This is a genomic window from Streptomyces calvus (assembly GCF_006782915.1).
In the GTDB taxonomy this organism is placed as follows: Bacteria; Actinomycetota; Actinomycetes; order Streptomycetales; family Streptomycetaceae; genus Streptomyces; species Streptomyces calvus.
Genome location: NZ_VCNP01000058.1, coordinates 1 through 57,671 on the forward strand (window position 1 = coordinate 1; position 57,671 = coordinate 57,671).

Annotated in this window: 22 protein-coding genes and 2 pseudogenes (1 of these 24 running past the window's edge); 15 read left to right on the forward strand and 9 right to left on the reverse strand. The window is 74.3% G+C overall.

What is annotated here, in order from left to right; genetic code table 11:
- Positions 1 to 51: 51 nt before the first annotated feature.
- The 4 genes and pseudogenes from FGW31_RS33425 to FGW31_RS33440 form a co-directional block, all read right to left on the reverse strand.
- A pseudogene (locus FGW31_RS33425) lies at positions 52 to 2,099 on the reverse strand (beta-galactosidase).
- A 67-nt stretch (positions 2,100 to 2,166) separates the two neighbouring features.
- Positions 2,167 to 3,510 carry an ABC transporter substrate-binding protein gene (locus FGW31_RS33430; RefSeq protein ID WP_142197363.1) on the reverse strand — a complete coding sequence of 448 codons (1,344 nt, stop codon included), beginning with the start codon at positions 3,508 to 3,510 and terminating at the stop codon, positions 2,167 to 2,169.
- A gap of 143 nt (positions 3,511 to 3,653) precedes the next feature.
- Positions 3,654 to 4,598 carry a carbohydrate ABC transporter permease gene (locus FGW31_RS33435; protein ID WP_142197364.1) on the reverse strand — a complete coding sequence of 315 codons (945 nt, stop codon included), beginning with the start codon at positions 4,596 to 4,598 and terminating at the stop codon, positions 3,654 to 3,656.
- Positions 4,599 to 4,605: 7 nt separating this feature from the next.
- Positions 4,606 to 5,532, reverse strand: coding sequence for a carbohydrate ABC transporter permease (locus tag FGW31_RS33440; RefSeq protein WP_142197365.1), 927 nt, complete (start codon positions 5,530 to 5,532; stop codon positions 4,606 to 4,608).
- Positions 5,533 to 5,894: 362 nt separating this feature from the next.
- Between FGW31_RS33440 and FGW31_RS33445 the strand changes: the two genes are divergently transcribed.
- From FGW31_RS33445 to FGW31_RS33470, 6 genes are all read left to right on the forward strand, one after another.
- Entirely contained in the window at positions 5,895 to 6,890 is a 996-nt protein-coding gene (locus tag FGW31_RS33445) for a LacI family DNA-binding transcriptional regulator (RefSeq protein WP_161174378.1), read from the forward strand.
- Between the two features lie 88 nt (positions 6,891 to 6,978).
- Positions 6,979 to 7,770 carry an SAM-dependent methyltransferase gene (locus FGW31_RS33450; RefSeq protein WP_142197366.1) on the forward strand — a complete coding sequence of 264 codons (792 nt, stop codon included), beginning with the start codon at positions 6,979 to 6,981 and terminating at the stop codon, positions 7,768 to 7,770.
- Between the two features lie 232 nt (positions 7,771 to 8,002).
- Positions 8,003 to 9,673 carry a DEAD/DEAH box helicase gene (locus FGW31_RS33455; protein WP_142197367.1) on the forward strand — a complete coding sequence of 557 codons (1,671 nt, stop codon included), beginning with the start codon at positions 8,003 to 8,005 and terminating at the stop codon, positions 9,671 to 9,673.
- A gap of 283 nt (positions 9,674 to 9,956) precedes the next feature.
- The gene (locus tag FGW31_RS33460; protein WP_142197368.1) at positions 9,957 to 10,274 is read left to right on the forward strand and encodes an SCO5918 family protein; all 318 of its coding nucleotides are present in this window, start codon (positions 9,957 to 9,959) and stop codon (positions 10,272 to 10,274) included.
- Positions 10,275 to 10,449: 175 nt separating this feature from the next.
- Positions 10,450 to 11,217, forward strand: coding sequence for a sulfite exporter TauE/SafE family protein (locus FGW31_RS33465; protein ID WP_142197369.1), 768 nt, complete (start codon positions 10,450 to 10,452; stop codon positions 11,215 to 11,217).
- A 118-nt stretch (positions 11,218 to 11,335) separates the two neighbouring features.
- Positions 11,336 to 12,400, forward strand: coding sequence for a glycoside hydrolase family 5 protein (locus FGW31_RS33470; RefSeq protein ID WP_142197370.1), 1,065 nt, complete (start codon positions 11,336 to 11,338; stop codon positions 12,398 to 12,400).
- Between the two features lie 71 nt (positions 12,401 to 12,471).
- On the opposite strand, the gene FGW31_RS33475 is transcribed toward FGW31_RS33470, so the two are convergent.
- A complete protein-coding gene (locus FGW31_RS33475; RefSeq protein WP_142197371.1) occupies positions 12,472 to 13,266 on the reverse strand; it encodes an SDR family NAD(P)-dependent oxidoreductase in 795 nt (264 codons plus the stop codon).
- Positions 13,267 to 13,432: 166 nt separating this feature from the next.
- Between FGW31_RS33475 and ppk2 the strand changes: the two genes are divergently transcribed.
- A complete protein-coding gene (gene ppk2, locus FGW31_RS33480; protein WP_373303418.1) occupies positions 13,433 to 14,440 on the forward strand; it encodes a polyphosphate kinase 2 in 1,008 nt (335 codons plus the stop codon).
- Positions 14,441 to 14,453: 13 nt separating this feature from the next.
- On the opposite strand, the gene yicI is transcribed toward ppk2, so the two are convergent.
- Positions 14,454 to 16,724 (reverse strand): alpha-xylosidase, encoded by a 2,271-nt coding sequence (gene yicI / locus FGW31_RS33485; RefSeq protein WP_142197372.1) that lies wholly within the window; start codon positions 16,722 to 16,724, stop codon positions 14,454 to 14,456.
- 293 nt (positions 16,725 to 17,017) lie between these two features.
- Here yicI and FGW31_RS33490 point away from each other — a divergent pair, with 293 nt between their 5' ends.
- From FGW31_RS33490 to FGW31_RS33505, 4 genes are read left to right on the forward strand one after another with little or no spacing between them, the layout of a single operon-like run.
- Positions 17,018 to 18,277, forward strand: coding sequence for an ABC transporter substrate-binding protein (locus FGW31_RS33490; protein WP_142197373.1), 1,260 nt, complete (start codon positions 17,018 to 17,020; stop codon positions 18,275 to 18,277).
- An 11-nt stretch (positions 18,278 to 18,288) separates the two neighbouring features.
- On the forward strand, positions 18,289 to 19,242 hold the full coding sequence (locus FGW31_RS33495) for a carbohydrate ABC transporter permease (RefSeq protein WP_142197374.1): 954 nt from the start codon (positions 18,289 to 18,291) through the stop codon (positions 19,240 to 19,242).
- A 5-nt stretch (positions 19,243 to 19,247) separates the two neighbouring features.
- Positions 19,248 to 20,075: a carbohydrate ABC transporter permease gene (locus FGW31_RS33500; RefSeq protein ID WP_142197487.1), complete on the forward strand. Its 828-nt coding sequence runs from the start codon at positions 19,248 to 19,250 to the stop codon at positions 20,073 to 20,075.
- 31 nt (positions 20,076 to 20,106) lie between these two features.
- Positions 20,107 to 21,486: a GH1 family beta-glucosidase gene (locus FGW31_RS33505; RefSeq protein WP_142197375.1), complete on the forward strand. Its 1,380-nt coding sequence runs from the start codon at positions 20,107 to 20,109 to the stop codon at positions 21,484 to 21,486.
- Between the two features lie 18 nt (positions 21,487 to 21,504).
- On the opposite strand, the gene FGW31_RS33510 is transcribed toward FGW31_RS33505, so the two are convergent.
- The 3 genes and pseudogenes from FGW31_RS33510 to FGW31_RS33520 all read right to left on the reverse strand — a co-directional run.
- The gene (locus tag FGW31_RS33510; protein WP_182674978.1) at positions 21,505 to 22,773 is read right to left on the reverse strand and encodes a PP2C family protein-serine/threonine phosphatase; all 1,269 of its coding nucleotides are present in this window, start codon (positions 22,771 to 22,773) and stop codon (positions 21,505 to 21,507) included.
- Positions 22,774 to 22,942: 169 nt separating this feature from the next.
- The gene (locus FGW31_RS33515) at positions 22,943 to 23,695 is read right to left on the reverse strand and encodes an IclR family transcriptional regulator (protein WP_142197376.1); all 753 of its coding nucleotides are present in this window, start codon (positions 23,693 to 23,695) and stop codon (positions 22,943 to 22,945) included.
- Positions 23,696 to 23,838: 143 nt separating this feature from the next.
- Positions 23,839 to 24,645: pseudogene (locus tag FGW31_RS33520) on the reverse strand (glycoside hydrolase family 16 protein); the annotation flags it as partial.
- Positions 24,646 to 25,143: 498 nt separating this feature from the next.
- On the opposite strand from FGW31_RS33520, the gene FGW31_RS33525 reads away from it, so the two are divergent.
- The 4 genes from FGW31_RS33525 to FGW31_RS33540 form a co-directional block, all read left to right on the forward strand.
- Entirely contained in the window at positions 25,144 to 25,986 is an 843-nt protein-coding gene (locus FGW31_RS33525) for a GntR family transcriptional regulator (RefSeq protein ID WP_142197377.1), read from the forward strand.
- Between the two features lie 376 nt (positions 25,987 to 26,362).
- Positions 26,363 to 27,400 (forward strand): GDP-mannose 4,6-dehydratase, encoded by a 1,038-nt coding sequence (locus FGW31_RS33530; RefSeq protein WP_142197378.1) that lies wholly within the window; start codon positions 26,363 to 26,365, stop codon positions 27,398 to 27,400.
- Between the two features lie 377 nt (positions 27,401 to 27,777).
- A complete protein-coding gene (locus tag FGW31_RS33535; RefSeq protein WP_142197379.1) occupies positions 27,778 to 56,442 on the forward strand; it encodes a type I polyketide synthase in 28,665 nt (9,554 codons plus the stop codon).
- A 10-nt stretch (positions 56,443 to 56,452) separates the two neighbouring features.
- Positions 56,453 to 57,671: the 5' end (the start) of a type I polyketide synthase gene (locus FGW31_RS33540; RefSeq protein ID WP_142197380.1), read on the forward strand. Its footprint extends 22,103 nt past the window's final position; 1,219 of the gene's 23,322 nt are visible here — the first part of the coding sequence; the start codon lies at positions 56,453 to 56,455; its stop codon lies beyond the right edge, outside the window.

Sequence of the window (57,671 nt, forward strand, 5' to 3'; positions counted from 1 at the left end):
GGGCCCCGGGACGGGTGCGTGCCGTTCCGGGGAGTGGTGGGCGGCCGGTTGTCAGGTGGCCGGGCCGCGCAGGACGGCGACGGCGCGGGGCCCGAGGGTGAGCAGGCCGTCGGCGTCGGTGGTGCCGACGAGCACGTCACCGGACAGGCCCGGCACGGGCACGGCCGTGTCGGTGCGGTTCACCAGGAACAGGAACCGTCCGCCGGGGCCCCGCCGCACCACGGGCTCGACCAGCCCGCGGGCCTCCGCGGGCAGTTCGCTGTCCACACCGGCCGGCTCCAGCAGCCGGGGCAGCAGGGCCGTGAGTCCCTCGACGCCGAGCCGGGTGGAGACGTACGCGGCCGAACCGGAACCCGCCGGGCGGCGGGTGACGGCGGGGCGGGCCGGCCGGTCTGGAGGCCGGTGCGGTAGCGGGACAGCACCTCGGTGCCCTCGGCCGTCACGGTGATCCGGTCGGTCCACAGGCTGCCGGTCAGGCCGTCGTCCAGCTCCACGCCCACTCCGGGGAGCAGTGGGCCGAACTCCTCGATGCGGATGCCGAGCAGGTCGCGCAGGGCGCCCGGGTAGCCGCCGAGCCAGACGTGGTCGTGCTCGTCCACGACACCGGAGAAGTACGTGGTGATCAGGTGGCCGCCCTGTTCGGCGTACCGGGTGAGCGTCTTGGCCAGGTCGGCGGTGACCATGTGCAGCACGGGGGCGATGAGCACCTGGTGGCGGTGCAGGTCGGCCCGGGTGGTGACGAGGTCGGCGCGGATGCCGAGGGCCAGGAGCGCCGAGTACCAGTCGAGCGCCTCCTGCCGGTAGTCGAGCAGCGAGGTGGGGTGCGAGTCCTGCTCGCTCGCCCACCACGACTCCCAGTCGTAGAGGATCCCGACCCGGGCGGGCTCCCGCTCGGTCCCGGCGACCGGGGCGAGGTCCTTCAGGGTGGCGCCGAGCGCGGTCACGGCCCGGAACAGTTCGCTGTCCGCCCCGGCGTGCGGCACCATCGCCGAGTGGTACTTCTCGGCGCCCGCCGCCGACTGCCGCCACTGGAAGTAGCAGACCGCGTCCGCCCCGTGCGCGACGTGCAGCAGGGCGTCACGGGCCAGGTCGCCGGGGGCCTTGGGCACGTTCACCGGCTGCCAGTTGACGGCGCTGGTGGAGTGCTCCATCAGGAACCAGGGCCGGCCGCCGGAGATGCCGCTGGTGAGGTTGGCGGAGAAGGACAGCTCGTCGCGGTCCTGCGGACCGGGGTGGACGTAGTGGTCGTTGGAGACGAAGTCGACCTCGCCCGCCCAGTCCGGGTAGTTCATGCCCTTGGTGCCGCCCGTCACCATGAAGTTGGTGGTGACGGGGACGTCCGGCGTGAGTTCCCGCAGGATCTCCCGCTCGGCCCGCAGGTGGTCCTTCAGCGCGTCCGACGAGAACCGCTTGAAGTCCAGCTGCTGCGTGGGGTTCGGGTGGGAGGCGGCCAGCCGGGGCGGCAGGATCTGCTCCCAGTCGGTGTACCGCTGCGACCAGAAGGCCGTGCCCCAGGCGCTGTTGAGCGCGTCGAGGGTGGTGTAGCGGGCGCGCAGCCAGTCCCGGAAGGCGCGGGCCGCGTCGTCGGAGTAGTCGTAGACGTTGTGGCAGCCCAGCTCGTTGTTGACGTGCCAGGCCACCAGCGCCGGGTGGCCGGCGTAGCGGCTCGCCAGCTCCCGCACCAGGCGCAGCGCGTACCGGCGGAACACCGGCGAGGTGGGACGCCAGTGCTGGCGCGCCCCCGGCCACAGCGTCTCGCCGGTGGCCGTGACCGGCAGGATCTCCGGGTGGGCCGTGGTGAGCCACGGCGGCGGGGAGGCGGTGGCGGTGGCCAGGTCGACGCCGATGCCGTGCGCGTGCAGCAGGTCCATGACCTCGTCCAGCCAGGCGAAGTCGTAGGTGTCCTCGGCCGGCTGGAGGAGGGCCCAGGAGAAGATCCCGACGGAGACGAGGTTCACGCCGGCCTCGCGCATCAGCCGGACGTCCTCCTCCCACACGGTACGGGGCCACTGCTCGGGGTTGTAGTCGGCGCCGTAGACGAGACGCGGGGCGGGGTCACCGTCCGGCCCGGCGGTGCGGGACAGGAGGGTGGAGATCATGGCGGTCCTTCCGGGGTGGGGGGCGGCGCGGGTGCGCGCGCCGTCCGGCACGTGTGCTGCTCGGCGGCTACTTCTCGACGGTGAAGCCCTGCTCGTTGCCGTAGTCGACGGAGGCCTTCCGCCAGCTCTCGAGCCCCTCGGCCAGCGTGGTGTCCGAGACGTAGGCCTTGCCGACGGTGTCGTTGAAGATCGAGTTGGCGTACACCTGGTACGGCAGGTACGACCAGTCGTCGGCGACGTTCGCGGCCGACTCGGCGAACACCTTGTTGGCCTGCTGCCCGCCGAAGTACGGGAACTCGGTGTTCCGGAACTCCTCGGAGTTCAGCTGCGCGGTGGTGGCCGGGAAGGCACCGCCCTTCACGCGCGTGTCCACGCCCTTGCCGGCGTTGGCGTACTCCACGAAGGCGTAGGAGAGGGCCTCGTTGCCGCCCAGCTCGGGCAGGGTGAGGGCGCTGCCGCCGTTCTCCGCGCTCGCCGTGCCGCCCGCCTGCCACTGCGGCAGCGGTGCGACGCGCCAGTCACCGGCGGCGTCCTTCACGCCGGAGGCGAGGTTGGCGGGCATCCAGGCGCCGATGGCCAGGGTGGCGATGGTGCCGTCGCCGAGGCCCTTGTACCACTCGTCGGACCAGCTGGTGACGGGCGCGACCAGCTTCTCGTCGAGGAGCTTCTGCCAGGTGTCGGTGTAGGCCTTGGCGCCCCGGTCGGAGAAGTCGATGCCCACCTTGGTGCCGTCCACCCGGTACGGGCGTGAACCGGCCTGCCACAGCAGGCTGGTGGTGAAGCCCGCGTCACCGGCGTCGTTGGTGATGTACGCCTTCGGGTCCGCCTTCTTCAGGGCGCGGGCCGCCTCCACGTACTCGCCCCACGTGGCCGGCACCTCGATGCCGTGCTTGTCGAAGACCTTCTTGTTGTAGAACAGCGCCATCGGGCCGGAGTCCATGGGCAGGCCGTAGATGCCCTCGCCGCCGGCCTTCACACCGTTCCACGGGCCGGGGGAGAACCGGTCGGCGAGCTTGTCGGCGCCGAAGCCCGTGAGGTCGGTGAGCTGCTCGGTCAGCGCGTACTGGCCCATGGCGTAGTACTCGACCTGGGCGACGTCCGGGACGCCCTTCTTGGCGGAGATGGCGTTCTGCAGCGCCTTGTACTGGTCGTTGTTGGTGCCCGCGTTGACCAGGTTCACCTCGACCTTCGGGTGTTCCTTCTCGAAGTCGGCGGCCACCTGCTCCAGCGTGGGTTCCCACGCCCAGACGGTGATCGTGCCGCCCTTGTCCAGCGCGGCCCGGACGTCCGACTCGGAGACCGTCTTCGGGCCCGAGCCCTCGTCGCCGGAGCCGCCGCAGGCGGTGGCGCCCAGGGCGAGGGCGCAGACGAGGCCGATGCCGCGCAGCAGGCGGCGGGAGTGCTTCTGCATGGTCGTGCTTCCACTTCTTCGTGGCCGAAACCGTGACCGATGGGAGGGGAGGTGGGCAGGGACGGCCACCGTGCGGACACCGGCCGTCCGGGCAGGGCGGCGGGGCGGGCGGGCCGCGCGGCGGCACACGGCGGACGGGTGCGCTATTCCTTGACGCTTCCGGCGGCGAGCCCGGACTGCCAGTACTTCTGGAGCAGCAGGAACGCGGCGATCAGCGGGACGATGGTGACCAGTGAGCCGGTGACGACCAGATGGAAGACGGGCTCGCCGCCGGCGGTCGCGGCCTGGGCGTTCCAGCTGTTCAGGCCCAGGGTGAGCGGATACCAGTCCGGATCCTTGATCATGATCAGCGGCAGGAAGTAGTTGTTCCAGGTCGCGACCATGGTGAACAGCGAGACGGTGACGATGCCCGGCGCCAGCAGCGGCAGGGCGACCTGGAAGAAGGTGCGCACCTCGCCGGCGCCGTCGATCCTGGCCGCTTCCATCAGCTCGGTCGGAATGGCCTCACTGGCGAACACCCACATCAGGTACAGCCCGAACGGGGAGATCAGCGAGGGGATGATCACCGCCCAGGGGGTGTTGGTGAGGCCCATGGTGCTGAACATCAGGAAGGTCGGCACCGCCAGCGCGGTCCCCGGCACGGCCACCGCGCCGATGACGACGGCGAACACGGCCCGGCGCCCGGGGAAGTCGAACTTGGCGAGGGCGTAACCGCCCAGCACCGCGAGGAAGGTGGCACCGCCCGCGCCGACCACCACGTACAGCAGGGTGTTGAGCAGCCAGCGGGTGAAGACGCCGTCGCCGTAGGTGAACGTCTCGGCGATGTTGTCCCAGAGGGCGAAGTCGTCGTCGAACCACAGGCCGAACGAACGCGACAGCCCCTCCTGGGTCTTGGTGGCGCTGATCACCAGCCACACCAGCGGCACCAGGCTGTACAGCAGCACCAGCCCGGTGAGCACGGTCAGCAGGACGCTGCGCCGGGGCCGGCCGGGGGAGTGCGGGCGTCGCGGGGTGCGCAGCCGGACGGCGGCGCGCGACGGCGGGGAGGCCGCGGAACCGGCGGAGGCGGGGGTGACGGTAGTGGTCATCGCTGCTTCACACTCCCTTGCGCATGCCGCGCAGCTGGACGACATAGGCGATGACCATGGTGATCAGCCCCATGACGATGGCGACCGTCGCGGAGTAGTTGTGCTGCTGGCCGGAGAAGGACAGCGAGTACGTGTAGAAGTTGGGGGTGTAGTCGGTGGTGATGGCGTTGGGCGCCAGCTTCTGCATCACGCTGGGCTCGTTGAACAGCTGGAAGCTGCCGATGATGGAGAAGATCGTCGCGATGACCAGCGCGCCGCGGATCGCGGGCAGTTTGATGGCGGTGATCACGCGGATCTGGCCGGCGCCGTCGATCTCGGCCGCCTCGTACAGGGAGTTCGGTACGACGCGCAGCGCCGAGTAGAAGATCAGCATGTTGTAGCCGACGAACTCCCAGGTGACGATGTTGCCGATGGCGGCCAGCACCAGGTCGGGGGAGAGCGGGTCGGGCAGCGAGATGTTGAAGGCGTCGTTCAGGTCGCCGACGAGGCCGAACCGGGTGCCGTACATGAAGCTCCACATGAGCGTCGCGACGACCGCCGGGACCGCGTACGGCAGGAAGACCGAGATGCGGAAGAAGTTCTTCCCGTAGAGCCGGCCGCTGTCCAGGGCGAGGGCGACGAGCAGGGCGATGCCGAGCATGACCGGCACCTGCACGCACAGGAAGAGCGAGACCCGGCCGAGGGCGTCCCAGAACCGTTCGTCGCGCAGGGCCTGTTGGTAGTTGTCGAGGCCGACGAAGGTGGTCCCGCCGATGAGCTGGTCGCGGAAGAGGCTGAGATGGAGCGAGTACGCGATCGGCGCCAGGAAGACCAGGGCGAACACGGCCACGAACGGACCGATGAAGCCCCATCCGGTCCAGGAGCGTCGGTCCCGCCGCGCCGGGGGCGGGGCGGGCCGCGGCCCTGCGGCCGCCGGCGGTTGCAGCGTCGTCATGTCGTTCCTCGCTCGTCGCCATTGCGGGACCGGCGGCTGTCCCGGCCCGCAGCCCGGGCGGCATGCCCCCGGGCTCACTGATGTTTGCGTAAACATCGAGCACCGCGAAGTGCGCGATGAGCTGTTATGTTTACGTAAACATCCGATGGCGGCATGTTTACACTGCCCCGAGGACGGCGGTCAAGGGTCCTTCAGGCCCCGGGACCGCGGGCAACGACAGGAAGGCGGCTGACGTCGAAGTGGACACGGTTGAGGAAGCGCCGGCGGAGCTGCCCGGCCCCGCCGCCGAAACGGCCGGGACCGCACGGGAGACGACCGGCCGCGCTCCCGCGGCCCCGCGGCGCGCCCGCGCCTCCGCGTCCATGGCGGACGTGGCCCGGCTCGCGGGCGTCTCGTCGCAGACCGTCTCCCGCGTCTCCAACGGCTACGCGGGCGTGACCGAGGAGACCCGCCGCCAGGTGCTGGCCGCGATGAAGGAACTCGGCTACCGGCCCAACAGCGCGGCCCGCGCCCTCAAACGCGGCGAGTTCCGCACCATCGGCGTCATCACCTTCTCCCTGTCCACCACCGGCAACGTGCGCACACTGGAGGCGATCGCCACCTCCGCCGCCGCCGAGGGCTACGCGGTGACGCTGCTGCCGGTCGCCGTGCCCACCCAGGACGAGGTGCGCGGCGCGTTCTCCCGGCTGGAGGAACTCGCCGTCGACGCGGTGATCGTCATCATGGAGGTGCACCTGCTGGACGCGGCGACGATCCAACTGCCGCCGCACGTCCAGGTGGTGGTCGTCGACTCCGACGCGGGGGACCACTACACGGTCGTCGACACCGACCAGCACGGCGGCACCCGCGCCGCCGTCCGGCATCTGCTGGACCTCGGCCACCGCACCGTGTGGCACCTGGGCGGCCCCGAGGACTCCTTCGCCGCGCAGCGCCGCACGGACGCCTGGCGCGCCGCCCTCGTCGAGGCCGGCCGGGTGCCGCCGCCCCTCATCCGGGGCGACTGGTCGGCGGACTCGGGCTACCGGGCCGGACTCGAACTCGCCGCCCGGGACGACTGCACCGCGGTGTTCGCCGCCAACGACCAGATGGCCCTGGGCCTGCTGCGGGCCCTGCACGAACGCGGCCGTCGCGTTCCCGACGACGTCAGCGTCATCGGCTTCGACGACATCCCCGAGGCGTCGTCCTTCCTGCCGCCGCTGACCACCGTCCACCAGGACTTCGCCGAGGTGGGGCGGCTGTGCGTCCAGGCGGTGCTGCGCAAGATGCGCCAGGTCGGCCCGGAGCGGGGCACCACCCTCGTACCGACGCGGCTGGTGCGGCGCGACAGCACCGCGCCGCCGCCGCGCCCCGCCCGGTGAGCGAACATCATTGCGGCAGGCGTGAGTTGCTGTGCGAGACTGGTTGATCGTCAGGAACTTGCCAGCCACTTTCGGGACGGACACCCCCATGCCGACCGGTACCCCCGCCACCCCCGCGCGGATCGACACCAGCAAGGCGCATCCGGCGCGGGTCTACGACTGGCTCCTCGGCGGCAAGGACAACTACCCGGTCGACGAGGCCGTGGGGGAGAAGCTGCCGCCCGAGGCGCGGGACGCCGCCCGGCAGAACCGGCAGTTCATGCACCGGGCCGCCGCCTGGCTCGCCGGGCAGGGCATCGACCAGTTCCTCGACATCGGCACGGGCATCCCCACGGAGCCGAACCTGCATCAGATCGTGCAGCGCGTCGTCCCGTCCGCGAAGGTCGTCTACACCGACAACGACCCGATCGTGCTGCGGCACGCGGAGGCCCTGCTGATCAGCAGCCCCGAGGGCGCCACCGACTACGTCCAGGCCGATGTGCGCGATCCCGGCGACATCGTCCGGCACGCGCGCGGAGTGCTCGACTTCGACCGCCCGGTCGCCCTGTCCCTGATCGCGCTGCTGCACTTCCTGCCGGACGACCAGGATCCGCTCGGCATCGTCGCCGAACTGCGGGCGGCCCTGCCGTCGGGCAGCCACCTCGTGCTCTCGCACGCCGCGTCCGACCTGCACTCCGAGCTGGCGGAACAGGTCACCGCCGAGTACGCCCGTGCGGGCATCCGCCTGGGCTTCCGCACCCGCGCGGAGGTCGCCCGCTTCTTCGACGGACTGGACCTGGTCGAACCCGGTCTGGTGACCGCGCCCGAGTGGTACCGGACCGGCCCGGCGCCCGCCGCCGAGGACAGCGGCATCTACGCCGGAGTGGCCCGGGTGCCCTGAGGCCGCGCACCACGGCAGGCGGGCCGACCCGGGGTTGCGCGGGCGTGTAGTGTAAGGCCGGTTGCAGTTGTGGTAGCCGAAAGGCTCGAGGGGCGACAGGAACGCCTCTCTTCCTCATGACGTTCACTCGGCAGTCGGGGCCCGGATCACGAGCGGTACACGATCCCGCTCCGCTGCCGGTCATCCGGCTGTGGGCGTTCCTTGGGAGGTGCCACCTCAAGGAAGGTTCCGCTTGAATCGCGTCCGCACCAACAGTCGTTCCCGCACGCGCACCCGCACCGGGGGGACGGCATCGGGCCGCTCCGGTGGCTCCCGCCGCTCGGCGGGCCAGGGCTCACGAGGGCCCTCGGGACAGGTCGAATTCGCTCTGCCGGTGACGGTCACCCCGGCCCTGCCCGCCGTGCGGGACTTCGCCGAGCTGCCCCTGCCGGCCCAGATGCTGGCCGCGCTCGGCCACGAGGGCGTGACGGTGCCGTTCCCGATCCAGGCGGCGACCCTGCCCAACTCCCTGGCCGGCCGCGACGTGCTCGGCCGCGGCCGCACCGGATCCGGCAAGACCCTCGCCTTCGGGCTCGCGCTGCTGGCCCGTACGGCCGGCCGGCGCGCCGAGCCCCGGCAGCCGCTCGCGCTGGTCCTCGTGCCGACCCGCGAGCTGGCCCAGCAGGTCACCGACGCGCTCACGCCGTACGCCCGTGCCCTGGGACTGCGGCTGGCGACCGTCGTGGGCGGGATGTCGATCGGCAGGCAGGCGGGAACCCTGCGGGGCGGCGCCGAGGTCGTCGTCGCGACGCCCGGCCGGCTCAAGGACCTCATCGACCGCGGGGACTGCCGGCTGGACGAGGTCGCGATCACCGTCCTCGACGAGGCCGACCAGATGACCGACATGGGCTTCATGCCCCAGGTCACCAGGCTGCTGGACCAGGTACGGGCCGACGGCCAGCGGATGCTCTTCTCCGCCACGCTCGACCGCAACGTCGACCAGCTGGTCCGCCGCTACCTGACCGACCCGGTGGTCCACTCCGTCGACCCGTCCGCGGGCGCCGTCACCACGATGGAGCACCACGTGCTCCACGTCGACGACACGGACAAGCGCCGCACGACGACCGAGATCGCGGCACGGGACGGCCGCGTGATCATGTTCCTGGACACCAAGCACGCGGTGGACAAGCTGACCAAGCACCTGCTGAACAGCGGCGTCCGCGCCGCGGGCCTGCACGGCGGCAAGTCCCAGCCCCAGCGCACCCGGACCCTCGCCCAGTTCAAGGACGGGCAGGTGACGGTACTGGTGGCGACGAACGTCGCGGCGCGCGGCATCCACGTCGACAACCTCGACCTGGTCGTCAACGTCGATCCGCCCGGCGACCACAAGGACTACCTGCACCGCGGCGGACGCACGGCCCGCGCCGGCGAGTCCGGCAGCGTCATCACCCTGGTGACGCGCGACCAGCGCCGCGACATGGCCCGGCTGATGGCGCAGGCGGGGATCACCCCGCGGATCACCCAGGTGCGGCCGGGCGACCCGGAACTGAGCCGCATCACGGGTGCCCGGACCCCGTCCGGCGTTCCGGTCGTCATCGCCGCGCCCGTCGTGGAACCGCCCCGCCGCGCGGCGTCCGCGCCGTCCCGCGGCCGCCGCGGACGCACCGGCCAGGGCCGCGCCCGGCAGGCACGCGGCACCCAGGCCCCCACCACCGAGAGCGGTACGGCCCAAGGAGGCCGCAGCCGCACCGCCGAGGGCCGTACGGTCCAGGGCGGCCGCACGGCCGAGGCCCGCACGGATCGAGGCGGCCGCACCGCCGAGCAGCGCACCGCGCAGCAGCGGACCGGACAGGGACGGCGGGGCACCGGCGAGACGCCGCGCCGCCGTACCCGCAGGGAGCCGGACGCCGGACGCGCTGCCTGAGCGCCGCCCCTGCTGCCGGACGTCGAACGCGCTGCCTGAGCGCCGCCCGCCGGTTCCCGGCCGCCCCGCCCCGCGGACGGCCGGGAACCGGCGCAGCCGAACCGGGACACCGCGCCACTCCGTGACGGCATGACGAGAAAGCGACAGGGCGACATGGCGGTACGGTCGTGACGGCGGCCCCCACCGGACATGGCGCCCCGCGCTCCCGAACCGAGTCCCGGTCCGCCGCGAACCGCTCACCCACCCGCGTCGGCCCGTCTTCCTTCTCCCCCTGTGAGGCACCATGCGCTGCGTCATCGCCCGCTACCCGTTCGACCTGACCAAGGCCGGAGTCCTGGAGTCGATGAAGGGCGTCACGCCCGAACCGATCACGGGCGAGTCCGTGACCGTCGGCCGCCGCCGCTACCCCGCCAAGCAGGTGGGACAGGTCGTCACCCGCCAGGACCGCCGCGACTTCACCAGCGGCGAGGTCGTCCGGGCGATGACCCGCCTCGGCTTCACCTGCCACGCCCACCCGGACGCCGAGCCGCCGGCGGCTGCCCTCTCCCCGCTCGAGACGGCGTCGGAACTGCTGGGCCACCCGGCCCCCGCGCAGGACTGAGGAACGGCACCCACCGGCCGACGCGTCCGCACCAGCCTGCGGACGCCGACGGTGACGCGGACCCTGCGGCCACCGCCGAAGGATCACCGGGCTAGCGTCCTCCCATGGACGTTCCTCGTGCAGTGGGCCGCCGGCGGCCGTCGCCGGGCGGCGGTGACGTGACCGGGGCCGCGGCGTGACGCCGGTGGAGATGCTCGGCGTGTTCGGCGCGGGCATCGCCGCCGGTGCCATGAACGCCGTCGTCGGCTCGGGCACGCTGGTCACCTTTCCCGTGCTGCTCGCCACCGGGCTGTCCCCGGTCGTCGCGACCGTCTCCAACGCCCTCGGTCTGATCCCCGGCTCCGTCAGCGGAGCCATCGGCTACCGCAGGGAACTCGCCGGCCAGGGCCGGCGCGTGCGCAGGCTCGGCATCGGCTCGGCGGCGGGCGGGCTCGCGGGCGCCACGCTGCTGCTGGCCCTGCCCGCCGAGGCGTTCGAGACCATCGTGCCGACGCTGGTGGGACTCGCCCTCGTCCTCGTCGCGTGCCAGCCCCTGATCAGCGGCAAGCTGCGCGCCCGCGGCCGGTCCGAGAAGCGCCCGGCCCGGCGTGACGGCGGGCTGCCGCTGCTCGCCGGCCTGACCCTCGCCAGCGTCTACGGCGGCTACTTCGCCGCCGCGCAGGGCATCGTCTACGTCGCCCTGATGGGGCTGCTCCTCGACGAACCGCTGCAGCGCCTCAACGCCGTCAAGAACGTGCTCGTGGCGATCGTCAACCTGGTCGCCGCGACGTTCTTCCTCTTCGTCGCCGACTTCGACTGGACGGCCGTGGCCCTGCTCGCGGCCGGTTCCGCGCTGGGAGGCGCGCTCGGCGCGCGGACCGGCCGCAGGTTCCGCCCGGCGGTCCTGCGCGGTCTGGTCGTCGTGATCGGCACCGTCGCCCTCGTCCAACTGCTGCTCCGCTGACGGACGGCCCGGCCACCGGCCGCGTTTTTGTCGTGCACCTTGCAAACCGGGGTCCGCTCTAGTTCCATCGGCGTTAGGAAACTTTCCTAACCATCCAGCACCTGGACGGAGCCCCCCCATGACACCGGCACGCTTCACGCACCGCCCCGCCGCGGCCGCCGCTGCCCTCGCCAGTGCCCTCCTCCTCGCCCTGACCGCCGCACCCGCGGCCCCCGCCGCGCCGGCCCCCACCCGCGCGGCCGCCACCCCCGTCGCCGCCAACGGGCAGCTCACCGTCTGCGGCACCCACCTCTGCAACGAGCACGGCAACCCCGTACAACTGCGCGGCATGAGCACCCACGGCACCCAGTGGTACGCCCGGTGCCTGACCGACGGCTCGCTCGACGCCCTCGCCCAGGACTGGGGCGCCGACGTCCTGCGTGTCTCCACCTACGTCCAGGAAGGCGGCTACGAGACCGACCCGGCGCGCTTCACCGACCTCGCCGACTCCCTGATCCGGCAGGCGAGCGACCGCGGCATGTACGTGATCGTCGACTGGCACATGCTCGACCCCGGCGACCCCCACCACAACCTGGACCGGGCCCGGACGTTCTTCACCGAGATCGCCCGCCGCCACAAGGACCGCGACAACATCCTCTACGAGATCGCCAACGAGCCCAGCGGGGTCGACTGGCCGCGCATCAAGAGCTACGCCGAGCAGATCATCCCGGTCGTCCGCGGCATCGACGCCGACGCCCCCGTCCTCGTCGGCACCCGCGCCTGGTCCTCGTTCGGCGTCTCCGAGGGCGCTGACGAGTCGGAGGTGGTGAACGACCCGGTCGACGCCTCGAACATCATGTACACCTTCCACTTCTACGCCGACTCGCACCGCGACGAGTACCTGGCCGCGCTCTCCCGCGCCGCGGACCGCCTCCCGGTGTTCGTCACGGAGTTCGGCACCCAGAACTACGCCGGCGAGGGCGACAACGACTTCGCCATGTCCCAGCGCTACCTCGACCTGATGGCGAGCAAGAAGATCAGCTGGGTCAACTGGAACTTCTCCGACGACCACCGCACCGGCGCCGTCCTCAACCCCGGCACCTGCGCCGACGGCGGCCCCTGGACGGGCACGTCGTCGCTCAAGCCCGCCGGTGTCTGGATCCGGGACCGGATCAGGACACCGGACGCCTTCCCGGTGGACTGACCGCCACCGGCCCCGGCCCGTCCCGGCCCGTCCGGTTCCGTCGCGCCGGACGGACCGGACGGGCCGTCCGGCTACGGCAGGATCGAGTCCACGTAGCCGCCGTCGACGCGCAGCGCCCCGCCGGTGGTGGCGGAGGCCTGGTCGGAGCTGAGGTAGACGACCATGTTGGCGACCTCCTCCGGCTCGATCAGCCGTTGCAGCAGCGACTGCGGCCGGTGCTCGCGCATGAACGCCCGCTGCGCCTCGTCCCACGGCAGTGCGCGGTCCACCAGCTCGTAGACGAAGTCCTCCACACCGCCGGTGTGCGTCGGGCCGGCGACGACCGAGTTCACCGTGACGCCGGTGCCCGCCGCCTGCTTGGCGAACCCGCGGCTCACGGCGAGCAGCGCCGTCTTGGACATCCCGTAGTGGATCATCTCGGCCGGAGTGACGATCGCCGAGTCGCTGGCGATGTACTGCACGCGCCCCCAGCCCCGTTCGGTCATGCCGGGCAGGAAGAGGCGGGTCAGCCGGACGGCGGACAGGACGTTCACCTCGAAGTAGCGCCGCCACTCCGCGTCGGTGATCTCCAGCGGGTCCGCGGCCCCGAAGACGCCGAGGTTGTTGACGAGGACGTCCACCCGGGGCAGCGCCTCGGCCACCTGCTCCGCGCCGGCCTCGGTGGTCACGTCCGCGGCGACGGGCACCACCTCGGCGCCGGGCACCTCCCGTTCGAGCGCGGCGGCGGCTTCCCGTACGCGCTCCGCCGAGCGCCCGTTGACCGCGACCCGCGCGCCCGCCCGCGCCAGCCCGGTGGCGATCGCCGCGCCGATGCCCTGGGTGGACCCGGTGACCAGCGCGGTGCGCCCCTTGAGATCGATCTGCACGTCCTTGCGTCCCCTCTGCTGCGATGGATGGCGCCGCCGCAATCAGTTGCGTGCGCGCACTACCCGCTTGAGCTTGCTGCTTCCCCGGCCGGAGTCCGTCGAATCATCGTGCCGCGAGTCGTGGGCATACGCTTTTCGTAGCGCACGTGAGAGGCGGGAGACCGACGTGACGGGCGAGCAAGCGGACGTGCCGGAGAACCGGAAGCCGGCCGAGGAGACGGACACCGCGACGAGCGGACGCGATCTGCTCGACGGACTGGAGGTGGACGACCGCCGTCCCGAGCGGCCCGTGCTCCTCGACGCCGACGGCACCCCGATCGCGACCTGGCGGGAGAACCACCCCTACGACCGCAAGATCCGCAGGGCGGAGTACGACCGGACCAAACGCATCCTGCAGATCGAGCTGCTGAAGATGCAGCGGTGGGTGAAGGACACCGGCCAGCGGATCGTCGTGGTCTGCGAGGGACGCGACGCGGCCGGCAAGGGCGGCACCATCCAGCGGTTCATGGAACGCCTCAATCCCCGCGGCGCCCGCGTGGTGGCCCTGGAGAAGCCCACCGAACGCGAGGCGGGGCAGTGGTACTTCCAGCGCTACGTGGCCCATCTGCCGGCCCGGGGCGAGATCGTCTTCTTCGACCGCTCCTGGTACAACCGCGCCGGTGTGGAGCGGGTCATGGGCTTCTGCACGGACGAGGAGTACCACCAGTTCCTCGAACAGGCACCGATGTTCGAGCGGTTGCTCACCGACGACGGCATCATGCTGGTGAAGTTCTGGTTCTCCGTGTCCCGGGCCGAGCAGCGCACCCGGTTCGCCATCCGCCAGGTCGACCCGGTGCGCCGCTGGAAGCTGTCGCCGATGGACATCGCCTCGCTCGACCTCTGGGACGACTACACCACCGCCAAGGTCGAGATGTTCCGGGCGACGGACACCCCGCACGCGCCGTGGACGGTCGTGAAGAACAACGACAAGCGGCGGGGCCGGCTCGAGGCCATGCGCTCCCTGCTCGACCGCTGCGACTATCCGGCGAAGGACCACGCGGCCCTGGGAAAACCGGACCCGCTGATCGTGGGCGCGGCGGACACGCTGCTGGAGGCCGGTGAGGAACCCGCGGCCCTCTCACCGACCCCCCTGGCAGGCCCCGGCCACGGCCCGGGAAGCCACCCGGGCGACTGACCGCCGGCCGCGCTCAGCCCAGCGGCACCGTCACCTCGCCCGTCCCCGTCGCCTCCGGCCCGCCGGGGACGCGCACCGTGAACGGGCGGTCCGTCCCCGACACCGTCACCCGCAGCGCGTCGCCGTCCCGCCGCACCCGGAACGTCGCGGCCGGCAGTCCCGCGCCGTCCGGCACCGTGACCTCGGCCGTGTGGTCGGGCGCGGCCGAGGGGTGCACGAGCAGGACCGGGGCGTCGAGCCAGTCGCCGTCGGGCCGGGAGTCGTCGCCGGCCAGCGGCAGCACCGCGCCCTCACGGACGTACAGCGGAAGGCTGTCGTAGCCGTGGTGCTCGGTGCGCCAGGCGGGGCCGGTGACCCGTTCGCCGCTGAGCAGATGGGTCCAGGTGCCCGCCGGCAGGTAGACCTCCACCTCGCCGTCCTCGCTGAACACCGGCGCGACCAGCAGGTCGGGGCCCAGCATGTACTGGCGGTCGAGCGGGCGGCACGCCGGATCGTGCGGGAACTCAAGGACCATGGGCCGCATCACGGGCACGCCCGTGCGGTGCGCCTCGACGGCGGCGCCGTACAGGTACGGCATCAGACGGTGCTTGAGCAGGGTGAACCGCCGGGCCACGTCGACCGCCTCGTCGCCGAACTCCCACGGCACGCGGTACGACGAGGAGCCGTGCAGCCGGCTGTGCGAGGACAGCAGGCCGAAGGCGAGCCAGCGCTTGAACACCGACGGGTCGGGCGTGCCCTCGAAGCCGCCGATGTCGTGGCTCCAGAACCCGAATCCGCTCAGCGACAGCGACAGGCCGCCCCGGAGCGACTCGGCCATCGCCTCGAACGACGACCAGCAGTCACCGCCCCAGTGCACCGGGAACTGCTGTCCGCCCGCGGTCGCGGAGCGGGCGAACAGCACGGCCTCGCCCTGTCCGCGCTCCTTCTCCAGCAGCTCGAAGACCGTCCGGTTGTACAGCTGCGTGTAGTAGTTGTGCATCCGCTCCGGGTCGGACCCGTCGTGCCAGACCACGTCCGTGGGCACGCGCTCGCCGAAGTCCGTCTTGAAGCAGTCCACGCCCTGGTCGAGGAAGGGCTTGAGCTTCGACTGGAACCAGGCGCGGGCGTCCGGGCTGGTGAAGTCGACCAGGCCCATGCCGGCCTGCCACAGGTCCCACTGCCACACGTCGCCGTTCGGACGGCGCACCAGGTGCCCGAGGGCGGCGGCCTCGTCGAAGAGCGGCGACTTCTGGGCGATGTACGGGTTGATCCAGAGGCTGATCCGCAGGCCCTTCTCCTTCAGCCGGGCCAGCATGCCGTCCGGGTCCGGGAAGACGTCCGGGTCCCACTGGAAGTCGCACCACTGGTACTCGCGCATCCAGAAGCAGTCGAAGTGGAAGACCGACAGCGGGATGCCGCGCTCGGCCATGCCGTCGACGAACGACGTCACCGTCCGCTCGTCGTAGGACGTGGTGAACGAGGTGCTCAGCCACAGACCGAAGGACCAGGCCGGCGGGAGGGCCGGGCGGCCGGTGAGGGCCGTGTAGCGGGTCAGCACCTCCTTCGGAGTGGGGCCGGCCACGACGTAGTACTCCAGCGACTGGTCCTCGACGCTGAACTGCACCTGCCCGACGGACTCGGAGCCGACCTCGAAGGAGACGGCGCCGGGATGGTTGACGAAGACGCCGTAGCCGCGGGAGGAGAGGTAGAACGGGACGTTCTTGTAGGCCTGCTCGCTGCTGGTGCCGCCGTCGGCCTGCCAGATGTCGACGGTCTGGCCGTTCTTGACGAACGGGGTGAAGCGCTCGCCCATGCCGTAGATCTGCTCGCCGACGCCCAGTGCCAGCCGGCTCAGCACGTGGTGCGCGCCCTCGCCGGTGGTGGCGAAGGCGGTGCTCTTCGCGCCGGCGCGGGTGAGCTCCCGCCCGTCCGCGTCGTGGAAGGTGAGCGCGAAGGGCCCGGACCCGTCCAGGCGCAGCGTCAGCGGACCGCTGGTCAGCTCGGTGACCGTGCCGTCCCGGCGCACCGACCCGGCGCCGCCCGCCTCGCCGGTCAGGGCGAAGTCGGGGCCCGGGCGGACCTTGCCGGCGTGATGGGTGACGCGCACGCCGATGACGCCCTCGGCGGGGGAGAAGCAGTCGACCGTGAGCAGGGGCGCGTTGAGGGTGTCGCCCCTGCGTGTCACTTTCTTCACGGCGGCATACCCGGTGAAGCGCTTCGATTCCGAGCGCACCTCACGCAGTTCGGTGGCGTACGCGATCTGGACGCCGTCGCGGATGCGCCAGAAACCGTCGGTGAATTTCATGATCTTCCTCGGAGGGGGAGGGCGGACGAGGCGCGGGAGGAAGCCTCTGACCAGGAACTATGACAGGAGCCGCAGAACCTGTCACGCCCTGGCGCGAGCAGATCCTATCGTTCGGGGTCTAGCGCGACCGGCTTGCGCTGACGTATTAGTAATCAGGCAAAACAAATTACACCCGGTGCAGCGCCGCGCAACACCTCGGCAGGAGCCGCCGTAAGTCGAAGCGCTTCACCAGTCTTCCGAAAGAGCCACCGGCCCGGCACACGCCGTGCCGGTCCCACACAAGGGCACCCACCGTGACAGCACATCCCCCGGTTGCCGCACACCGCGCGCGTGGACGCTCGCGCGGAGCCGTCACGTCGTTCGCAGCCGTCCTGGTCCTCGTTCCCGGAGCGGCCCTGACCGGCTGCGCACAGCAGCGCGACAGCGACGTGTACACCGTGATGAACTCCTCGACCGACGAGACGTACCACCGCTGGGACGCCGAGGCGATGGCCCGCTGCGGCAAGCAGTTGGGGGTGACCATCGAGCAGCAGAGCGTCCCCGCGGCGCAGGTGATGACCAAGGCGCTGCGCATGGCCTCCTCCAAGTCGCTGCCGGACATCGTCCAGTTCGACGCCTCCGAGATGCCGACCTTCGCCGAGGCCGGCGGACTCGTCGACCTGCGCACCCTGGGCCTGAGCACCGACGACGTCCCCGAGGGCATCGTCGACTTCGGCTCGTACAAGGGCACGTACTACGGCGCGGCCCGCTCCGTGAACACGCTCGCCCTCTTCTACAACAAGGACATCCTGGACGAGGCGGGTGTACGGGTCCCCACCACCTGGGAGGAACTGCGCCGGACGGCGAAGCAGCTGACCCAGGGCAAGCGGTACGGCCTGGCGCTCAGCGCGGGCGGAGCCGAGGACGGCGTCTTCCAGTTCACGCCGTTCATGTGGTCCAACGGCGGTGACGAGACGGACCTGGACAGCCCGCAGGTCGTCGGGGCGCTCGACTTCTGGAAGGCACTCCTCCAGGACGGTTCGCTGTCCAAGTCCACGGTCAACTGGACGCAGGCCGACGTCAACGACCAGTTCATGGCGGGCAACGCCGCCATGATGATCAACGGCCCGTGGCAGGTGGAGACCCTCAACACCAAGAAGTCGCTGCACTGGGAGATCGCGCGGATCCCCGTTCCCGAGGCCGGCGCCGATTCGGTGGGACCGCTCGGCGGAGCGGTGCTCACCGTGCCCCGCACCGGTGACGCCGAACGCGAGAAGACGGCCGGCCGGATCGTCGCCTGCCTGGCCGGCGAGAAGGAACAGCTCACCTACGCCCTGAACAGCTGGATGGTCCCGGCCAACGAGAAGGCCGCCGCCGAGTGGCGCACACAGGTGCCCGAACTGGACGCGCTGGCCGACCAGGTCGCCGCCGCCCGCTCCCGCACCGCCAAGCTCGGCGCCGGCTGGTCGGGCGTCTCGCTCGCCCTGCAGAGCGCCTTCCAGTCCGCACTGACCGGCCAGTCCAGCGAGGCCGCCCTGCAGCGCGCCCAGCGGCGCGCCACGAGCGGGAACTGAGGTACGCGCCCATGACCACCTCCACCGTCACCGCCGCGACGTCCGCGACGACGCCCGGACCGTCCGCCGCGCCGGACCCCGCCCGCACCCGCCTGCGGCGCCGCGTCGCCCGCTGGGGCTTCGTCGCCCCCGCCGTCGTCTTCATGCTGCTGTTCTTCGGCTACCCGCTCGTCCGCAACGTCCTGATGAGCTTCCAGCACTACACGCCAAAGACGTTCTTCACCGGCGAGGCCCCCTTCAACGGCACCGACAACTGGTCGTCCGTCTTCCAGGACGTCCTGTTCGGCAAGGCCCTGTGGCACACCCTCGTCTTCACCGCCGGCTCCCTGCTCGGCCAGTTCTGCATCGGCCTCGCCCTCGCCGTCTTCTTCAACCGCAGGTTCCCCCTGAACGGTGTCCTGCGCTCGCTGATCCTGCTGCCCTGGCTGGTGCCCATGGTGGTGTCCGGCATCGTCTGGCGCCGCATCCTCGACCAGGACACCGGCGTGCTGAACACCTTCCTCGGCACGCTCGGCCTGGACGGCGACACCCCGTGGCTGACCAGCCCCGACATGGCACTGCTCTCGGTGATCCTGGTCAACATCTGGATCGGCATCCCGTTCAACATGGTCATCCTGTACGGCGGTCTCCAGGAGATCCCCAAGGAGCTGTACGAGGCGGCCGCCCTGGACGGCGCCTCGGCCTGGCGTACCTTCCGCTCCATCACGCTGCCGCTGCTCAAGCCGGTGATCACGGTGGTCCTGGTGCTCGGCTTCATGTCGACGGTGAAGATCCTCGACCTGATCCTCGCCCTCACCGACGGCGGCCCCGCCGACGCCACCCAGACCCTGGGCACGCTCACCTACCAGAACTCCTTCGTGGAACTGGACTTCGGCGCCGGCGCGGTCGTCGGCAACGTGCTCATCATCGTCTCCGCGGTGTTCGCGGTGTTCTACCTGCGGGCCAACCGCACCGAGGGGAAGTGACCGACATGGCCGCCCACGTGCCCACCGCCGCCCGGCGCCGCTGGGGCTCCACCGTCGCCGGTGTCCTCGTCCTCGGCGTGATGCTCTTCCCGCTGTACTGGATGCTCAACACCGCGCTCCAGCCCGAGTCGGGCCTGCTCCAGGTCGACCCGGTGCCCGACGGCCTGGACCTGTCCGGCTTCACCAAGGCCCTCGACGACCAGGGCGGCCACCTGCTGACCTCCCTGGTGGTCTCCTTCGGCGCCGTCGCGATCTGCCTGGCGATCTCCGCCCCGGCCGCCTACGGACTGGCCCGGTTCGGGCTGCGCGGCTCGCGCACCATCGTCTTCGGCACGCTCATCACGCAGATGGTGCCGGGCATCGTCATCGCCAACGCCCTCTACAACTCCTACGTCGATCTCGGCCTGGTGAACTCCTACGTCGGCCTGATGCTCGCGGACGCCTCGCTCGGCATCCCGTTCTCCATCGTGCTGATGCGCTCCTTCATGGTGTCCATCCCGGGTGAGGTCGTCGAGGCGGCGGAGATCGACGGCGCCGGGCCGGTACGGACGTTCCTGCGGGTGGTGTTGCCGATGAGCCGCAACTCCCTCATCACGTCCGGGCTGTTCGCGTTCCTGTTCTCGTGGAGCGACTTCATGTTCGCGCTCACCCTGAACACCACGGACGACGTCAAGCCGATCACGCTGGGCATCTACCAGTACATCGGCGCCCACGTCGGCGACTGGGGCTCGGTGATGGCCGCGTCCGTGCTCTCCGCCGTCCCCGCCGCGATCCTGCTCGTCCTCGCCCAGAAGTACATCGCCGCCGGCATCACCGGCGGCTCCGTCAAGTGATCACCGCACGCACCGAGATGGACCGATCCGCATGAGTGACTTCCCCCGTTTCCCGCCCGGCTTCGTGTTCGGCGCCGCGACCGCCTCGTACCAGATCGAGGGCGCGGCGTACGAGGACGGCCGCGGCCCGTCCATCTGGGACACCTACAGCCACACCCCGGGCCTGGTCGCGAACGGCGACACCGGTGACGTGGCCTGCGACCACTACCACCGCTACCCCGAGGACGTGGCCCTGCTCAAGGACCTCGGCGTCGGCTCGTACCGCTTCTCGATCGCCTGGCCGCGCATCGTGCCCGACGGCACCGGACCGGTGAACCCCAAGGGCCTGGACTTCTACTCCCGTCTGGTCGACGAGCTCCTCGCCGCGGGCATCGAGCCGGCCGCCACCCTCTACCACTGGGACCTGCCGCAGGGCCTCGAGGACCGGGGCGGCTGGCGGGTGCGGGAGACCGCGGAGCGGTTCGCCGAGTACACGGCCGTCGTCGCGGCGCGTCTCGGTGACCGCGTTCCGCGCTGGATCACCCTCAACGAGCCGTGGTGCAGCGCCTTCCTCGGCTACTCCGTCGGCCGGCACGCCCCGGGCGCCCGCGAGGGCCGGGGCGCCCTCGCCGCGGCCCACCACCTGCTCGTCGGCCACGGGCTGGCCGTGCAGGCGCTGCGGGACGCCGGAGTCCGGGAGGTGGGCATCACCCTCAACCTCGACCACCACCTGCCCGCGACCGGCTCCGCCGCCGACCGGGACGCCGTCGTACGCGCCGACACGCTGCACAACCTGGTGTGGACGGAGCCGATCCTCGCCGGGCGCTATCCGGACACCGAGGAGGACACCTGGGGTGAGCTGATCACCGGGCAGGACTTCCGCCGGGACGGCGACCTGGAGCTGATCCACCGGCCGCTGGACTTCCTCGGCGTCAACTACTACCGGCCGATCGTCGTCGCCGACGCCCCGTACCGGGAGAGCGACCCGGCCCGGCGCGTGGCCACCGACAACCGCTACGCCGAGACGGCCATGCCCGGCGTCCGGCACACCGCGATGGGCTGGCCGGTGGCTCCCGAGACCTTCACCGGCCTCCTGGTGGACCTGAAGGAGCAGTACGGCGACGCCCTGCCGCCCGTCCACATCACCGAGAACGGCTCCGCCGAGGACGACGAGGCGGGGCCCGACGGGACCGTGCACGACACCGACCGCGTGAGCTATCTGCGCGACCACCTCACCGCGCTGCGGGCCGCGATCGACGCCGGGGTCGACGTGCGCGGCTACTACGTGTGGTCGCTGCTCGACAACTTCGAGTGGGCCTTCGGCTACGACAAGCGCTTCGGCATCGTCCGCGTCGACTACGCCACCCAGCGGCGCATCCCGAAGGACAGCTACCACTGGTACCGGAGGATGATCGCCGCCCAGCGGCCCTGACGCGGCGGGGCCGCCGGCTCAGGCGGCGCCCTCCCGGTCGTCGAGGGCGTCGCCGCCGGACCGCTCCGGCGGGTCGGGGAGCGGGGTGACCTCGGGGCTCGCGGCCGGGACCGACGCGTCGTCGGGCCCGGCAACGGCGGGCACGGCACGTGCCGCGGCGACGGGCTTGCGCACCAGCAGCAGCGCCGCGTCGTCGTGCAGCCGGCCGCCCACGTGGTCCAGCAGCTCCTCGTGGAGCGCCGCGAGGGTACGGGCCGGATCGTCGCACAGGTGCCGGGCCAGGCCGTCGGCCAGCGGGTAGAACGCACGGCCGGCGTCGCGGGCCTCCGTGACACCGTCGGTGTAGAGCAGCAGCTGGTCGCCCTCGTCGAAGGGCACCACCTGGAGGCTGGGCGACTCGCCGGACAGCGCCCGCAGGCCCAGGGGCGGCGCGGGACGGACGGGGTCCACCGCCACCACGCCGGCGCCGCGCACCATCAGCGGCGGCGCGTGGCCGCAGTTGACCACCTCCAGGCGCCCGGGCTCCGGGCAGCCGGCGACCACGGCGGTGACGAAGTCGTCGTAGCCGAGGTTGCGGGCCAGGCTGCGCTCGATGCGGCAGACGACGTCCAGGAGGTCCGGTTCGTCGTAGGCGGCCTCCCGGAAGACGCCGAGCACCAGCGCGGCCGTGCCCACGGCCGGCAGTCCCTTGCCGCGGACGTCACCGACGATCATGCGGATTCCGTACGGGGTGGGGATGAGCGCGTAGAGGTCGCCGCCGATGCGGGCCTCGGCCGCCGCGGCGCTGTAGTGGACGGCCACCTGGAACGGGCCGACGGTCTCCGGCACCGGCTTGAGCAGGGCGTGCTGCGCGGTCTCCGCGACGGAGCGCACGGCGGCCAGCACCCGCTCGCGGCGTCCGCGCAGGGCGCTGGCGAGCGCGCCGGCCGCGGCGACCGTCACCAGCGCGGTGAGCACGACCGCCAGCTCCGAGGCGGGCATGCCGTGCCGGACGCCGATTCCCGCGCCGAGGAGCGAGGCCAGCAGTCCGACACCGAGGACGCCGAGAGGGCGGCTGGTGGCCGCGGCGAGCGCCGGTCCGGCCGCGAGCAGCGGCAGCCAGATCTTCCCGGGTCCGCCGAGGAGGTCGACGAACACGACGGCGAGGATGATCACCAGGGGCAGGGCGGGCGTTCCTGCCGCGCAGTGCGCGACGGCCCGTGCGCCGGGTGTGGACGGATGGCCCACCCCCCGCTTGTGCTGTCGAAACGGCCAATGGTCGCGACCATGCTGACGGGCCTGACTCATGTGTCGTCCGCTGTCCTTCACCTTTACGCGGCGTACGCGTGTCCCAAAATGTCTGCTTATTCAGGAAAGGTGATCATTTCAAAGCTCACAAGGGTGCGCTTTTCAGATAGTGAACGACGGTCCTCGGCGCACCCCGCCTCGGATCGTGAACGAAACGGACCGGCCGGCCTCAGATAGTGAGAGACAACCCCCTTGTCACCCGGCCTGCGGCAGGGAGGAGCCGTTCGCGGATCTCTTCCAGGCGGGAGAGCCGGTCCCTGGGCATGGACACCCCGAGCGCGCCGAGCGTGGTGCCGCTGTACACGGGCACCGCGACGCACACGGTGCCCAGGGAGTACTCCTCCAGGTCGGCGACGGCCGGAGCCAGCTCGGTGGCGTCGAGCCGGCGCAGCAGCTCCTCGGCCGTGGTGATCGTGCGGGGCGTGAGGTCGTTCAGCGGGTGCCGGGAGAGGTACTCCTGGCGCGCCGCGCCGTCCAGCTCCCGCAGCACCGACTTGCCCAGCGCGGTGGCGTGCCCGGCGTCCTCGAATCCCACCCACAGGGGTGCGCGCGGGCTGCGGGCGCTGTCGACGATGTCGGCGACACGGATCTCGCCGTCCTCGTAGAAGGTGAGGTAGGCGGCCATGGAGAGCTCGTCGCGCAGCGCGGTGAGGGCCGGCCGGACCCTGCTCAGCAGCGCCTGGCCGCGGCCCGCCGTGTGCAGGGTGCGCAGCCGGTCGCCCAGGACGAAGGCGCCGTCGTCCAGCTTGCGCAGATACCCGTCGTGCACCAGCGTCCGCAGCAGGTGGTAGGCGGTGGCCAGGGGCAGGCCCGTCTCCCGGGCCAGCTGTTTCGCCGGCGCGCCGTTCTGGTGCGCGCTCGCCGCCTCCAGCAGCCGGAAGGCACGCTGCACGGAGCCGATGAGCGTCGGGCCGCCACCCATGGGACCAGCCTGCCCCGGCCCACCGCGGCAGGCAACAGCGGGACCCCCGTCCCGAGGCGAGGAGTCGGGTGCGCGGGATGCGGCCGGGGCCGGTGGTGCGGCCCCGGCCGGTGGGTCGCCCGCCGTGCGCGGCGGTCAGGCCGTCACGGCGCCGGCACCTCGTCCACGAACGACGTGCCGGCCCGGCGGTAGGCGTCGACCTTGGCGGTCACCTGCGCCGGCGTGAGGACCTGGTCCTTGACGTGCAGGACGTAGTCGACCTGCTGCCGGTACGCGCGCGGCGTGGTCGACGTCAGCCCCTCCAGGTCGATCAGCCACTGGTTGAAGTTGATCGACATGGGGCGCTCGGGCAGGTACGCGGCGTCATGGGTGGCGAAGTGCCGGCCGTCGACGTAGTAGGTGACGGCGTTGTCGTCGATGGTCAGGACCAGGTCGTGCCAGCCGGCGAAGCTCTGCCGGCTCTCGCTGTGCTGGTTGACGGCCTGCCAGGGGTCCGGGGCGTACGTCTCCCAGGAGGTGGTGAACAGGGTGCTGGACGGCTCGCCCCAGCCGCCGTTGGGCAGGTACTCGAAGTCGTACTCGGCGTAGTCGTCGGCCATCGGGGCCTTGAGGTCGTTGATGGTGAAGAAGGTCTGCACGACGCGGTCGCCGTCGGGTCCGTGCGTGGGGGCGTCGGAGAACCGCACCCGCGCCGCGTAGGTGCCGTTCCTGAACTTCATGTCCTCGGTGAGGATCTCGGTCTGGACGGTGGAGGCGCCGGTGCCCGCGGTGGAGGTCTCCAGGTTCATCACCGAGGTGCCGCCCTCGGCGCTGAAGGTGACCTTGGAGGGATCCCAGGTCGCACCGGACACGCCCGGTCCGCCGACGCCGGAGCGCACCCGCCAGCCGTGCTCGCCGAGCGCCGGGTCGGTGTGCGAGGTGTAGCCGAAGTCGTCGAACAGGGCCTGGCCGGCCAGTACGCCCGCGGGCCCGCTCGGCTCGGCGGTGGCGGTGGAGGCGGGCAGACCGGCCAGCGCGGCGCTGCCGAGCAGGGCGGCCAGCGCGAGGGCCGTGCGGGTGCGGCGGCCGGTGGGACGAGTACTCATCCGTGGTCCTTTCGCTGTGGGGGGTGGCGCACGGTGGAGCGTCGGTGCGGTGTGCGTGGTGCTGCCGTTCGCCGTGGAGCCGGCGACGAGGGGATCCGGCTCCACGGTCGTGCGCCCGCGGACGTACGGGGACGGCGGCCCGCGCACGGCCCGGGAGTTGACCAGTTGGGCCCCGGGGCCTTACCAGTCGATGTCGAACGAAGGTGGCATAGACCAATGGGGTCGTCAAGTCGCGCCGCACGGACGTGACTTGACGCTCACGCAGGGATCCCCGGGAACCGCCGGACCGGTTAGGGTCGAAGCCCCACCAGTGCCCCGGAGACCGGCCGGCCCGTCCCGTTGGCCGACGAACGAGAGGCCCGTATGGAGATCGATCGCGCCGCCTCGGGCGCCGTGCTCAAGCGGGAACGGGTGCGCGACGCGATCCTCGAACTCATCGAGGCGCGCCGGCCCGGCGACGCCATCCCCTCGGAGCGCAGCCTGTGCGCCCTGCTCGGCGTGTCCCGCCCGACGCTGCGCGCCGCGGTGGACGAACTCGTGGTGGCGGGACTGCTGGTGCGCCAACACGGCCGCGGCATGTTCGTGGCGGCCGAGAAGATCACGCAGGAGCTGGTCCCGGAGCGCAACTCCTTCGCCGTGCCCCGGGCCGGCGGGCTGTGGACCAGCCGCGTGCTGGAGTTCCGCACCCTGCCGGCGGGCGCCCGGGTGGGCCGCAGGCTGCGCCTGTCGCCGGCGGCGCGGATCCGTTACGTGGCCCGTCTCCGGCTGGTCGACGGCTCACCCGTGGCCATCGAGCACCTGCACCTGCCGGCCGACCGGGTGCCCGGACTGACCAGGGCGGAACTGGAACAGGGCGATCTGTACGAGCACTTCAGGGACCGGCACGGCGTGCAGGTCGCCGAGGCGGTGCAGTCCATCGAGCCGACCGTGGTCACCCGCGCGGAGGCGGACCTGCTCGAGGTGCCCGAACTGTCACCGGCCTTGCTGTTCGAGCGGCTCACCACCGACGCCGGTGACCGTCCGGTCGAGTACGTCCACTCGCTCTACCGGGGCGACCGGTACCGCATCGTCTCCCGGCTCGCGCTCGGCCCCCGCACCGTGCCCGCGCCGGCCGAGGGCCACCACCCCGGCATTCCTCCCGGCGACTTCACGGCCGGCCGGCCCGTCACCTTCTCCACACGGGGCGTGGTGCAGAGCGACCGGTGACGGGGCCTGTGCTTCCGCGACGGTGGCGTGGCGTTGCGGCGGGCCGGTGGCCCGGCGGTCCTGCCGTCGGCTGCGCCCCGGGCCCGCCCGGCGAGGCGCGCACCGTGCCCGGCGGCGGCGACCCGGGCGCGCCCCGCACCCGCCCCCTGTGCCGCAAGACTCGGAAATTCCTTAGCCGTTCCGGTGCTTGCATGGCCCCCACGAGGACGGCGCGTGAGTCGGCGCAGGCTGTGCGTCCCGGTCCACGGCAGGAGTGGCCCCGGCGCCGCTCCGCCGGAGGATGCGCGTCTCACGTCGAATGCCGCCGCTTGCGGTCCGCGGGCGCGGCGACGACTCCCGCCGACCGGTCCTCTCCGTGGCGGTGGAAAGAGAGAAGATGTCCAAGCGCGCACTGATCACCGGAATCACCGGACAGGACGGCTCGTACCTGGCGGAACACCTGCTGAGCCAGGGGTACCGGGTGTGGGGGCTCTGCCGGGGGCAGGCCAACCCGCGGAAGGACCGGATCGCCGAGATGATCCCGGGCCTGTCCTTCGTGGACGGCGACCTGATGGACCAGGGAAGCCTGGTCTCCGCGGTCGACCTGGTCCAGCCCGACGAGGTGTACAACCTGGGGGCGATCTCCTTCGTCCCCATGTCCTGGCAGCAGCCCGAACTGGTCACCGAGGTCAACGGCACCGGCGTGCTGCGCATGCTGGAGGCCATCCGCATGGTCAGCGGCCTCAGCAAGTCCTCCGGCGGTGGCTCCCGGGGCCAGATCCGCTTCTACCAGGCGTCCTCCTCCGAGATGTTCGGCCAGGTCGCCGAGAGCCCGCAGAGCGAGACGACCCGGTTCCACCCGCGCAGCCCGTACGGCGTGGCCAAGACCTTCGGCCACTACATCACCCGCAACTACCGTGAGTCGTTCGGGATGTACGGCGTCTCCGGCATCCTCTTCAACCACGAGTCGCCGCGCCGCGGCGCCGAGTTCGTGACCCGGAAGATCACCCTGGCCGTCGCCCAGATCAAGCTCGGCCTCATGGACAAGGTGAGCCTCGGCAACCTGGACGCCGAGCGGGACTGGGGCTTCGCCGGCGACTACGTGCGGGCCATGCACCTGATGCTCCAGCAGGACGAGCCCGGCGACTACGTCGTGGGCACCGGACGGATGCACACGGTGCGCGACGCGGCCCGCATCGCCTTCGAGCACGTGGGCCTGGACTGGCGCGACCACGTGGTGGTCGACCCCGGGCTGGTGCGGCCCGCCGAGGTCGAGACGCTCTGCGCGGACGCCACCAACGCCCGCAAGGAACTGGGTTGGGAGCCCGAGGTCGACTTCGAGCAGCTGATGCGCATGATGGTCGAGTCCGACCTGCGCCAGGCCTCGCGCGACCGCGACTACAGCCGGCTGGTGGCCGCCGCCGGCAACTGGTAGGCGCGGCCCCGCCGCCTCCGCCCCGGCGCCACACACTAGGGATTTCCGCAGACGAACCGCCCGAGACTGGGCCCATGGTCTGCGGAACTGTGTGCACGGTACGCGCGCCGCGGGCGTGCTCCGGGGAAGGTGCCGCGGCGGTATCCGCCCGGCGTCGCGCCGGGAGCCCGCCGCGGACGGGCGGCCCCCGGCGCCCCGTACGGCCCGGACCGCCCGGGGCGTGACCTCCCGCGCGGGGCACGCCCCGCCGGCCCCGCCCCCTGACTCCCTTCCTCCGGACACCCCGGTCGTCCCGCCGAACGGCCGTCCCGGACTCCCGGTGCCGCCACCGGACCTCCAGCCGTCCGCCGGTCTTCTTCCAGATGGGTTGCGTTGAAATGGACAAGGAACAGAAGCTCCGGGACTACCTCAAGCGAGCGAGCGCCGATCTGAAGCGTTCGCGGCAGCGGGTGAGCGAGCTGGAGGCGGCGGCCACCGAGCCCATCGCGATCGTCGGCATGAGCTGCCGCTACCCGGGCGGCGTGAACAGCCCCGAGGACCTGTGGCGGATGCTCGTCGCCGGTGAGGACGGCATCACCCCGATGCCCGACGACCGCGGCTGGGAGGCCGCCGTCGGCGACGGGCCCGCCGACTTCGCGGGCGGCTTCCTCCACGACGCGCCCGCCTTCGACGCGGACTTCTTCGGCATCTCGCCGCGCGAGGCACTCTCCATGGACCCGCAGCAGCGGCTGCTCCTGGAGACCTCCTGGGAGGCGTTCGAACGCGCCGGGATCGACCCGACCGGTGTGCGCGGCAGCCGCACCGGCATGTTCGTCGGCGCCATGCCGCAGGACTACCGCGTCGGCCCCGACGACGACGTGCAGGGCTTCCAGCTGACCGGCAATGCCACCAGCATCCTGTCCGGCCGGCTGTCCTACTTCTACGGCGCCGTCGGCCCGGCCGTCACCGTCGACACCGCCTGCTCGTCGTCGCTGGTCGCCCTGCACCTGGCCGCCCAGTCGCTGCGCGCGGGGGAGTGCTCGCTGGCGCTGGCCGCGGGTGTCACCGTGATGGCGAGCCCCACCACCTTCGTCGAGTTCGCCCGCCAGGGCGGCCTCGCGGGCGACGGCCGCTGCAAGTCCTTCGCCGACGCCGCCGACGGCACCGGCTGGTCCGAGGGCGTCGGCGTCCTCGTCCTGGAGCGGCTGTCCGAGGCCCGCCGCAACGGCCACCGCGTCCTCGCCGTCGTGCGGGGCTCCGCCGTCAACCAGGACGGCGCCTCCAACGGCCTGACCGCCCCCAACGGCCCGTCCCAGCAGCGTGTCATCGAGGCCGCCCTGGTCAACGCCCGGCTCTCCGCCGCCGAGGTCGACGTGGTCGAGGCGCACGGCACCGGCACCGTCCTCGGCGACCCCGTCGAGGCCCAGGCGCTGCTCGCCACCTACGGCCGGGGCCGCGACCCCGAACGGCCGCTGCTGCTCGGCTCGGTGAAGTCCAACATCAGCCACACGCAGGCCGCCGCCGGTGTCGCCGGCATCATCAAGATGGTCATGGCGATGCGCCACGACCTGCTCCCGCGCACCCTGCACGTGGACCGGCCGTCCACCCACGTCGACTGGACCGAGGGCGCCGTCCGCCTCCTCACCGAACCCGTCCCGTGGCCGCGCCGCGACAACGCCCCGCGCCGGGCCGGTGTCTCCTCCTTCGGCCTGTCTGGCACCAACGCCCACACGGTCATCGAAGAGGCGCCCGCCGAGGAGGCCCCAGCCGAGGCGCCGCCCGCCGACGACGCGCCCGACACGCCCGCCGTCGAGCCCGGCGCCCTGCCGTGGCTGCTGTCCGGCCGCACCCTCGACGCCCTGCGCGCCCAGGCCGACCGGCTGCTGACGCACCTGCGCGACCTGCCCGGACTCACCGCGCCGGACACCGCCCGCACCCTCGCCACGACCCGCGCCGCCTTCGAGCACCGGGCCGCGTTCACCGCCGCCGACCGAGACACCGCCCTCGCCGCCCTGGCCGCGCTCGCCGACGGCGAGGACACGCCCGGCCTGACCGTCCGCCAGACGCGCGGCCGGCCCAAGCTCGCCGTGCTCTTCTCCGGCCAGGGCTCCCAGCGCCCCGGCATGGGCCGCGATCTGTACGCGCGCTTCCCCGTCTTCGCCCGGGCCCTGGACGAGATCCTCGCCCACCTCGACGCCGGACTCGACCGCCCGCTGCGCCCGCTGCTGCTCGCCGAGGACGGCACCGCAGAAGCCGCGCTCCTCGACCGCACCGGCTACGCGCAGCCCGCCCTCTTCGCCCTCGAAGTCGCCCTGTACCGGCTGGTGGAGTCCTGGGGCCTGACCCCCGACCACGTCACCGGCCACTCCGTCGGCGAGATCGCCGCCGCGCACGTCGCGGGCGTCTTCTCCCTCCAGGACGCCTGCACCCTGGTCCTCGCCCGCGGCCGGCTGATGGAGGCGCTGCCCGAGGGCGGCGCCATGGTGTCCGTCGAGGCCACCGAGGACGAGGTGGCGCCGCTGGTCGCCGAACGCGCCGACCGGGTGTCGGTCGCCGCCGTCAACGGCCCCTCCGCCGTGGTCGTCGCGGGCACCGCCGCCGACGTGGACGCCGTGGCCGCGCACTTCGCCGGGCTCGGCCGCCGCACCCGCCGGCTGCGCGTCTCGCACGCCTTCCACTCGCCGCTGATGGAGCCGATGCTCGCGGAGTTCCGCGACGTCGTCGCCACGCTGACCCCGCAGGCCCCCGCCCTGCCCGTCGTCTCCAACCTGACCGGCACGCCCGCCACGGTCGAGCAGCTGACCTCCGCCGACTACTGGGCCGACCACGTCCGGCACGCCGTCCGCTTCGCCGACGGCGTCTCCTGGCTGGCCGGCCACGGCACCGGCGTCTTCCTCGAACTCGGCCCGGACGGCACCCTGTCCGCCCTCACCCGCGCCTGCCTCGACGCCGCCGGACACGACGACACCGCCGTCCTGCCCGCCCTGCGCAAGGACCGCCCCGAAGCGACCGCGCTTACCGAGACCGCCACCGGCCTGTACCTGCACGGCGTGCCGCTGCGCTGGGACGGCTGGTTCGACGGCACCGGCGCCCGCCTCACCGACCTGCCGACGTACGCCTTCCAGCACCGCCGGTTCTGGCCCAAGGGCGTCACCGGGCTCACCGGTGACGTGCGGGCGGCCGGCCTGGGCGCCGCCCACCACCCGCTGCTCGCCGCCGCCGTCACCCTCGCCAACTCCGACGGGCTGCTGCTCACCGGACGCCTCTCGACACGCACCCACCCCTGGCTCGCCGACCACACGGTCCGCGGCACCGTCCTGTTGCCCGGCACCGCCTTCCTCGAACTGGCGGTACGGGCCGGCGACGAGGTCGGCTGCGACCGCGTGGAGGACCTCACCCTCGCCGCCCCGCTCGCCCTGCCCGAGGACGGCGGCGTCCAGGTGCAGGTGTGGATCGCCGGCCCCGACGACACCGGCCGCCGCACCCTCGGCGTCTACGCCCGCCCCGACGGCGACGACGACCTGCCCTGGACCCGGCACGCCACCGGCACCCTCGCCGCCGGCGCCCGCCACGAGGAGGGCTTCGACGCGGCCGTGTGGCCCCCGGCCGGCGCCGAACCCGTCGACCTGGACGGCTTCTACGACGGGCTCGCCGACGCCGGATTCGGCTACGGCCCCGCCTTCCGCGGCCTGCGGGCGGTGTGGCGGCGCGGCGAGGAGACGTTCGCCGAGGTCTCCCTCGACGCCGGCCCCGCCGGTGACGCGCCCTCGTTCGGCCTCCACCCCGCACTCCTCGACGCCGCCCTGCACGCCTCCGCCTTCGCGCCGCTCGGCGAGGACGGACGCGGTGGCCTGCCGTTCTCCTGGCAGGACGTCAGCCTGCACGCGAGCGGCGCCACCGACGCCCGCGTCCGGATCGTCCCGGCCGGTGACGACGCCGTCGCCGTCGCCGTCGCCGACACCACGGGCGCGCCCGTCGCCTCCGTCGCCTCGCTGGTGCTGCGCACCGCCCCGGACGCGCGCGCCGGCGCGGCCTCCGCCCGGCAGCGCGACGCCCTGTTCGCCCTGGACTGGACCCGGCTCACCGCCTCCGCCGACGGCACCGCCCTGCCCGCCGCGGTCGGCCTGCTCGGCACCGACCCCTTCGGCCTCACCGCCGCCCTGGCCACCGCCGGTGTGACGGTCACCGACGGCGCCGACGGGACGCAGGACCTGGTGCTCGCGCCCGTCGCCGGCGCGGGCGAGGACCGGGTGATCGCCTCGGTGCACGAGGTCACCGCCCGCGCCCTCGGGCAGGTCAGGGACTGGCTCGACGCCCCGGACCGCTCCGGCGCCCGCCTGGTGTTCGTCACCCGCGGTGCCGTCGCCACCGACGGCGGCGCCGTCACCGACGCCGCCGCGGCGGCCGTCTGGGGCCTGGTCCGCTCCGCGCAGGCCGAACACCCCGGCCGCTTCGGCCTCCTCGACCTCGACCCCGCGGCCACGGCCGACCCCGCCTCCGCCCTCCCGGCCGCCCTCACCGCCGACGAACCGCAGACCGCCGTCCGCGACGGCGCGGTCCTCGGCGCCCGGCTGACCCGCGTCCGCCCACCGGCCGAACCGGACGCCCCGGCCTGGAACCCGGACGGCACGGTCGTCGTCACCGGCGGCACCGGCGGCCTGGGCGCCGTCCTCGCCCGCCACCTCGTCACCGAACACGGCGTACGCCACCTGCTCCTCACCAGCAGGCGCGGACCCGACGCCCCCGGCGCCGCCGAACTCGCCGACGCCCTGCGGGAGTCCGGCGCCGAGGTCACGCTCCGCGCGTGCGACGCCGCCGACGCCGAGGCCGTCACCGCGCTCTTCGCGTCGATCCCCGAGGCCCACCCCGTCACCGCCGTGGTGCACACCGCGGGCGTCCTCGACGACGGGCTCGTGGAGACCCTCACCGCCGACCGCCTCGCCGCCGTGCTGCGGCCCAAGGCCGACGCCGTGTGGCACCTGCACCGGGCCACCCGCGACCTCGACCTCGCCGCGTTCGTCGTCTTCTCCTCCTTCGCCGGCACCGCCGGCGCGCCCGGCCAGGCCGGCTACGCCGCCGCGAACGCCTTCCTCGACGCCGTCGCCGCCACCCGGCGCGCCGGCGGACTGCCCGCGCTCTCCCTCGGCTGGGGCCCCTGGGCGCCCGGCACCGGCATGACCGGCGACCTGACCGAGCACGACCTGCGCCGCCTGTCCCGCTCCGGCACACCGCCGCTCGCCCCGCAGGACGGCCTCGCCCTCTTCGACACCGCCCTGACCCTGCCCCGCGCCGTCGTCCTGCCGGTCCGGCTGGACCTGGCCGCGCTGCGCGGCCAGGGCGAGGTTCCGTCGCTGCTGCGCGGCCTGATCCGGGCCCGCCGCCGTACCGTGCGCACCGGCTCCGAAGCCGCCCTCGGCCTCACCCGGCGGCTGTCCCGGCTCGACGCGCAGGCCCGCACCGAGACCGTCACCGACCTGGTGCGCGGCCAGGTGGCCGCCGTCCTCGGCCACGCCTCCGCCACCGACATCGACCCCGAACGCGCCTTCCAGGACCTCGGCTTCGACTCGCTGACCGCCGTCGAACTGCGCAACCGGATCGCCGCCGTCACCGGCCTGCGCACCCCGGCCACCGTCGTCTTCGACCACCCCACCGTCGCCGCCCTCGCCGCCCACCTGCTGGAGGAACTCACCGGCGACACCGGCACGGCCGCCCCGGACCACACCCCGGTGACCGCCGCCACCGCCGACGACCCGATCGTCATCGTCGGCATGAGCTGCCGCTACCCCGGCGGCGTCGAATCGCCGGACGACCTGTGGCGGCTCGTCACCGAGGGCACCGACGCGGTCAGCGGCCTGCCCGTCAACCGCGGCTGGGACCTGGACTCCCTGTACCACCCGGACCCCGACCACCCCGGCACCTCGTACACCCGCTACGGCGGATTCCTGCACGACGCGGGCGACTTCGACCCCGGCTTCTTCGGCATGAGCCCCCGCGAGGCCCTGGCCACCGACTCCCAGCAGCGCCTGCTGCTGGAAGCGTCCTGGACCGCCGTGGAGCACGCCGGCATCGACCCGGTCTCGCTGCGCGGCAGCCGCACCGGCGTGTTCGCCGGCGTCATGTACAGCGACTACTCCGCCACCCTCGCCGACGAGCGCTTCGAGGGCCACCAGGGCAGCGGCACCGCACCCAGCATCGCCTCCGGCCGGGTGTCCTACGCCCTCGGCCTGGAGGGCCCGGCGGTCACCGTCGACACCGCCTGCTCCTCCTCGCTGGTCGCCATGCACTGGGCGATGCAGGCCCTGCGCGCCGGCGAGTGCTCCCTTGCCCTGGCCGGCGGTGTCACCGTGATGTCCACGCCGACCTCCCTGATCGAGTTCTCCCGTCAACGGGGCCTGTCGCCCGACGGCCGCTGCAAGGCCTTCTCCGACGACGCCGACGGCGTCGGCTGGTCCGAGGGCGTCGGCGTCGTCGTCCTGGAACGCCTGTCCGACGCGCGCCGCAACGGCCACCGCGTCCTCGCGGTGGTGCGCGGCTCCGCCGTCAACCAGGACGGCGCCTCCAACGGCCTGACCGCCCCCAACGGCCCCTCACAGCAGCGCGTCATCCGCCAGGCCCTGGGCGCCGCCGGACTCACCCCCGCCGACGTCGACGCCGTCGAGGCGCACGGCACCGGCACCCCGCTCGGCGACCCCATCGAGGCGCAGGCACTCCTCGCCACCTACGGGCAGGACCGCGACCCCGAACGGCCCCTGCTGCTCGGCTCGGTGAAGTCCAACCTCGGCCACACCCAGGCCGCCGCCGGTGTCGCCGGCGTCATCAAGATGGTCCTGGCGATGCGCCACGGCGAACTGCCGCGCACCCTGCACGCCGACCGCCCCTCCGGCCACGTCGACTGGGAGTCCGGCGCCGTCGCCCTGCTCCAGGAGCACACGCCCTGGCCGGAGACGGGCCGCCCCCGCCGCGCCGCCGTCTCCTCCTTCGGCATCAGCGGCACCAACGCGCACCTCGTCCTGGAGCAGCCCGCACCGCTGCCCGCGCCCCGCCCCGCGAGCACCGACGGCGCCGGCACACCGGCCGTCCTGCCGTGGGTCCTGTCCGGCCGCACCCGGCCCGCGCTGCGCGCCCAGGCCGCCCGCCTGCTCGCCCACCTCGACGCCCACCCCGCCCTGGCCCCCGCCGACGTGACCCTGTCCCTGGCCACCACCAGGTCCGCGTTCGAGCAGCGCGCCGTCGCCGTCGGCACCCGCGACGACGCCCGCCGGGCCCTGGCCGCCCTCGCCGCCGGCCGTCCCGACCCGGCGCTCGTCCTCGGCGAGACCGGCGGCGCCGGCCGCACCGCCCTGCTGTTCACCGGACAGGGCAGCCAGCGCCCCGGCACCGGCCGCGAACTGTACGCCCGCCACCCGGAGTTCGCCGCGGCGCTCGACGAGGTCGTGGCGAGGCTCGACCCGCTGCTCACCGACCCGGAGACGGACAGCGCGCCGCGCTCCCTCAAGGACGTCCTGTTCGCCGGTGACGGCACCGCCGAGGCCGCCGCGCTGTACGACACCGGCTGGACCCAGCCCGCCCTGTTCGCCCTCGAAACCGCCCTGTACCACCTGGTCCGCTCCTGGGGCGTGCGCCCCGGCGTGCTCCTCGGGCACTCCATCGGCGGCATCACCGCCGCCCACGTCGCCGGCGTGCTGTCCCTGGACGACGCCTGCACCCTGGTCGCCGCCCGCGCCCGGCTCATGCGGGCGCTGCCCGAGGGCGGCGCCATGCACGCGGTGCAGGCCACCGAAGAGGAGGTGCTGCCGCTGCTGGCCGGCCTGGAGGACCGGGTCTGCCTCGCCGCCGTCAACAGCCCCGGCTCCGTCGTCGTCTCCGGTGACGCCGACGCCGCCGAACGCGTCGCCGCCCACTTCGCCGACCTGGGCCGCACCACCCGCCGGCTGCGGGTCAGCCACGCCTTCCACTCGCCGCGCATGGACGCCGTGCTCGACGCCTTCCGGCAGGTCGCCGAGGGCCTGACCTACCACGAGCCGTCCGTGCCGGTCGTCTCCGACCTCACCGGCCGCCTCGCCACCGGCGACGACCTGCGCACCGCCGACTACTGGGTCCGCCACGTCCGCGGCACCGTCCGCTTCGCCGACGCCGTGCGCGCCGCCCACGACGCCGGCGCCGCCACCTACCTGGAGGTCGGCCCCGGCGGTTCGCTGGCCGCCCTCGTCGAGGAGACCCTCGGCGACGACGCCGGCACCGACGCCGTACCGCTGCTGCGCACCGACCGGCCCGAGGAGAGCGCCGTCCTCACCGCGCTGGCCCGGCTGCACGTGCGCGGGGTCCGCGTCGACTGGGCGGCGGCCCACCGCGGCACCGGCGCCACCACCGTCGACCTGCCCACCTACGCCTTCCAACACGAGACGTACTGGCCCGACACCACCGCCCCCACAGCCCGCCGCACGGCCACCGACCCCGCCGACACCGCCCTGTGGACGGCCGTCGAACGCGGTGACACCGACCGCCTCGCCGGTCTGCTCGGACTGCGCGACGAGGAGCACGCCTCCCTGTACGCGCTGCTGCCGTCGCTGTCGTCCTGGCGGCGCGGCCGGCAGGAGAAGGCCGTCCTGGACGCCGCCCGCTACCGGGTCGCCTGGCGGCCCGCCACCACCGGCGCCCCCGTCCTGGACGGCACCTGGCTGGCCGTCACCACCGCGGGCGACGAGGCCGGCGACGTCCTCGACGCGCTGCGCGGCCACGGCGCCCTGCTGCACCGCCTCGACCTCGACGCCTCCCACCTGGACCGCGACCGGCTCGCCGACGCCCTGCGCGCCGCCGGGGCCGCCGACGCCACCGGCGTCCTCAACCTGCTGCCGCTCGCCGACGGCCCCCGCCCCACCGACGGGAACACCGCCACCGGCGGCCTCCCGCTCGGCTTCGCCCTCGGTGTCGTCCTCGCCCAGGCCTGCGGCGACACCGGCACCACCGCCCCGCTGTGGACCGTCACCCGCGGCGCCGTCTCCACCGGCCCCGGCGACCCGCTCACCCACCCCGCCCGCACCGCCCACTGGGGCCTGGGCCGGGTCACCGCACTGGAACGCCCCGAGCAGCCCGGCGGCCTCGTCGACCTGCCGGCCGTCCTCGACGCGCCCGCGGCGCAGCGCCTGGCCGCGGTGCTCGCCACCCACGACGGCGACGACCAGGTCGCCGTACGCGCCTCCGGCGTGCTCGCCCGCCGCATCGTCCGCCACCCCGGCGCCGACCTGCCCCGCGAGGACGCCTTCACCGCCTCCGGCACCGTCCTGATCACCGGCGGCACCGGCGGGCTCGGCGCCGAGACCGCCCGCTGGCTGGCCCGCGCCGGAGCCGCCCACCTGATCCTCACCAGCAGGCGCGGCCCCGACGCGCCGGGCGCCGCCGAACTCGCCGCCGAACTGGAGGAGTCCGGCGCCCGCGTCACCCTCGCCGCCTGCGACAGCGCCGACCGCGACGCCCTCGCCGCCGTCCTCGCCGCCGTCCCCGACGACGCCCCGCTCACCGGTGTGGTGCACGCCGCCGGCATCGGCCAGGCCGCCGCACTGTCCGCCACACCGCTGGCCGACACCGCCGCCGCCATGGCCGCCAAGACCCTCGGCGCCGCCCACCTCGACGACCTCCTCGACGGCCACGACCTGGACTTCTTCCTGCTGTACTCGTCGGTCGCCGGAGTGTGGGGCAGCGCCGGACAGAGCGCCTACGCCGCCGCCAACGCCTACCTCGACGCCCTCGCCGAACACCGGCGCGCCCGCGGCCTGGCCGCCACCGCCGTCGCCTGGGGCCCGTGGGCCGAGATCGGCATGGCCCACGCGCACCACTCCGTGTCCGACACCCTCGAACGCAGCGGACTGCGCCTGCTGCCCCCCGCCACGGCCATGACCGAACTGCGCCGCGCCGTCGTCCAGCAGGACACCGCGGTCACCGTCGCCGACGTCGACTGGGACCGGTACCACCCGGTGTTCACCGCCGTACGCGCCAGCCGCCTGTTCGACGAGATCGACACCGTGCGCGCCCTCACCGCCCCGGCGCACACCACCGCCGCCGTGTCCGAACTCGCCGGCCGGCTGCGCGCACTGACCGGCGAGGAGCAGGAACGGCTGCTGCTGGACCTGGTGCGCTCCGAGGCCGCCGTCGTCCTCGGCCACACCTCCGCCGAGGGCGTCCCGGCACGGCGGGCCTTCCGCGACGCGGGCTTCGACTCGCTGACCGCCGTCGAACTGCGCAAGCGCCTCGCCGCGCTCACCGGCCTCGCCCTGCCCACCACCCTGGTCTTCGACCACCCCAACCCCGCCGCCCTCGCCCGCCACCTGCGGGACGAACTCCTCGGCACCGGCGACGACACGACCACCGTGGCCGGGCCGGACGCCACCGACGAGCCCATCGCCATCATCGGCATGAGCTGCCGCTTCCCCGGCGGCGCCCGCTCCGCCGACGCGTTCTGGCGGCTCGTCGCCGACGGCACCGACACCATCTCCGAGTTCCCCGTCAACCGCGGCTGGGACGCCGACGCCCTCTACGACCCCGACCCCGACCGGCCCGGCACCACCTACTCCACCCAGGGCGGCTTCCTGCACGACGCGGGCGAGTTCGACGCCGGCTTCTTCGGCATCTCCCCGCGCGAGGCCGTCACCATGGACCCGCAGCAGCGGCTGCTCCTGGAGACCACCTGGGAGGCGTTCGAACACGCCGGCATCGACCCCGCGACGGTCCACTCCACGCCCACCGGCACCTTCATCGGCTCCACCTACCAGGACTACGGCGTCGCCATGGACGACGGCTCCGCCGGGCACGCCGTCACCGGCTCCAGCCCCAGCGTGCTGTCCGGCCGCCTCGCCTACACCTTCGGCCTGGAGGGCCCCGCGGTCACCGTCGACACCGCCTGCTCCTCCTCGCTGGTCGCGCTGCACCTGGCCTGCCAGTCGCTGCGCAACGGCGAGAGCAGCCTCGCCCTCGCGGGCGGCGCCACCGTGATGACCAACCCGATGTCGTTCATCGCGTTCAGCCGGCAGCGCGCCCTGGCCCGCGACGGCCGCTGCAAGGCGTTCTCCGACGACGCCGACGGAATGACCCTCGCCGAGGGCGTCGGCGTCCTCGTCCTGGAACGCCTCTCCGACGCCCGCCGCAACGGCCACGAGATCCTCGCCGTGATCCGCGGCTCCGCCATCAACCAGGACGGCGCCTCCAACGGCCTGACCGCCCCCAACGGCCCCTCCCAGGTCCGCGTCATCCGGCAGGCCCTGGCGAGCGCCGGGCTCACCGCCGACGACATCGACGCCGTCGAGGCGCACGGCACCGGCACCGCGCTCGGCGACCCCATCGAGGCGCAGGCCCTGCTCGCCACCTACGGCCGGGACCGCGACGCCGAACGGCCGCTGCTGCTCGGCTCGGTGAAGTCCAACATCGGCCACACCCAGTCCGCCGCGGGCGTCGCCGGCGTCATCAAGATGGTCATGGCGATGCGCCACGGCACCCTGCCGCGCACCCTGCACGCCGACCGGCCCTCCCGCCACGTCGACTGGGAGTCCGGCGCCGTCCGCCTCGTCACCGAGACCACCGACTGGCGCAAGGACGACGCCCCGCTGCGCTGCGCCGTCTCCTCCTTCGGCATCAGCGGCACCAACGCCCACGCCATCCTGGAACAGGCCCCCGACCGACCCGAACCCGCCGAGGCCCCCGAGCCCGCCCTCCCGGCCGGCGGCACCCTGCCCTGGATCCTCTCCGCCGCCGCCCCCGCCGCGCTGCGCGACCAGGCCCGCAACCTCGCCGCCCACGTCACCGCCGCCGCACCGCACCCCGCCGACGTCGGCCACACCCTGATCACCGCCCGCTCCGTGCTGGAGCACCGCGCCGTCGCCCTCGGCACCACCGCCGGCGAACTCACCGACGCCCTCACCGCGTTCGCCGACGGCCGGTCCACCGCCCAGGTCGTCAGCGGCACCGCCGACACCGACGGCCGCACCGTGTTCGTCTTCCCCGGCCAGGGCTCCCAGTGGGCCGGCATGGGCGCCGAACTCCTCGACACCTCACCGGCGTTCGCCGAGCGGCTGCACGAGTGCGCCGCCGCCCTCGCCCCGTTCACCGACTGGTCCCTGGTCGACGTCGTCCGCGGCGCCGACGGCGCGCCCGACTTCGACCGCGTCGACGTCGTCCAGCCCGCCACCTGGGCCGTGATGGTGTCCCTGGCCGCCCTCTGGCGCGCCCACGGCGTCACCCCGGACGCCGTCGTCGGCCACTCCCAGGGCGAGATCGCCGCCGCCGTCGTCTCCGGGGCCCTGTCCCTGGAGGACGGCGCCCGCGTCGTCGCCCTGCGCAGCCGGGCCATCGGCCGCGTCCTGGCCGGCGCCGGCGGCATGATGTCCGTCCAACTGCCCGCCGCCGAGGCCGAGCAGTACCTGGCCGCCCACGGCGGCGCCGTGTCCGTCGCCGCCGTCAACGGGCCCCGCTCCGTGGTCCTCGCCGGCACCCCCGACGCCCTCGACGCCCTGCACACCGAGTTCACCTCCCGCGACATCCGCGCCCGCCGCGTCGCCGTGGACTACGCCTCCCACTCCCCGCAGGTCGAACGCCTCCACGACGAACTCCTCGACCTGCTCGCCCCCGTGACACCGCGCCGGCCCGAGGTGCCGTTCCACTCCACCGTCACCGGCGCCGTCCTCGACACAGCGGCCACGGACGCCGCCTACTGGTACCGCAACCTGCGGCAGACCGTCCGCTTCGAGGACGCCGTACGCGCCCTCCTCGGCGCCGGACACACCGTGTTCGTCGAGATCAGCCCGCACCCGGTGCTCACCATGGCGGTGCAGGCCACCGCCGAGGAGACCGGTGACCACGTCGCCGTCACCGGCACCCTGCGCCGCGAACAGGGCGGCACCGGCCGCTTCCTGGCCTCCCTCGCCGAGCAGTGGGTCCGCGGCGGACACGCCGACTGGGCCGCCGTCCACGCCGGAAGCGGCGCCCGCAGGACACCCCTGCCCACCTACGCCTTCCAGCGCGAGTACCTGTGGACCCAGGCCGCGCCGCCGCGCGCCGCCGGTGACGGCGACCCGGCCGACGCCGAGTTCTGGACCGAGGTCGAGCAGGAGGACGTCGACTCCCTCGCGAACCGCCTCCACCTGGACCGCGACGCCCTCGCCCCCGTGCTGCCCGCCCTGTCCACCTGGCGACGGCAGCGCCGCGACCGCTCCACCGTCGGCTCCTGGCGCTACCGCGCCACCTGGAAGCCGCTCGCCGCCCTGCCCGACGCGGCCCTCACCGGCACCTGGCTGCTGGCCGCCGCCGACGGCACCGACCCCGAACACACCGCCGCCGTACGGGAGGCGCTCACCGCGCACGGCGCCGAGGTGACGCAGCTGCACCTCGACGCCGCCGACACCGACCGCGCGCACCTGGCCGCCCGCCTGCGCGAACTGCCCGAACCCACCGGCGTGGTGTCGCTGCTCGCTGCCGCCGAGGACACCGGCACCCTCCACCCCGTGCTGCCCGCCGGGCTCGCCCTCTCCGTCACCCTGGTGCAGGCCCTCGGCGACGCCGGCGTCGACGCGCCCCTGTGGGCGCTGACCCGCGGCGCCGTCTCCACCGGCCGCGCCGACCGGCTCACCCGGCCCGTGCAGGCCATGGTGCACGGCCTCGGCTGGACCGCCGCCCTGGAACACCCCGAGCGCTGGGGCGGCACCGTCGACCTGCCCGACACCCTCGACCACCGGGCGGCGCAGCGGCTCGCCGCCGTCCTCACCGGCGCCACCGGCGAGGACCAGCTCGCCGTCCGCGCCTCCGGCGTCCTCGCCCGCCGCGTCGCGCCCGCGCCCGCCCCGGCCGGCGGCCCCGGCTGGAGCCCGCGCGGCACCGTCCTGGTCACCGGCGGCACCGGCACCCTCGGCCCCCACCTGGCCCGCTGGCTCGCCGACCGGGGCGCCCGCGACCTGGTCCTCACCAGCCGCCGCGGCGAGGGCGCACCCGGAGCGGCCGACCTCGTCGCCGACCTCGCCGACCGCGGCTGCACCGCCACCGTCGTCGCCTGCGACGTCACCGACCGCGCCGCCGTCGCCGCCCTCCTGGACCGGCTCGCCGCCGAGGGCCGCACCGTCCGCAGCGTCTTCCACACCGCCGCCGTCATCGAACTCCAGTCGATCGACGAGACGAGCCTGGACGCCTTCGCCAAGGTCGTGCACGCCAAGACCGCCGGCGCCGCCCACCTCGACGAACTCCTCGACGACGACCAGCTCGACGCGTTCGTCCTCTACTCGTCCACCGCCGGCCTGTGGGGCAGCGGCCGGCACGCCGCGTACGTGGCCGCCAACGCCCACCTCAACGCGCTCGCCGAGCACCGGCGGGCCCGCGGCGCCCGCGCCACCGCGATCTCGTGGGGCATCTGGGCCGACGACATGAAGCTCGGCCGCGTCGACCCCGGCCAGATCCGCCGCAGCGGACTGGTCTTCATGAACCCCGACCTGGCCCTCGCCGGACTGCAGGGGGCCCTCGACGCCGACGAGGGCGTCCTCGCCGTCGCCGACGTCGACTGGGACCGCTACCACCCGGTGTTCACCTCCTCGCGGCCCACCGACCTGTTCGAGGACGTCCCCGACGTGCGGCGCCTCACCGAGGAGGCGGCCGCCCGCACCGGCGACGGCGGCGAGTTCGCCGCCCGGCTGCGCGCACTGCCCGCGGCCGAACGGGACCGGCTCCTGCTCGACCTGGTCCGCTCCGAGGCCGCCACCGTCCTCGGCCACGCCTCCCCGGAGGTGCTGTCCGAGCGCCGCGCCTTCCGCGACGTCGGCTTCGACTCCCTGACCGCCGTCGACCTGCGCAACCGGCTCGCCGCCGTCACCGGCCTCACCCTGCCGAGCACCCTCGTCTTCGACTACCCGGACCCGCTCACCCTCGTCGCGCACCTGCGCGGCCTGCTCGGCGACCCCGGCACCGAGGACGGCGCAACGGCCCCCACCACCGCGGCCGTGGACGACGAACCCATCGCCGTCGTCGCCATGAGCTGCCGCTACCCCGGCGGCATCAGCAGCCCCGAGGCGCTGTGGGACCTCGTCCTGGCCGGCGGCGACGCCATCACCGGCTTCCCCGCCGACCGCGGCTGGGACGCCGACGCCCTCTACGACCCCGACCCCGACAAGCCCGGCACCACCTACTCCACGCAAGGAGGCTTCCTCCACGACGTCGCCGACTTCGACGCCGCGTTCTTCGGCATCTCCCCGCGCGAGGCCCTCGCCATGGACCCGCAGCAGCGGCTGCTGCTGGAGACCGGCTGGGAGGTCCTGGAACGCGCCGGCATCGACCCCGCCACCCTCCGCGGCAGCCTCACCGGCACCTTCATCGGCGCCAGCTACCAGGACTACACGGCGGGCGGCGCCTCCACCGAGGGCGCCGAGGGCCACCTCATCACCGGCACCATCTCCAGCGTGATGTCCGGCCGCCTCGCCTACACCTTCGGCCTGGAGGGCCCGGCCGTCACCCTCGACACCGCCTGCTCCTCCTCCCTGGTCGCGCTGCACCTGGCCTGCCAGTCGCTGCGCAACGGCGAGAGCACCCTGGCCCTCGCCGGCGGTGTCAGCGTCATGGCCACGCCCAGCGCCTTCACCGGCTTCAGCCGCCAGCGCGCCATGGCCCCCGACGGCCGCTGCAAGGCGTACGCCGAGGGCGCCGACGGCATGAGCCTGGCCGAGGGCGTCGGCCTCGTCCTCGTCGAACGGCTCTCCGACGCCCGCCGCAACGGGCACCCGGTGCTCGCCGTGATCCGCGGCTCCGCCGTCAACCAGGACGGCGCCTCCAACGGCCTGACCGCCCCCAACGGCCCCTCCCAGGCCCGCGTCATCCGCCAGGCCCTCACCAACGCGGGCCTCACCCCGGCCGACGTCGACGTCGTCGAGGGACACGGCACCGGCACCGCGCTCGGCGACCCCATCGAGGCGCAGGCCCTGCTCGCCACCTACGGCCAGGGCCGGAACCCCGAACGGCCGCTGCTGCTGGGCTCGGTGAAGTCGAACATCGGCCACACCCAGATGGCGTCCGGCATCGCCGGCGTCATGAAGATGGTCATGGCGATGCGCCACGGCACCGTCCCGCGCACCCTGCACGTGGACACCCCGTCCAGCCACGTCGACTGGGACTCCGGCGCCATCGACCTGGCCACCGACACCGTGCCCTGGCCGGAGACCGGCCGGCCCCGCCGCGCTGCCGTCTCCTCCTTCGGCCTGAGCGGCACCAACGTCCACACCGTCGTCGAACAGGCCCCCGACAACCCCGACGACGCCGCGGACACCGCGCCCGCCACGGACCCCGGCACCCTGCCGGCCGGTGTGCCCCTGGTCCTGTCCGCCCGCACCGCCCCCGCCCTGCGCGCCCAGGCGGCCCGCCTGCTCGACCACACCGCGGCCCGCCCGGACGTCGCGCTGCTCGACCTCGCCCACTCCCTGGCCACCACCCGCGGCACCCTGGAGCACCGGGCGGCCGTCCTGGCGGGCGACCGCGACGGCGTGCTGCGCGCCCTGACCGCCCTGCGCGACGGCACGCCCGACGGTGCCCTCGTCACCGGCGCGCCCGCCCGGGGCCGCCTCGCCTTCCTGTTCACCGGACAGGGCAGCCAGCGCGCCGCCATGGGCCGCGACCTGTACGACCGGTACCCGGTCTTCGCGGACGCCCTGGACGCCGTCCTCACCCGCTTCGACCAGCATCTCGAACACCCGCTCAGGGACGTGCTGTTCGCCGCCGACGGCAGCGAGGACGCCGCCCTGCTGCACGACACGGCCCGCACCCAGCCCGCCCTGTTCGCCCTCGAAGTGGCCCTGTACCGGCTTCTGGAGTCCTGGGGCACGGTCCCCGACAGCGTCGCCGGCCACTCCGTCGGCGAACTCGCCGCCGCGCACGTCGCAGGCGTCCTCTCCCTGGACGACGCCTGTACCCTCGTCGCCGCCCGCGGCCGCCTGATGGCGGCCCTCCCGGCCGGCGGCGCCATGGTCGCCGTACAGGCCGCCGAGGACGAGGTGCTGCCGCTGCTGGACGGACTGGAGGACCAGGTCGCCCTGGCCGCCGTCAACGGCCCCCGCGCCGTCGTCCTGTCCGGCGACGAGGACGCCGTCACCCGGGTCGCCGCCCGGCTCGCCGAGGACGGCCACAAGACCCGTGCGCTGCGCGTCAGCCACGCCTTCCACTCGCCGCACATGGACGCCGTGCTCGACGACTTCGCCCGCGTCGCCCGCGGCCTCACCTACCACCTGCCGTCCGTCCCGCTGGTGTCCACCGTCACCGGCGAGCCCGCCTCCACCGACGAACTGCGCAGCCCCGACTACTGGGTCCGGCAGGTCCGCGCCACCGTCCGCTTCGCCGACGCGGTGCGCACCCTCGCCCGGCAGGGCCACACCTCGTTCCTGGAGGTCGGCCCCGACGGCACCCTGTCCGCCGCCGCCCGCGACACCCTCGACGCCGTCGAGGACACGGACGGGCCGGCCGGCGCGGCGACGGTCACGGTGCCCGCGCTGCGCCGCGACCGCGACGACGTCACCGCCCTGACCGCCGCCCTGGCCCGGCTCCACGTCCACGGCATCCGGGTGGACTGGTCCGCCGTCCTGCACGGCACCGGCGGCCGCCGCGTCGACCTGCCGACCTACGCCTTCCAGCACAGCCGCTACTGGCCCGACACCACCCACGCGGCCACCCCGGCCGCCACCGCGGCCCCGGCCGACGCCGCGGACGCCGCGTTCTGGTCCGCCGTCGAGCGCGCCGACCTGCCCGCCCTCGGCGCCGACCTCGGCCTCGACGACGACACCCTCGCCGCGCTGGTGCCCGCCCTGTCCGCGTGGCGCCGCCGCCGCACCGAACGGGCCGCCGCCGACGCCCGCCGCCACCGCGCCGTGTGGAAGCCGCTGGACGGCGCCCCCACCGCACGCCCCGCCGGCACCTGGCTGGTCCTGCTCCCCGTCTCCGGCCCCGACACCGACACGGCCGACCTGCCGGACCTGCTCGGCCTGCACGCCGTGCGCGTCACCACCGACGGCCGGGACCGGGCGACGCTCGCCCGCATCCTGCGGGAACTCCCGCTGCCCGACGGCGGCTTCACCGGCGTCCTGTCCCTGCTGGCCCTCACCGCCGACGACCCCGACGCCGGTGATCCCGCCGGACTCGGCGGCCTGCGGCCCACGGCCACCGCCGTACAGGCCCTCGGCGACGCGGGCGTCCACGCCCCGCTGTGGATCCTCACCCGCCAGGCCGTCGCCACCGGCCGCGCCGACCGCCTCGCCCACCCCGGGCAGGCCGCCGCGCGGGGCCTGGTCCGGGTCGCGGCCCTGGAACAGCCCGAACGCCGCTTCGCCGCCGTCGACCTGCCCGAACACCTCGACACCCGCGCCGCGCGGCGCCTGGCCCACCTGCTGGCCGAACCCGGTGACGAGACCGACCTCGCCGTCCGCGCCTCCGCCACCTACGCCCGCCGCCTGGCCCACCACCCCACGCCCGACGGCCCCGCCCCACGGCAGTTCGCCCCCGACGGCACCGTCCTGATCACCGGCGGCACCGGCGCCCTCGGCGCCCACGTCGCCCGCCGCCTCGCCGGACGCGGCACCCCGCACCTGCTGCTGGTCAGCCGCCGCGGCCCCGACGCGCCCGGCGCCGCCCAACTCGCCGACGAACTGCGGGAACTGGGCGCCGAGGTGACGGTCACCGCCTGCGACACCGCCGACCGCGACGCGCTGGCCGCCGTCCTGGCTGCCGTACCGGCCGAGCAGCCCCTCACCGCGGTGGTCCACACCGCCGGCGTGCTCGACGACGGCGTCCTCGACGCCCTCACGCCCGCACGGTTCGACACCGTCCTGCGGGCCAAGGCGCACTCCGCGGCTCTCCTGCACGAGATGACCCGCGACAGCGGCCTCACCGACTTCGTGCTGTTCTCCTCCACCGCCGGCAGCCTCGGCGCCGCCGGCCAGGGCAACTACGCGGCCGCCAACGCCTACCTGGACGCCCTCGCCGAACACCGCCGGGATCTCGGCCTGCCCGCCACCGCCGTCGCCTGGGGCCCCTGGGCCGGCACCGGCATGGCCGGCGACGGCACCGGAGTCGAGGACCGCGTCCGCCGCGGCGGCTTCACCCCGATGACCGCCGAGGACGCCCTCACCGCCCTCGACACCGCCGTCGCACACGGCGACACCGCGCTGACCGTCGCCGACATCGACTGGCAGCGGTACGCGGCCGTCTTCACCGCCAACCGCCCCCTGGTCCGCGACCTGCCCGCACTGCGCGCCACCACCGTCGACTCCACGACCGCGGCCACGACCGCCCCGCCGGCGCTCGGCCGGGAACTCGCCGCGCTCACCGGACCCGCCCGCCGGCGGTACGTCCTGGACTTCGTGCGCGCCCAGGTCGCCGCCGTCCTCGGCCACCCCGACCCGGCCGCCGTCGAACCCGACCAGGCCTTCACCGACCTCGGCTTCGACTCGCTGACCACCGTCGAACTGCGCAACATCCTCAACGTCACCACCGGCCTGAAACTGCCCGCCACCCTCGTCTACGATCACCCCACCACCCGCGACCTGGCCGCCCACCTGCTCACCGAACTGCTCGGCACCCTGCCCGAGCCGGCCGACGGCCGCGCCGCCGCGGACACCACCAACCGGCCGCTGGACGACGACCCCGTCGTCATCGTCGGCATGGGCTGCCGCTTCCCCGGCGGCGTCGGCTCGCCCGACGACCTGTGGCACCTGCTCCGCGAGGGCCGCGACGCCATCACCGGCTTCCCCGCCGACCGCGGCTGGGACCTCGACGCCCTCGCCCGCGGCGGCTCCGCCACCCTGGAAGGCGGATTCCTCGACGGCGCCGGCCTCTTCGACGCCGCCTTCTTCGGCATCTCCCCGCGCGAGGCCCTCGCCATGGACCCGCAGCAGCGGCTGCTGCTGGAAACCTCCTGGGAGGCCCTGGAACGCGCCGGCATCGACCCGGCGGGCCTGCGCGGCAGCGCCACCGGCGTCTTCGTCGGCACCAACGGCCAGGACTACGCCGGCGTGCTCCGCCGCGGCACCACCGACGTGCAGGGCCACGCCGCCACCGGCACCACCGCCAGCGTCATGTCGGGCCGCCTGTCCTACACCCTCGGCCTGGAGGGCCCCGCCGTCACCGTTGACACCGCCTGCTCCTCGGCGCTCGTCGCCCTGCACATGGCCGCCACGGCCCTGCGCTCCGGCGAGTGCTCCCTGGTCCTGGCCGGCGGCGTGTCGGTGATGTCCAGCCCCGACGCCTTCGTCGAGTTCACCGCCCAGGGCGGCCTCGCGGGCGACGGCCGCTGCAAGGCCTTCGCCGACTCCGCCGACGGCACCGCCTGGTCCGAGGGCGCCGGTGTCCTGGTCCTGGAACGCCTCTCCGACGCCCGCCGCAACGGACACCCCGTGCTCGCGGTGGTCCGCGGCGCTGCCGTCAACCAGGACGGCGCCTCCAACGGCCTGACCGCCCCCAACGGCCGCGCCCAGCAGCGCGTCATCCGCGCCGCCCTCACCGACGCCCGCCTCACCCCCGCCGACGTGGACGTGGTCGAGGCGCACGGCACCGGCACCACCCTCGGCGACCCCATCGAGGCCCACGCCCTGATCGCCGCCTACGGCACCGGCCGCGACCCGGAGCAGCCGCTGCTGCTCGGCACGGTCAAGTCCAACCTGGGCCACACCCAGGCCGCCGCCGGTGTCGCCGGCGTCATCAAGACCGTGCTCGCCCTGCGCCACGGCGAACTGCCCAGGACCCTCCACATCGACACCCCGTCCACCCACGTCGACTGGTCCGACGGCACGGTCGCCCTGCTCCGCGAACACCGCGCCTGGCCCGAGACCGGCCGTCCGCGCCGCGCCGGCGTCTCCGCCTTCGGCGTCAGCGGCACCAACGCCCACGTCCTGCTGGAGCAGGCCCCGGCGGACGCCCCGGCGAACGACGAGGCACCCGTGACGCCCGCCGAGGTGCCGTGGCTGGTGTCCGCCCGCACCCCTGAGGCCCTCACCGCACAGACCGAACGGCTCACCGCGTTCACCACCGCCCACCCGGACGTCACCGCCCTGGACACCGCCTACACCCTGGCCGTCGGCCGCACCGCGTTCGAGCACCGTGCGGTGCTGCTCGCGGACGCGGAGGGCGAACAGCCCGTCGAGGTGGCGCGTGGGCGTGCGGCGGAGCGTTCGACGGCGGTGCTGTTCTCGGGTCAGGGTTCGCAGCGGGCCGGGATGGGGCGTGAGCTGTACGCGCGCTTCCCGGTGTTCGCGGAGGCGTTGGATGCGGTACTGGCGCGGCTGGACGTGGAGTTGGAGCGTCCGCTGCGTGAGGTGCTGTTCGCGGAGCCGGGTTCGGCGGAGGCTGAGCTGCTGGATTCCACGGGGTTCACGCAGCCGGCGCTGTTCGCGGTCGAGGTGGCGCTGTACCGGCTCGTCGAATCCTGGGGTGTGCGGCCGGAGTTCGTGGCCGGGCATTCCGTGGGTGAGATCACGGCCGCGCACGTCGCCGGGGTGCTGTCGCTGGAGGACGCCTGCACGCTGGTGGCTGCTCGTGCGCGGCTGATGCAGGAGCTTCCGGCGGGCGGCGCGATGGTGGCCGTGCAGGCTGCTGAGGAGGAGGTCGTTCCGCGGCTGACGGACGGGGTGGCCCTCGCGGCCGTGAACGGTCCGGACGCCGTGGGGATCGCCGGTAGCGAGTCCGAAGTCCGGGCGCTCGCGGATGTGTTCGCGGGGGAGGGGCGCAAGACGCAGCGCCTGGTGGTGAGTCATGCCTTCCACTCGCCGTTGATGGAGCCGATGCTCGCGGAGTTCCGCGAGGGGGCGGAGGGATTGACGTACGCCGAGCCGTCGATTCCCGGGGTGTCGAACGTGACCGGTGAGATCGCCGAGCCGGGGCTGCTGTGTTCGGCGGAGTACTGGGTGCGGCATGTGCGTGGCACCGTGCGGTTCGCCGACGGGGGGCGTGTGCTGGCCGGTGCCGGTGTGAACGCGTTCCTGGAGCTGGGCCCGGACGGTGTGCTGACCGGGATGGCCGCGCGCGTGCTGGACGGTGCCGAGGACGTCGTGTCCGTGGCGGCGCTGCGCAAGGACCGTGCCGAGGAGACCGCGCTGCTGACCGCGCTGGCCCGGCTGCACGTCACCGGCGTCGACATCGACTGGGACGGCTGGTTCCGCGGCACCGGCGCTCGTCGTACCGAACTGCCCACCTATGCCTTCCAGCGTGAGCACTACTGGCCCGAACCGGCCGTGGCGCCCGGCGCGGGAGCCGCGCAGGACCCGGCGGACGCGGCCTTCTGGGCGGCCGTCGAGAGCGAGGATGTGGAAACGCTGTCCGCCACGCTCGACCTGGACGACGCCGTTCTGTCGGACGTGCTGCCCGCCCTGTCCTCCTGGCGCCGCGGGCTCAACGAGCGGTCGCTGGTGGACCGTTGGCGCTACCGGGTGAGCTGGCGTCCGTCGGCCGCCAACGGCAGCGCCGCCACCGGCTCCCGCGCCGACGACGGCACCTGGCTCGTGCTGATCCCCACCGTGCTCGACGGCGACCCGTGGGCCGACGCCCTCGCCAGTGCCCTCGGCGCCGACGCGGTGCGCGTGGTCTGCGCCCCGGACGACGACGCCGCCCTCGCGGACCGCCTGGCGCAGGCCGCCCGGCGCGCCGCATACGCCGGTGTGGTCTCCCTGTTCGCCGCCGTGCGCGACGACGGCGAACCCGCTGCGCGCGCCCTGCCGTCCGGTGCCGCCCGGCCCGACGCCCTGCTGGACGCCCTGGACGCAGCCGGCATCACCGGCCGGCTGTGGGCCGTCACCCGCGGCGCGGTGTCCGTGGGCCGTTCCGACGCCGTCGCCGACCCCGCGCAGGCGGCGGTCTGGGGCCTCGGCCGGGTCACCGCCCTGGAGCGGCCCGACCGGTGGGGCGGACTCGTCGACCTCGACCACGTGGCCGACGCCCGCACCGCCGAGCGTCTGCGCGCCGTCCTGGCCGCGACCGGAACGGACGCCGAGGACCAGGTCGCGCTGCGCGCCTCCGGCGTCTACGCCCGACGGCTGGTCCGGGCGTCGGCGCAGCGACCGGACGCCGCGTGGCGGCCCACCGGCACCGTGCTGGTCACCGGCGGCCCCGACGGCTTCGCCGGGCACGTCGCCCGCTGGCTGGCCGGCAACGGCGCCACCGGCGTACTGCTGGCCACCCACGCACCGGCCGACCCCGACGCCCTCGACGCGCTGCGCGCCGAACTCGCCGACCCGGAAACCGAGTTCACGGCCGTCGCGTACGACCCGGCCGACGCCGGCGCGCTCACCGCCGCCGTGGACGCCCTGCCCGACGGCCGCCCGCTCACCGCGGTCGTCCACACCGGCGACCACGGCACACCCGCCGACAGCGGCGACCCGGCCGACGCCGACGCGCTCCTCACCGCCGTACGCCGGGACCTCGACGCGCTGGACGCGGCCACCGGGCGGCGCAGCCTGGACGCCTTCGTCGTGTTCGGCTCCATCTCCGGAGTCTGGGGCGTCAGCGGTCAGGGAGCCGGTGCCGCGGCGGGCGCCTACCTGGACGCCGTCGCCCAGCGGCGCCGCGCCGACGGCGGCACCGCCGTCGCCGTCTCCTGGGGTGCCTGGGCCGGCGCGGGGCCGGACGGGCTCGCCGCCCACCTGCGCGCCAACGGCCTGCCCGCCATGGACCCGCAGCGGGCGCTGACCGTGCTCGGCGCGGTCGTCGGCGAGGCCGCCGCCGACCCGTCGGCACCCGCCTCGGTGACCGTCGCCGACGTGGTGTGGGACCGGTTCGCCCCCGCCTTCACCCGCATCCGGCCCGGCCGCCTGTTCACCGAACTGCCCGAGGCACGGCGCGCACTGGACGCGGCGAGCGGCGGCGACCGCGCCGACGCGGACACCACCCACGCGCTGCGCACCCGGCTGCGGCAGCTGGACGAGCGGGACCGGCTCCGGTACGCGCTGGACCTGGTGCGCACCGAGGTCGCCTCGGTGCTCGGCCACGCGGGTGCCGACGCCGTACCCGCCGAACAGGCCTTCAAGGACCTCGGGTTCGACTCGCTGACCGCCGTGGACCTGCGCAACCAGCTCGCCACGGCCACCGGGCTCACCCTGCCCGCCACCCTGGTCTTCGACTACCCGACGCCCACCGCGCTCGCCGGACACCTGCTGGCCGGGCTCCTCGGCGACGACACCGGCCCGGCGGCGGCCCCCGCCGCGCACGGAACGGACGCCGCACCGGCCGACGACCCGATCGTCATCGTCGGCATGAGCTGCCGCTACCCGGGCGGAGTGCGCTCCCCCGAGGACCTGTGGGAGCTGGCCGTCGCCGGCACCGACGCCATCGGCGCCTTCCCCACCGACCGCGGCTGGGACCTGGACCGGCTCCTGAACGGCGACCGGGACGGCCGGGGCCGCAGCGTCACCCGCCACGGCGGATTCCTCTACGACGTCGCCGACTTCGACCCCGACTTCTTCGGCATCTCGCCGCGCGAGGCCCTCGTCATCGACCCGCAGCAGCGGATCGTGCTGGAGGCCGCCTGGGAGGCCCTGGAACGGGCCGGCATCGACCCGGCCGGGCTGCGCGGCGGCGACACCGGTGTCTTCGTCGGCGGCGGCAGCGGCGACTACCGTCCCGCCGTCGGCCAGGTCGGCCACGTCGAGACCGCCCAGTCGGCGAGCCTGCTGTCCGGCCGCCTGTCCTACACGCTCGGCCTGGAAGGGCCCTCGGTCAGCGTCGACACGGCCTGCTCGTCGTCACTGGTCGCGCTGCACCTCGCGGCGCAGGCCGTGCGCAACGGCGAGTGCTCCCTCGCCCTCGCGGGCGGTGTCACCGTGATGTCGACCCCGGTCGGCTTCGTCGAGTTCGGCGAGATGGGCGCCCTGTCGCCGGACGGCCGCTGCAAGGCCTTCTCCGACGACGCCGACGGCACCGCATGGGCCGAGGGCGTGGGCATGCTCGTCGTCGAGCGGCTCTCCGACGCCCGCCGCAACGGCCACCACGTCCTCGCCGTGCTGCGCGGCTCCGCCGTCAACCAGGACGGCGCATCCAACGGCCTGACCGCCCCCAACGGCCCGTCCCAGCAGCGCGTCATCCGCAAGGCGCTGGCCGCCGCCGGCCTCACCGCCCGCGACGTCGACGCCGTCGAGGCGCACGGCACCGGCACCGCGCTCGGCGACCCCATCGAGGCCCAGGCCCTGCACGCCACCTACGGCCAGGACCGTGACCGGCCGCTGCTGCTCGGCTCACTGAAGTCCAACCTCGGCCACACCCAGGCCGCCTCCGGTGTCGCCGGCGTCATCAAGATGGTCATGGCCATGCGCCACGGCACCCTGCCGAAGACCCTGCACGCCGACACGCCGTCCTCGCACATCGCCTGGGACCCGGACGCCGTACGGCTGCTGACCGAACAGACCGCCTGGCCCGAGACCGGCCGTCCGCGCCGCGCCGGTGTGTCCTCCTTCGGCGCCAGCGGCACCAACGCCCACGTCGTCCTCGAACAGCCCGCCGGTGACACCGCGCCCGTCCCGGCCGGCCCGGACGGCCCGTGCGACGACCGCACCGGCGGACCGCTGCCCGTCCCGCTGTCCGCCGTCACCCCGGACGCCCTCGCCGACCAGGCCGGCCGCCTGCGCGACCGGCTCACCGGCGACGCGGGCCCGGACACGGCGCACGCCACCGCGTCCGTCGCCGACCTGGCGCTGTCCCTCGGCACCACCCGCTCGGCGTTCGAGCACCGGGCCGTGCTCGTCGCCGCCGACCGGGCCGAACTGCTCGACGCGCTCACCGCGCTCGCCGAGGACCGCACCGCCGTGAACGTCCTGCGGGGCCGCGCCGCCCCCGGCGGCCGGACCGCGTTCCTCTTCCCCGGCCAGGGCTCCCAGCGACCCGGCGCCGGCCGCGAACTGTACGCCCGCTTCCCGGTGTTCGCCGAGGCCCTGGACGCCGTGACGGCCTGCCTCGACCCGGAACTCGACCGGCCGCTGCGCGAGGTGATGTTCGCCGAGGAGGGCACGCCGGAGGCGGCCCTGCTGGACACCACCGGCTACACCCAGCCCGCGCTGTTCGCCCTCGGCGTCGCCCTCCACCGGCTGGTCGAGTCCTGGGGCGTGCGCCCCGACCTGCTGGCCGGGCACTCCGTCGGCGAGATCGCCGCCGCCCACGTCGCCGGGGTGCTCACCCTGGAGGACGCCTGCACGGTCGTCGCCGCCCGGGCCCGCCTGATGCAGGCCCTGCCGGCCGGCGGCGCCATGATCGCCGTACGGGCCGGCGAGGAGGAGATCAGCGGCCGGCTCGGCGACCGGGTCTGCCTCGCCGCCGTCAACGGCCCCGACGCGGTCGTGATCTCCGGCGACGAGGACGCGGTCACCGCCCTCGCCGAGGAGTTCACCGCGCAGGGCCGGAAGACTAGGCGTTTGCGGGTGAGCCATGCGTTTCACTCCCTGCACATGGACGCCATGCTTCAGGACTTCGCACGGGTCACCCGGAGCGTGTCGTACACCGCGCCCAGGCTGCCTCTGGTGTCGAACCTCACCGGGGAGACGGCCACGCCGGAGCAGGTGTGCGACCCCGGGTACTGGGTCGAACACGTCCGCCGCGCCGTCCGGTTCGGCGACGGCGTACGCACCCTCGCCGCCCGCGGCGCCACCCGCTACCTGGAACTCGGCCCCGACGGTGTGCTCTGCTCCCTGGCACAGGACACCTTCGACGCCCTCGCCGACGACAACCGCCCGGCCCCGGCCGCCGTGCCGGCGCTGCGCACCGGACGCGACGAGGAACGCTCCCTGACCGCGGCGGTGGCCCGGCTGCACGCCGCCGGCCAGCCCCTGGACTGGGCGGCGCTCCTCGACGGCACCGGCGCACGCCGCGTCGACCTGCCGACGTACGCGTTCCGGCGCCGCCGCTTCTGGCCCGACCCGGCGCCCGCCGCCCCGGACACCGCCGCCGGGAGCGGTGACGGCGACGCCGCGTTCTGGGCGGCCGTCCAGGGCGAGGACTTCGACGCCCTCGCCGGTGACCTGGGTGTCGACGGTGAGTCCCTGGCGCGGGTGCTGCCCGCCCTGCGCGACCGGCGGCGCAAGCACGGCGACCAGGCCACCGTGGACGGCTGGCGCCAGCGCATCGCCTGGCGGCCCCTGAACCGGGCCGGCACGGGCAGCCCGTCCGGCACCTGGCTGGCCGTACTGCCCGCCGGACCCGCCGCCGACGACCCCTGGACCGCCGAGGTGCTGCGGCGGCTCGGCCCAGGCACCGTCCGGCTGGACGTGCCCGCCGCCGCCGGCCGCGCGGACCTCACCGACCTGCTGCGGCAACACCTCGCCGACGGCGGCCCGTTCACCGGCGTGGTGTCGCTGCTCGCCCTCGCCGAGGGACACGACCCGCAGGCGCCCGGCACGCCGCGCGGCACCACCCTCACCACCGCGCTGATCCAGGCGCTCGGTGACGCCCGCGTCGACGCCCCGCTGTGGTGCCTCACCCGCGGCGCCGTCGCCGTCTCGCCCGGCGAGAGCGTGCCCGCGCCGCTCCAGGCCGCCGTGCACGGCCTGGGCCGGGTCGCCGCCCTGGAGTACCCGCACCGCTGGGGCGGCACCGTCGACCTGCCCGACACCCTCGACGAACGGTCCGCGGAACGGCTCGCGGCCGTCCTCGCCGACCCCGGCGGCGAGGACCAGCTCGCGGTGCGGCCCGCCGCCGTCTTCGGCCGCCGGCTCGCCGCCGTACGGACCGGCACCCCGCGCGACTGGCAGCCCACCGGCACCGTCCTGATCACCGGCGGCACCGGCGCCCTCGGCGCGCACGTCGCCCGCCGCCTCGCCGGCGCGGGCGCCCGCCACCTGGTGCTCCTCAGCCGCCGCGGTCCCCACGCGCCCGGCGCCGGCAAGCTGTGCGCCGAGCTCGCCGAACTCGGCGCCGAGGCAACCGTGGTGGCCTGCGACACCGCCGACCGGGACGCCCTGGCCGCCGTCCTCGCCGACATCCCCGCGCACGCGCCGCTCACCGGCGTCGTCCACACCGCGGGCGTCCTCGACGACGGTGTCCTCGACGGCCTCACCGCCGACCGGTTCGAGACGGTCTTCCACGCCAAGGTCACCGGTGCGCTCCTCCTCGACGAACTGACCCGGGACCACGACCTGGACGTGTTCGCCCTGTTCTCCTCCGCGTCCGCCGCGGTCGGCAACCCCGGACAGGGCAACTACGCGGCGGCCAACGCCGTCCTCGACGCGCTCGCCGAACGCCGCCGCGCCGACGGCCTGCCCGCCACGTCCGTCGCCTACGGCGCCTGGGGCGGCGACGGCATGGCCGGCGACGGCCGCGCTGCCGCACTCGCCCAGCGCACCGGAATCCGGCCCCTCGACCCCGACCTTGCGGTACTGGCCCTGCGCCAGACCGTCACCGGCGACGACCCCGTCGCGGTCGTCGCGGATGTCGACCCCGAGCGGTTCGTGCGGGCCTTCACCGGCGTGCGGCCCAGCGCCCTGCTGACGGAGATGCCCGCGTACGCCGCCCTCACGGCCGCCACCACCTCCGGACGCGACAGCGCGGGCACGGCGCCCGAACTGCGCGACCGGCTGGCCCGGCTGCCCGGCAACCGGCGCCGGGGAACCGTCCTCACCCTGGTACGGGAACGCGCCGCCGACGTCCTCGGCCACACCGGAACCGACCTGGTCGGCCCCGACCGGGCCTTCCGCGACCTCGGCTTCGACTCACTCGGCGCGGTCGAGCTGCGCAACCAGCTCGCCGCCGCCACCGGACTCACCCTGTCCGCCACCCTCGTCTTCGACCACCCCACCCCCGCCGCCCTCGCCGAGCACATCCTCGGCGAACTGCTGCCCGGCGACCCGCAGGCCGGCGAGACCACCGACGAGCAGGCGCTGCGCGCCGTCCTCGCCTCGGTGCCCCTCGCCCGGCTGCGCGAGATCGGCGTCCTGGAACCGCTCCTGAAGCTCGCCGGGCGGGACGGGACACCGGCGGCCGGGACGGGCGCGGACGACCTCGCCGCCGAGGACGTGTCGGAGGCGTCCATCGACGCGATGGAGGTCGACGACCTGGTGCAGGCGGCACTCAACGGCAACCTCGACGAACAGCGGGACTGACGGAGCGACCATGACCACGCCCAGCGAAAAAGTTGTCGAAGCTCTCCGGGCCTCGCTCAAGGAGACCGAGCGGCTGCGCCGGCAGAACCGGGACCTCGTGGCCGCCGCCGCGGAACCCGTCGCCGTCGTCGCCATGAGCTGCCGCTACCCCGGCGGCGTCACCTCCCCCGAGGACCTGTGGCGGCTCGTCGACACCGGCACCGACGCCATCTCCGGTTTCCCCACCGACCGCGGCTGGGACCTCGACGCGCTGCGCGACGCAGGCGTCGACGCGCGCGGCCACTCCGTCAGCCAGCAGGGCGGATTCCTCGACGGCGTCGCCGACTTCGACGCCGCCTTCTTCGGGATCTCGCCCCGCGAGGCCGTCTCCATGGACCCGCAGCAGCGCTTGCTGCTGGAAACCTCCTGGGAGACCCTGGAACGCGCCGGCATCGACCCGCAGAGCCTGCGCGGCAGCGCCACCGGCGTCTTCGTCGGCACCAACGGCCAGGACTACGCCTACCTGCTGGTCCGCTCCCTGGCCGACGCCACCGGCGACATCGGCACCGGCATCGCCGCCAGCGCCACCTCCGGCCGCCTGTCCTACACCCTCGGCCTGGAGGGCCCCGCGGTCACCGTCGACACCGCCTGCTCCTCCTCCCTGGTCGCCCTGCCCTCCGCCGTCCACGCCCTGCGCGCCGGAGAGTGCACCCTCGCCCTGGCCGGCGGCGTCAACGTCATGTCCGCGCCCGGCTCCCTGATGGAGTTCAGCCGTCAGGGTGGACTGGCCGGCGACGGCCGCTGCAAGGCCTTCTCCGACGACGCCGACGGCACCGGCTGGTCCGAAGGCGTCGGCATGCTCCTCCTGGAGCGGCTGTCCGACGCCCGCCGCAACGGCCACCCCGTCCTCGCCGTCATCCGCGGCTCCGCCGTCAACCAGGACGGCGCCTCCAACGGCTTCACCGCCCCCAACGGCCCCGCCCAGCAACGCGTCATCCAGCGCGCCCTGCACACCGCGGGACTGACGCCCGCCGACGTCGACGCCGTCGAGGCGCACGGCACCGGCACCCCGCTCGGCGACCCCATCGAGGCGCAGGCACTCCTCGCCACCTACGGGCAGGACCGCGACCCCGAACGGCCGCTGCTGCTCGGCTCCGTCAAGTCGAACATCGGGCACGCGCAGGCCGCCGCCGGTGTCGCCGGCGTCATCAAGATGGTCATGGCGATGCGGCACGGCGTCCTGCCGAAGA

Excerpts from the sequence above, each read along its gene's own strand:
- FGW31_RS33430 (WP_142197363.1), bottom strand. The coding sequence starts at position 3,510 with ATGCAGAAGCACTCCCGCCGCCTGCTGCGCGGCATCGGCCTCGTCTGC.
- FGW31_RS33435 (WP_142197364.1), bottom strand. The coding sequence starts at position 4,598 with ATGACCACTACCGTCACCCCCGCCTCCGCCGGTTCCGCGGCCTCCCCG.
- FGW31_RS33440 (WP_142197365.1), bottom strand. The coding sequence starts at position 5,532 with ATGACGACGCTGCAACCGCCGGCGGCCGCAGGGCCGCGGCCCGCCCCG.
- FGW31_RS33445 (WP_161174378.1), top strand. The coding sequence starts at position 5,895 with ATGGCGGACGTGGCCCGGCTCGCGGGCGTCTCGTCGCAGACCGTCTCC.
- FGW31_RS33450 (WP_142197366.1), top strand. The coding sequence starts at position 6,979 with ATGCCGACCGGTACCCCCGCCACCCCCGCGCGGATCGACACCAGCAAG.
- FGW31_RS33460 (WP_142197368.1), top strand. The coding sequence starts at position 9,957 with ATGCGCTGCGTCATCGCCCGCTACCCGTTCGACCTGACCAAGGCCGGA.
- FGW31_RS33470 (WP_142197370.1), top strand. The coding sequence starts at position 11,336 with ATGACACCGGCACGCTTCACGCACCGCCCCGCCGCGGCCGCCGCTGCC.
- yicI (WP_142197372.1), bottom strand. The coding sequence starts at position 16,724 with ATGAAATTCACCGACGGTTTCTGGCGCATCCGCGACGGCGTCCAGATC.
- FGW31_RS33495 (WP_142197374.1), top strand. The coding sequence starts at position 18,289 with ATGACCACCTCCACCGTCACCGCCGCGACGTCCGCGACGACGCCCGGA.
- FGW31_RS33500 (WP_142197487.1), top strand. The coding sequence starts at position 19,248 with ATGGCCGCCCACGTGCCCACCGCCGCCCGGCGCCGCTGGGGCTCCACC.
- FGW31_RS33505 (WP_142197375.1), top strand. The coding sequence starts at position 20,107 with ATGAGTGACTTCCCCCGTTTCCCGCCCGGCTTCGTGTTCGGCGCCGCG.
- FGW31_RS33510 (WP_182674978.1), bottom strand. The coding sequence starts at position 22,773 with ATGAGTCAGGCCCGTCAGCATGGTCGCGACCATTGGCCGTTTCGACAG.
- FGW31_RS33515 (WP_142197376.1), bottom strand. The coding sequence starts at position 23,695 with ATGGGTGGCGGCCCGACGCTCATCGGCTCCGTGCAGCGTGCCTTCCGG.
- FGW31_RS33525 (WP_142197377.1), top strand. The coding sequence starts at position 25,144 with ATGGAGATCGATCGCGCCGCCTCGGGCGCCGTGCTCAAGCGGGAACGG.
- FGW31_RS33530 (WP_142197378.1), top strand. The coding sequence starts at position 26,363 with ATGTCCAAGCGCGCACTGATCACCGGAATCACCGGACAGGACGGCTCG.
- FGW31_RS33535 (WP_142197379.1), top strand. The coding sequence starts at position 27,778 with ATGGACAAGGAACAGAAGCTCCGGGACTACCTCAAGCGAGCGAGCGCC.